The organism is Aquibium microcysteis (assembly GCF_014495845.1).
In the GTDB taxonomy this organism is placed as follows: Bacteria; Pseudomonadota; Alphaproteobacteria; order Rhizobiales; family Rhizobiaceae; genus Aquibium; species Aquibium microcysteis.
This window is the reverse complement of sequence record NZ_CP061080.1, coordinates 510,912-567,647: the sequence shown is the minus strand read 5'-3', so window position 1 is coordinate 567,647 and position 56,736 is coordinate 510,912. Positions and strand designations below refer to the sequence as shown.

The window sequence follows — 56,736 nt, the reverse complement described above, 5'->3', positions numbered from 1 at the left end:
GGATCTCGCCCTCCATGTTCGACAGATAGTGGACCTCGAGGTTGCGCACCGCCTCGTCGATCTCGTCGCGCGTGCCGATCAGCGTCGGAACGACGACGAGGGTGCGCGCGTCGGCCGGCACGCCGGCCTTGTACTCGTAGCCCACCAGGCTGCGCGGCGGGGCCAGCAGCGCGGCCAGCGCGTTGAACAGGCCGAGCGCGGCCTCGCTGGCGGGGAAGGCGAACAGGGCCAGCATCAGCGCCAGCGCGCCGCCGGCGACGCCGATGCGGTCGAGGCCGCCGGCCGCGGCGGCCAGCATGAGCACCATCACGGCCAGCACCGGCACGGTGATGCCGATCCAGCCGGTCCTTGCGTAGAAGCGGCGGAACCGCTTTCCGAGCGGCGAGCCGATGCCGCAGGCGCGCTCGAGCACCGGCCGGTCGCTGCCCACGAGCAGCCGGCCGACGTCGGGGCTGCCGCCCGCGCCGGCGCGCTCGGCCGCCAGCGCCACCGCCCTGGCGGCCACTTCGGCCTCGGCCATCTTGGCCTTCTTCGAAATCACCTCGACGGCGCCGCGATACTGGTCGCGCGAGGCGAAGTCGAGTTCGGCGAAGTCGGTCCCGTCGCGCAGCACCTGGTCGACGGTGCTCAGCGCCTCGAACCAGAGCGTCCAGTCGATGTCGTTGACGCGGCGCAGACCGCGGATGGTGACGCCCGCCGCCGCGTTGCCGGCCGACAGTCGGTTCTGCTCGGCGGCCGCCGCCTGCTCGGGGTCGGTGCCGATCCGCTCCAGCTCCACGCGCAGCCATTCGAGCGCCGCGCTGGCATTGCGGGCGCCGTCGCGGAGCCGGAAGACGATCTGGCTGGAAAAGGCCGTGTCGCGCAGGTTGTCGCGCTTCAGCCGCAGCTGGGCGATCGGATCGCCGTCGGCATCCGACGCAATGCGGTCGGCGAGCAGGTTGGCGACGCGGCGTTCGCGGTAGCTGCGGTAGGTGTCGGCCGCGATGCGGTCGAGGTTCTGCAGCAGCACGTAGCGCAGCAGCGACGGCAGCGCCCAGAGCTCGCCGATGAACAGCGGCTGCACGGTCTGGAAGCCGCGCACGAAGGCCTCGAAGCGAGCCGCGCCGATCACGCCGTCGCCATGGTTGGCGAAGGCCCAGGCGATCGCCAGCGCGCGCGGCGCGGCGCGGCCGTCCGGCAGCGTGCTCTGCGGCAGCTGGCGATAGAACTTCCTGGGAAGGTCGCGGCGCACCTGGCGCACGGCGTCCTCCACCACGTAGGCGTTGTCCAGCAGCCACTGCGCGGCCGGCGGCAGCTGTTCGCCCTCCACGCGCGCCTTGTCGATGGCCTTCACCACGGCGTCGATGCGCCGGGCCGCGCCGAGCGTCTCGGCGCCCACGTCGACGATGCGCGGCGGCGGAAAATCGCCACCCTCCCCCTTCGCCATCGCGGCGCCGAGGGTCTCGAGCTCGATCTCCTCGCGGGTGGGCTGACGGTGAGACGGGCGCCCGGCCTGGGCTTCAGGCCGAGTTTCGGGAAGACGAACCGGGGCGGTCCGAATGGTCATGGATGATGATTCCGCAAGAGGTCGCATCGGCTCCAGTTCGATCTTGGACCGCCGCTAACGGCTATTTAGCGCAGTCCGTTGCGGCGCAACATCGGGACCCTCGACACTAATTGTTTCAGTCCGCTAGGTGCCGTGCACCGCAATATCCATCTCCCGGGGCCGGAGTCGGCGGCAGTGTCGGGCACCGCGCCTGCTTGCGCCGGCCGCTTTTCCTCGCAGCAGGGAGCCGCTAGTGCTTGCGGTTGCCGCGCCCGAGCCAGAGGAGACCGCCATGGCACGCCCCTTCCATCTCGTCGACGTCTTCGGCGTCGGCCCCTTTTCCGGCAATCCGCTGGCCGTCGTGGCGGAGGCCGGCGGCCTCGCCACCGAGGAGATGCAGGCGATCGCGCGCTGGACGAACCTCTCCGAGACGGCCTTCCTGCTGCCCCCCACCCACGCGGACGCCGACTACCGTGTGCGCATCTTCACGCTGTCGCGCGAACTCCCCTTCGCCGGACATCCGACGCTCGGCAGCTGCCATGCCTGGCTCACCGGCGGCGGCCGGCCGCGGCGACCGGGCCTCATGATCCAGGAATGCGGCGCCGGGCTGGTGCGCGTGCGGGAGGCGGACGGGCTGCTCTCCTTCGCCGCGCCGCCGCTGATCCGCTCCGGCCCTGTCGCGGCCGACGATCTCGCCGACGCGCTCGCGATGCTGCGGATCGACCCCGCCGCCGTCGTCGAGGCGCGCTGGATCGACAACGGACCCGGCTGGATGGGCATCATGCTCGCCTCCGCCGCGGCAGTCCTCGCCGTCGAACCCGCCGGCCACCACCCGCGCCCGATCGACGTCGGGCTCGTCGGGCCGCATCCGCGCGGCGCCGAAGCCGCCTTCGAGCTGCGCGCCCTGTTCACGGGTCCGACGGGCACGATCGTCGAGGATCCCGTCACCGGCAGCCTCAACGCGTCGGTCGGCCAGTGGCTGTTCGAGAGCGGCAGAGCCCGGGACGGCTATGTCGCCGCACAGGGCACCCGGCTCGGGCGCACCGGCCGGATCCGGGTCAGCCGCGACGGCGACGGGACCGTCTGGGTCGGCGGCCGGACCAGGACGCAGTTTTCCGGGCGGGAGGGCTAGCGCCTGCAGCCGACGGCGCGGCTGGGGATCGGGGCGTCACCGCCGAGATTCGGCCGCATTCCGGGAGCAGCGTCCGCGCGCTTTTTCCAGGGGAACCCGTCGGGGGTTCCCGACGCATCCAGACGGAGACTTCCATGAAGCTGATCCTTGCCGCTTCCGCGGCCCTTCTCGCCGCCACGTCCCTCGCCCAGGCCGCCGATGCGCCGGTGCTGCGCGATGCGGGTCCGTCCGGCGGCGTGCGAATCGGCGTCCTCGACTGCGAGATCGGCGGCGGCGTCGGCTACGTGCTGGGCTCGGCCAAGGAGATGGACTGCATCTTCAAGGCGAGCCGCGGCGGCGTCTCCGACCAGTACACCGGCACCATCCGCAAGCTCGGCGTCGACCTGGGCTTCACCACCCGCGGCCGCCTCGTCTGGGCGGTGTTCGCGCCGACCGCGGGCTACCATGCCGGGTCGCTCGGCGGTCTCTACCGCGGCGCCACGGTGGAGGCGACGGCGGGCGTCGGCGTCGGCGCCAATGCGCTCGTCGGCGGCACGTCGGGCTCCGTCCATCTGCAGACCATCAGCGTGACCGGCCAGGTCGGCCTGAATCTCGCTGCGACCGGAACCTCGGTAACGCTGACGGCCGCGAACTGAGGCCACAGACGTTCGGCTGGCGACGGGGCCCGGTCATCCGGTGTTCCTCGCCAGCCATTCGCGCCACTGCTTCTCGTCGCCGCGGAACACGTTCAGGTCGATCCGGCCATTGACGCCCTGCGACAGGCCCGATCCCGAATACTGCCAGAACACCCAGTTGCGCTGCGGATAGACCTTGGACGGATGCTGCGCCACCGCGCGCACCCAGAACGGGTATTCCGTGAACTCGCCCTTGAGGTTCTCCTCGTAGAAGTCCGGCGTGGCGTAGACGATCGGCTTCTGGCCGTAGTGCTTCTCCACCTTCTCCAGGAAGACGCGCATCTTGGCCACCACGGTCTTGCGGTCGGGGCGCTTCCTGCAGTCCGACAGGTGGTTCCACTCCACGTCGAGCACAGGCGGCAGCGCGCCCTTCACCTTGGGCACGTTGCGGATGAACCAGTCGGCCTGCGAGGCGGCGTCGCGGCACCAGTAGAAGAAGTGGTAGGCGCCGCGCGGCACGCCGGCCTCGGCGGCGCGCGCCCAGTTGAGCATGAACATCGGGTCGAGATGGTCGCCGCCGTCGGTCGACTTGATCCAGACGAAGTTGGCGCCCTGGCTGCGCAGGGTCTTCCAGTCGATCTCGCCCTGCCAGCGCGACACGTCCACCCCGTGCACCGCATGGTCGCGCGGCGTCTTCGTGCCGAAATTGATCGGATGGGCGTCGCGGAAGCGCTGCGGCTTGACCACCTTGTCCTTGAACGCGTGCAGTGCCGGCGAAGGGATCGGGGCCGATACCAGAGCCGCTTCCACCACGGGCGCGGCTTCCTCCTCGGCGAGCGAGAGGATTTCGGGAGCCGCCTGGGCCTCGGCGAGCGGCGCCCGGGGCTTCGAGATCGAACTCGTCACCTCGTTCGACGGGCGCGGGACGAGATCCTCGAGAGCCGTCCTCGACGTGCAGCCCACCAGCAGGGACAGCGACAGAAGGGCGATCGCAGGCGACGAATAACGCATGATACGCGGGACACACGGCTTGACTGGACACGGGTCGGCCCACGCGGCCAAACCTTCGGCGATAGTGAACGGACAATTACCAACAAAGTCTGAATCCGAATGATTTGGGCGCCGTGATTTTCGCGCAACACGCGCCATTCCGGCTCACGGCTGCGTGATCCGTCCCTCCGCTCCCCCCTCGCGCCGTTAACGCCGTTGCAGGGAGGCGGCGCCCATCTTCCGGACCGCAACGGAATCCCGTCCCATGGTCCGCATCATCGATCTCGACGAAGCCCGCCGTACGCGGGGGCGGCGCACACCGCCCCGGCAGCCGCGCCCGCCGTCGCGGCTGCGCCGGATCCTGCTGCGCATCCTGGTCGCCGCCGTCGTGATCGCTCTCGTGGCGCTCGCCGCCAACTGGCGCTCGATCCTGCCGCAGACCGCGACCGACGGAGGCCTCGTCGGTCTCTATCTGCCGCCGGCCGCCCTTCGCGGCGCAGCCGGCGTGCCGGCACCGGTCCCGACGGTGAAGGTCGCCGCCACCCGCTTCCCACCCTGCGGCGGCAGCGCGCGCGTCGACTGCGTCGTCGACGGCGACACGATCTGGCTCGGCGGCAGCAAGATCCGGATCGCCGACATCAACACGCCGGAACTTTCCAGCTCGCAATGCGCGGCCGAGCGGCGCCTGGCCGAACGCGCGGCCGCGCGGCTGCAGGCCCTCCTCGAGGAAGGTCCGTTCGAACTGCGCGCGCAGGGCCGCGACGAGGATCGCTACGGCCGCAAGCTGCGCACCCTCGTCCGCGACGGCCGCTCGCTCGGCGACACGCTCGTCGCCGAAGGCCTCGCCCACCCCTGGACCGGCCGCCGCCGGAGCTGGTGCGGCTGACCCCGCCCCGCCACCCGAAGAACGCGCCGCCCCCCCACCTTCGTCATCCCGGGTCTGCGCCTCCGCTCCGCTCCGGCTTCGCCCGGGATGACGAAGGTGAAAGTAGCGCCATCCCCTTCACCTTCGTCATCCCGGAACGGCGTCCAAGCGCAGCGCAGGACGACGTATCCGGGATCCATGCCTCGCCGCCCATCCCCGCGATCCGGCCCACGTCGAGGCACGTGCCGCCGCCGCCCCCGTCGCAGCCACATCCCGCGCCGCCCCCCCCTCCGTCGTCGCTTCGCGACGCCACCTCCGCCCCCACTGCGTGGGGTGGAGGACGGACCCTTCCAGTGAAAACAACGCCTTGCGAAAATTCTGTCCACACCCCTGCCGGTCCACGACAGACTGGCCGCAGCTGAAGGAGGGCGGATATGCGCGGGGCGGGACTGAACGGGCGGAAGCTGCGGGAGACGATCACGCTCCTGCTGTCGCTCGCCTCCCACGCCGACGCCGCCGCCGGCCGTTGCTTCGCCGTGCGCTGGCTGGTGCTGTTCTTCCTGCGCCGCGGCGAGCGCGCCGCGCGGGTCAGCGTCGCCGACGCGCTGCGGATCGACGTCGAAGCGATCGAGGACGAACTGGCGGCCGCCGCCGGGCCGGATGACGACAGCCCCTTCGATGCCGCGCTCGTCGCCTGGCGCTACCGCTGGTGCGCGGCGATGCTCTCCGCGGTGCTGGCCAGCATGGGCGGCACCGCCTGGGCGCGCGGCCGCGACGCGATCCCCAGACGCCGCGCGTGCCGGGCCGGTGCTTGCCGCGTCCTGCCCGTCCTGCCGCTGCCGCAGGTCCACGACACCTCCTGACGCCGCGAGGGGCCGTGGCGTCGACGCCGCGTCAGCCCGCGCTCACCCTGCACGGTTCCGGCGACCGCGGCGGACTTGTCCACGCGGCGCGACGCCTTGCGTCGTCCATCAGGCGGCGGATGTCGCGCGCGCTGACGCGGTCGCTCGCCATCAGCATCCGCACGATCGGTTCGTCCAGCAGTTCGTCGAGTGTCGGATCGGTCTGCATCTCGGCCTCCAGGGCCCCCGCCAGCCGCGTCCTAGCGCCGGCCGGTGACTCCCTGATGTCGCGGGCGTGACGAAACATGTCCGTCTTCGCGGCGGCGGCGCCGGTCGAGGACCCGGCAAGGCTTGCCCGGCCTTCCGTTTCCTGAAATCTTGCCCCCCGACTCAAGGTTGGAAGGAAGACATTCGATGAAGACCCGCGCAGCCGTCGCCGTCGCCGCCGGAAAGCCGCTCGAAATCATGGAGGTCGACCTCGAAGGGCCGCGCGCCGGCGAGGTGCTGATCGAGATCAAGGCGACCGGCATCTGCCACACCGACGAGTTCACCCTGTCGGGCGCCGATCCGGAAGGCCTGTTCCCGGCCATTCTCGGCCACGAGGGCGCCGGCATCGTCGTCGACGTCGGCCCGGGCGTCACCACGCTGAAGAAGGGCGACCACGTCATCCCGCTCTACACGCCCGAGTGCCGCTCCTGCCCGTCCTGCCTGTCGCGCAAGACCAACCTCTGCACCGCCATCCGCTCGACCCAGGGCCAGGGCCTGATGCCCGACGGCACCTCGCGCTTCTCGATCGGCAAGGACAAGATCTTCCACTACATGGGCTGCTCGACCTTCTCGAACTTCACCGTGCTGCCCGAGATCGCGGTTGCCAAGGTCAATCCCGACGCGCCCTTCGACACGATCTGCTACATCGGCTGCGGCGTCACCACCGGCATCGGCGCCGTCATCAACACGGCCAAGGTCGAGATCGGCGCGACGGCGGCGGTCTTCGGCCTCGGCGGCATCGGCCTGAACGTCATCCAGGGCCTGAAGCTCGCCGGTGCCGACATGATCATCGGCGTCGACATCAACAACGACAAGAAGGAGTGGGGCGAGCGCTTCGGCATGACGCATTTCGTCAATCCGAAGGAGATCGACGGCGACGTCGTGCCCCATATCGTCAACCTGACGAAGCGCGGCGCCGACCAGATCGGCGGCGCCGACTACACCTTCGACTGCACCGGCAACGTCAAGGTGATGCGCCAGGCGCTGGAATGCGCCCATCGCGGCTGGGGCGAATCGATCGTCATCGGCGTCGCCGGCGCCGGCCAGGAGATCGCCACCCGCCCGTTCCAGCTCGTCACCGGCCGCGTCTGGAAGGGCACCGCCTTCGGCGGCGCGCGCGGCCGCACCGACGTGCCGAAGATCGTCGACTGGTACATGGACGGCAAGATCCAGATCGACCCGATGATCACCCACCGCCTGTCGCTCGACGAGATCAACAAGGGCTTCGACCTGATGCATGCCGGCGAGAGCATCCGCAGCGTCGTGGTCTACTGACGCCCGGACGGAACTTCCCGGCGGCCCGGGCATTCCTGCGGGCTCAAGGGCGTTCAAAGGGGGTATCATCATGACGATCCGGACCATATTGCCGCTGATGGCGGCCGGCATCTCGATGCTGGCGCTCGCCGCCTGCAGCGACGAGCAGAACGCGCAGCGCAGCGAGGCGCCGCCGCCGGCCGTCGAGAGCCCGCAGTCTCCGCCGGCCGCGACCGATGCCCCGCCGGCCGCGCCGTCGGAAACCGGCCGCAACGACGCGCTCGACCGCATCGGCGAAGGCGCCGGCCTCATCCTCGACGGCGCCGGCGAACTGGCGCGCGACGCCCGCAGCCGCACCGAGGCGCTGCTCGAGGATGCGGGTCCGGCGCTCGAGCGGGCGCGCGCCTATGCCCGCGAGCTCGGCGTCGTGGTCAACGAGCTGACCGAGCGGGCGATGCGCGAGTTCGCCGCCGGCGTCGAGGAACTGGAGCGGCGCATCGACGAGGCCGACCGGCCGGGAACCGCTCCCACGGGCGACGCGGCCGCCGTGCTGGCACCGTCGTCGCAGCTCAGGGCCGACACGCGCGCCGCCGCCCGCGCGGCGCCGGCGGGCGTCGGTCCGGCCTATGTCGGCGTCTGGGCGGGCGACGCCGCCTCCTGCGCCCGCATCGACGTCGAGCCGGTCGAGATGATGGCGGTGATCACGCCGACGACGCTGCGCCGCTTCGAGGCGGTGTGCAACTTCGCCGAGACGCCGCTCGCCGGCGACACCGCGACGCTCGCCGCCTCCTGCATCGCCGAGGGCGACATGGAGGAACGCTCGATTTCGCTTGCGATGGCCGGCCCCGACACGCTCTCCATCGACGGATCGCCGCCGCTGGTGCGGTGCCACCTGCCGGAATGAGCGCGGTCCCTCCCGGCGCCACCGCCGATGCGGCGGCGGACGCTTCCGAGCGTTCGCAGGTGCCGCGGCGGCCGCAGGTCTTCGTCGATGCCGATGCCTGTCCGGTGAAGGACGAGGTGGTGAAGGTCGCCGAGCGCCATGGGCTCGTCGTCACCTTCGTCTCCAATGGCGGCCTGCGCCCCTCGCGCGATCCGATGATCCGCAACGTGGTCGTGTCGAAGGGCGCGGATGCGGCCGACGACTGGATCGTCGACAACGCCGCCGCCAATGACGTCGCCGTCACTGCCGACGTGCCGCTCGCCGCGCGGCTGGTGCCGAAGGGCGTCCACGTGCTCGGCCCGACGGGGCGTCCCTTCACGCCCGAATCGATCGGCATGGCGGTGGCCATGCGCGACCTGAAGCAGCACCTGCGCGAGACCGGCGAGGACCGCGGCTTCAACCGCAGCTTCTCGCCGCGCGACCGCTCCGAATTCCTGTCGGCGCTCGACCGGACGGTGCGGCGGGCGCTCCATGCCGGCGCGGCCGTTTGAACGGCCACCGGCGCGGTGATATCATGGCGCCGTCAGACGGAGGCATTCCCGTGGCCAGCATGATCATCCGCAACATTCCCGACGACGTCTTCGAGCGCTTCGAGCAGCGCGCGAAGGCCGACGGCAAGTCGGCCGAGCAGCTGGCGCGCGAGGTCATCGCCGAGAAGGGCATGCCGGACCGGGCGGAGCTCATCCGGCGCGTCGACGCGATCCGGGCCAGTTCGACGCCGATCGACTGGGGAACGGCGGAACGATTCTGGGAGGAACACCGCGCCGAGCGGGACGCCCGCCCGGCGGATCCGTCGCTCGATGCCGATCGTTGATGCAAGCGTGGCGATCGCCTGGTTCGTCCCGATCGGCACCAGTGCGTCCGCGCGGCCGGTCCTGTCGTACGAGCCTCTGGCTGCGCCATCGCTGCTGCGGGTCGAACTGACCAGCGCGCTCATCAAATACGTTCGGGCCGGGCTGGCGCCGGAACGGACGGTTCTGGAGGCGGTCCGTTCTCTCGACGGGCTCGTCCACGACTGGACCGAGGACGCATTGCTGTTACCGGTGGCGACCGGGCTGGCCTTGCAGCTTCAGCACAAGATATATGACTGCCTCTACCTCGCCCTCGCGCTGCAACGCCGCGAGCCTCTCGTCACCGCCGACCGCCGCCTCGCGGCCAAGGCGCGCGACCTCGCCATCGAAACCGAACTGATAGAGCCTTCCTTTTGAAAACGATTTCCACGGCAAAATCCCACGGCGGCACGCAGGGCGTCTACAGCCACGCCTCGGAGGCCTGCGGCTGCGACATGACCTTCGCGGTCTTCGTCCCGCCGCAGGCCAAGGACGGTCCCTGCCCCGTCGTCTGGTATCTCTCCGGCCTCACCTGCACCCATGCCAACGTGATGGAGAAGGGCGAGTACCGGCGCATGGCGGCCGAGCTCGGCCTGATCGTCGTCTGTCCGGACACCAGCCCGCGCGGCGCGGACGTCCCCGACGAGAAGGAGAACTGGCAGTTCGGCTCCGGCGCCGGCTTCTACGTCGACGCGACCGAGGCGCCCTATGCCGCCAACTACCGGATGTACTCCTACGTCGTCGACGAACTGCCCCGGCTGATCGCGGCCAACTTTCCGGCCGATAGGGCGCGGCAGTCGATCTTCGGCCATTCCATGGGCGGCCATGGCGCGCTGACCATCGCGCTGAAGAATCCCGACCGCTTCGCCAGCTGCTCGGCCTTCGCCCCGATCGTGCACCCTGCGGCCGCCGACTGGTCGTCGAAGGCCTTCGCGCGCTATCTCGGTCCCGACGAGGCCGGCTGGCGGGCCCATGACGCCTGCCTGCTGATCGAGGACGGCCATCGCTTCGACGGCTTCCTCGTCGACCAGGGCACGTCCGACGGCTTCCTGCAGGACGGGCTGCGCCCCTGGCTCCTGGAAGAGGCCTGTCGCAAGGCCGGCATCCCGCTCACCCTGCGCATGCAGGAGGGCTACGACCACTCCTACTTCTTCATCTCCAGCTTCATGGAAGACCACCTGCGCTGGCACGCGGCCCGGCTCGGCGCGGGCGGAGGCGACGCGAAATGACGTTCGCCGGAGAGACAGGCGGGCCGTTGTGGGCTATGGATCGCGCATGAGACGGTCGAAGAGGACACAGTCATGGCGGTCGTGACACCCATCCACCGGCGGCTTCCCGATGCCGATACCTTCGGCGGAAGGCTGTCGCGCATCCGCGACGCGCAGGGCATGAGCACGGCGGCGCTGGCCCGCCGCGTCGGCGTCCGCCAGAAGACGATCGAGCAGTGGGAGAGCGACCGCTCGGAGCCCGGCGTCGAGCGTCTGGCGCTGCTGGCGGGTGTGCTCAACGTCAATCTGGTCTGGCTGCTGCACGGCGTCGGCGACGCGCCCACCGACGAGATCGGCCCCGATCCGCTGGCGGCGATCACCGTCCAGCTGGAACGCCTCAAGCGCATGCACGAGGACACCGGCCGCATCATCGACCGCATCCAGCGCGAACTGACCCGGCTCGAAGAGGAGCGCTGAGCGCGTCGACGCGCCGGACGGGCGAGCCCGCGGATCCGCTCCGCAGAGGCCCGCCGGAGACCGTCAGGCAACCCTGGCGATGAGATCCCGGATCGCCGGATGCAGCAGCGGCGATTCGCGGCCGATGAAGGAGAGCAGCGCCTTCTCGTTGTCGTGGACCCTGCCGTCGCGCGCGATCCGCTCCACCAGCCACGCCGCCTCGCCGGCGTCGATCGCCTCCGCCTGCGCTGACGCGGCGGCGCGTTCGGCGTTGCGGGTCCGCCAGGCTTCTTCGAGACCGGACGGGGCACGGTAGGCGTCGAGGATCCCCTTCGCGGCGGCCGACGCCATGGCGCGGAAGAAGCCGGCGACGTCGATGCTCCTGTCGTCGAGGAAGGTCTCGTGGCGCAGCGCCTCCTCGCGCGTGGGCGGCGTCCAGCCCGAGGCGCACATGACGAAGTTCGCCATCGCCTTGACGAAGAGTTCCGTCCATTCCGGGTGATTGGCCGCGCCGGCGGTGCGGTCGTTGAGATCGAACAGCACCTCCGCCTCCTCGCGGCTGATGCCGATGCCGGCGCCGCCGCCGAAGGCGTGGAGGATGCGGCGCAGCAGGTCGACCTCGGCCTTGCCGATGACGCCGGGGACGAGCGTGCGGCCATCCGGCATCCGCAGGACGCCGTCGACGACGGCTTCGGCAACGAGACCGAGCGCGTGGGCCGACAGGCTCGGCGGGGACGTGCGGGCGCGCTCCAGCACCGCGATCAGCACTTCGAGTTCCGTGGCCGGTCGCGCCGTCCCTGCCGCAGCGACCAGCCAGGCCGCGTTGGCATCGGAGACGTAACCCGCCGGAACCTCCTGATGGACGAGATGGTCCGTCACCGCCTCGACGAGGAAGGCCGTCCATTCGGGGCAGGTCGAGCCGGCGCGGCCATCCATCGCCAGGAGCCGCTCGGCCTCCGCCCGGGAGACGCGACCATCCGGAAAGACCTCCGCCCTCAGTCGCGCGACGTCCGCGACGCCGATGCTCTCGTGGTCGCCCGTGCGCACCGACGCCGAAACCGAACCGCTTCCTGCCATGTCCCTCACCCCGCGCCACCAGCCGGACTCCGACGTCCGGCGGAGACTAGCTGCCTTGGCTTGAAAAATGGCGAAGACGGGTGGTTAGCGAAGCTTTAGCGTCCGGAGGCCCGCGCCGGCAGGTCCGCCAGCACCGGCGGCAGAAGCCCCGGCAGGTCCTCGGCGATCAGGCCCGGCCCGAACCGCGACCCCGCCTCGGCATGCATCCAGACCGCGGCGCAGGCCGCCTCGAAGGCCGGCATGCCCTGCGCCAGCAGACCGGCGGCGATGCCCGCCAGCACGTCGCCCGATCCGGCCGTCGCCAGATAGGGCGTCCCGTTGGCGTTGACCGCAGCGCGGCCCGCCGGTTCGGCGATCACCGTGTCCGGCCCCTTCACGACCACGACCGCGTGCGACCGGCGCGCTGCCGCCTGCGCCCGCTCCAGCTTCGACAGCGTGCCGTCGGCGGCGAGGTCGGGGAACAGCCGGCGGAACTCGCCCTCGTGCGGCGTCAGCACCACGAGCGGTTCGCCCCCCGGCTCCGCGCGTACGAGCAGGCGGAACAGCGCCTGCGGCTCCTCTTCGAACGACGTCAGCGCGTCGGCGTCGAGCACCAGCCGCAGGGCGCCCTCCTCGCCGAGCCGGGCGAGCGCGGCGACGAACCCGGCGCAGCGGCTGCCGGTGCCGAAGCCCGGCCCGATGACCGCCGCCGCCAGCCGCCGCTCGCGGGCGAAGGCCAAGGCCTCGTCCGGCGTGTCCGTGCGGCGCAGCATGATCGACGTCAGGTGCATGGCGTTGACCTGCAGCGCCGAGGCCGGCGACAGGACGGTCACCGCGCCCGCCCCGGCGCGCGCGGCGGCCAGCGCCGCGAGCCGCGCCGCGCCCGTGGCCGAGGCGCCGCCGGAGAAGACGCCGGCATGGCCGCGTGCATATTTGTGCGCCTCCCGGTGCGGACGGGGGAAGCATTGCCGCCACAGGAGCGGCTCGTTCCGGAAGGTCCGGCAGCCGATGTCCCGCAGGACCGTGTCCGCAATGCCGATGTCGGCGAGCACGGTCTCGCCGCAATGGCTGCGCCCCGGCTCCAGCAGGTGGCCCGGCTTCAGCCGGAAGAAGGTGACGGTGAGGCCGGCACGGATCGCCGTGCCGAGGGGCTGGCCGGTCCGGCCCGAAATGCCCGACGGGAGGTCGACGGCGACCACGAACGCGTCCGAGGCATTGGCCCGGTCGATCGCGTCGGCGGCCGGACCTGTCACGGCGCGCGCGAGGCCGGCGCCGAACAGCGCGTCGACGACGAGGTCGCAGGACCGAGGCTGGAAGTCCGAAAGCGGCCGGATCGGCCGGGCCCAGTCCGCGCTAGCCCGGCCGGCATCCCCGCCGGCGGGCGGCGCATCGCAATGGACCTCGACGCGAAGGCCGGCCTGCGTCAGGCGCGCGGCAACGATGAAGCCGTCGCCGCCATTGTTCCCGGGCCCCGCCAGCACGTGGACGCGGGCCGCGCCGGGATGGCGGGCGAGGATCTCGGCCGCCACGGCGTCGCCGGCGCGGCGCATCAGCCCGGCGCCGTCGAAGGGGCCGGATGCAATGGCGAGACGGTCGGCCTGCGCCATCTCGTCGGGGGTGAGGAGTTCGAGCGTCATGCAGCCATCCGTCGATCGGAAAGGCAGACTAGTCGCTGCGGGCCGTGGCTGGCAAACGCAGCCGATGCACAAATATTATGCCATTTGCCCACTTTATCATCATCGCCGATTGCGCCTTCGGGCGGCTTCCGGCAGTTTCATCGCGGCGGGCACGAGCTCGTCCCGCCCAAGCCCGCGCGAAGCTTCGGAACCTCCGTGGTGGCGCTGCGTCAGCCGAATTTGATGCCGATCTGGCACGGTTCGTGCTTCGGTTTGGCGGAAGCGGGCTCGATCTGCCGCGCATATCCATCGGAGGCCCCATTCGGATGAAGAAAATCGAAGCGATCATCAAACCGTTCAAGCTGGACGAAGTGAAGGAAGCCCTTCAGGAAGTCGGCTTGCAGGGGATCACGGTTACCGAGGCGAAAGGTTTCGGGCGCCAGAAGGGGCACACCGAGCTCTACCGGGGAGCGGAGTATGTGGTGGACTTCCTGCCGAAGGTGAAGGTCGAGGTGGTGCTCGCCGACGAATCCGTCGACGCGGCACTCGAGGCGATCCGCAAGGCCGCACAGACGGGGCGGATCGGCGACGGCAAGATCTTCGTCTCCAACATCGAGGAAGTCGTCCGCATCCGCACGGGCGAGACCGGCGTCGACGCGATCTGATCCGTCGAAGCCGTCCACAACAGTTTCATCGTCAGACAGGGAAAACGAAATGACGACAGCCAGCGACATCATGAAGCAGATCAAGGACAACGACGTGAAATTCGTCGACCTGCGCTTCACCGACCCGAAGGGCAAGCTCCAGCACGTCACCATGGACGTCGCCGAGGTCGAGGAGGACATGTTCGCCGACGGCGTGATGTTCGACGGATCCTCGATCGCGGGCTGGAAGGCGATCAACGAGTCCGACATGGTTCTCATGCCCGACACCGAGACGGTCCACATGGATCCGTTCTTCGCCCAGTCGACCATGGTCATCCTGTGCGACATCCTCGATCCGGTGTCCGGCGAGGCCTACAACCGCGATCCGCGCGGCACGGCCAAGAAGGCCGAGGCCTACATGAAGTCGGAAGGCATCGGCGACACCATCTATGTCGGCCCCGAGGCCGAGTTCTTCGTGTTCGACGACGTCAAGTACAAGGCCGACCCCTACAACACCGGCTTCAAGCTCGACTCGACCGAACTGCCGTCGAACGACGACACCGACTACGAGACCGGCAACCTCGGCCACCGTCCGCGCGTCAAGGGCGGCTACTTCCCGGTCCCGCCGATCGATTCGCTGCAGGACATGCGCTCGGAGATGCTGACCGTGCTCACCGAGATGGGGGTGCGCGTCGAGAAGCATCACCACGAGGTGGCGGCCGCCCAGCACGAGCTCGGCATCAAGTTCGACACGCTCGTCCGCAACGCCGACAAGATGCTGATCTACAAGTACGTCGTGCACCAGGTCGCCAATGCCTACGGCAAGACGGCCACCTTCATGCCGAAGCCGATCTTCGGCGACAACGGCTCGGGCATGCACGTGCACCAGTCGATCTGGAAGGACGGCAAGCCGACCTTCGCGGGCAATGAATATGCCGGCCTGTCGGAGACCTGCCTCTACTACATCGGCGGCATCATCAAGCACGCCAAGGCCATCAACGCCTTCACCAACCCGCTCACCAACTCCTACAAGCGTCTGGTGCCGGGCTACGAGGCGCCGGTGCTGCTCGCCTATTCGGCGCGCAACCGCTCGGCCTCCTGCCGCATCCCCTTCGGCTCCTCGCCGAAGTCGAAGCGCGTCGAGGTCCGCTTCCCCGATCCGGGCGCGAACCCCTATCTCGGCTTCGCGGCGATGCTGATGGCCGGCATCGACGGCATCAAGAACAAGATCCACCCCGGTCAGCCGATGGACAAGGATCTCTACGACCTGCCGCCGAAGGAGCTGAAGAAGATCCCGACCGTCTGCGGCTCGCTGCGCGAAGCCCTGATGAGCCTCGACAAGGACCGCGGCTTCCTGAAGGCCGGCGGCGTGTTCGACGACGACCAGATCGATGCCTATATCGAGCTGAAGATGCACGAGGTCATGCGCTTCGAGATGACCCCGCATCCGGTCGAGTTCGACATGTACTACTCGGTCTGATCGTCCTCCCGAGGCGACCGACGGACGGAGCCGGGCACAAGCCCGGCTCTTTTCGTTTTGGGAGGTTCGCGGCCGGAGACGGGGATGCACGAGCGGGGCCGTGGCGACTTGACGATCTGTCGTTTTAAAACTACATCTCCTCATGCTCGACCTGAAGCAGACGGAGACGTTCCGGAAGTGGTGGATGCGCCTCGGCGACGAGCGCGCCCGCGGCGTGATCTTCTCGCGGTTGGACCGTCTCGCCTATGGCCACGTCGGCGACGTACGACCCGTCGGCGACGGCGTCAGCGAATTGCGCATCCACCACGGTCCGGGTTATCGCGTCTACTTCCAGCGACGCGGCGACACGATCGTCGTCCTGCTGTGCGGAGGCGACAAGAGCACCCAGGCCAGGGGGACATCAGGACCGCGAAGCGCCTTGCGGCGGAATGGAGCCAGTGAAGATGGCTGAGAAGCTCACGACCTTCGACCCGGCAGAGGGACTGACCTCGAACGAGGCCGCCGCTGCCTTCATGGCGGAGGCCTTCGCGTCGGAGGACGCCGGCTACATCGCCCATGCGCTCGGCGTCGTCGCGCGCGCCACGGGCATGACCCGGATCGCCCGCGAGACGGGTCTCTCGCGCGAGCAGCTCTATCGATCGTTCAGCGCCGACGGCAACCCGACGCTCAAGACCACGCTCCTGGTCATGAAGGCTCTCGGCATCGAACTGACGGCAAGGTCTCCAGCGCACCGCCCGGAGCCCCTGTGAGCGCGGACGAACTGGCAGCATGGCGGCGATGCGGCCGGAGGCGATGTCGATCGCGCGCCTGATCTGTGATAGCTCCGCATCGGCACACGCCTCGAGGGACCGGACACAGGACGAGCAGACATGAAGATCGCGACCTGGAACATCAACGGCGTCAAGGCGCGGATCGACAACCTCATCGCCTGGCTGACGGAGAGCCGGCCCGACATCGTCTGCCTGCAGGAGATCAAGTCGGTCGACGAGGGTTTCCCGCGGCTCGAGATCGAGGCGCTGGGCTATCATGTCGAGACGCACGGGCAGAAGGGCTTCAACGGCGTCGCCATCCTGTCGAAGCTGCGCTTCGACGAGGTGAACCGGCGCCTGCCCGGCGACGAGACGGACGAGCAGGCGCGCTTCATCGAGGGCGTGTTCTCGACGAAGATGGGCGTGCTGCGCGTGGTCTCGCTCTACCTGCCGAACGGCAATCCCGTCGGCACGGAAAAGTTTCCCTACAAGCTCGGCTGGATGGAAAGGTTGGAGCGCTGGAGCGCGGACCGGCTGGCGCTGGAGGAGCCGCTGGTGCTCGCCGGCGACTACAATGTCATCCCGCAGCCGATCGACGCGAAGAACCCGGCCGCCTGGGTCGGCGACGCGCTGTTCCAGCCGGAGAGCCGGGCCGCGCACCGGCGGCTCGAATGGCTCGGCCTGACGGATGCGACGCGGGCGGTCACCGGCGAGCAGGTCTTCACCTTCTGGGACTACCAGGCCGGGGCCTGGCAGAAGAACAACGGCATCCGCATCGACCACCTCATGCTGTCGCCGGAAGCGGCGCGGCATCTGTCCGCGGCCTCCGTCGAGAAGCACGTGCGCGCGTGGGAGAAGCCGTCCGACCACGTGCCGGTGGCGATCGAGCTGGCGCTCGAAGCGGCCTGAACGCGGACGCTTAGAGCGTGTCATTCAACCGAGGATGCGAAAGAATACCTCGAGAATCCTCGAGATTTCGGGCTTGAGCTGCGCTGGAACGCGCAGTCCTTCTCATCCTCTCAGGCGTCCTCGCGGCCGTGCTCGGAGGCAGCCGACACGGACAGGCGCAGCCCCATGGCGTTCATCACCTTGACGATGGTGGCGAATTCCGGATTTCCGCCGCGGCCGAGCGCCCGGTAGAGGCTTTCGCGGGAGAGACCCGCATTGCGCGCCACCTCGCTCATGCCGCGCGCCCGCGCGACGTCGCCGAGCGCAGCCGTGAAGAGGGCCGGGTCGCCCTCCTCCATCGCCGCGTTCATATAGGCGAAGATCATGTCCTCGCTGTCGAGATGCTCCGATGCATCCCAGGTCTTCAGATCAGCCATCGTCCTGCTCCCGAAGTTCCTTCGCCAAAGCCTTCGCGGCGGCGATGTCACTCTTCTGTGTTCCCTTGTCACCGCCGCCGAGGAGGATCACCACCGTGCGGCCACGCTGCAGGAGATAGATCCGATATCCCTGTCCGTAGTGGATCCGGAGTTCCGACAGCCCATCGCCGATGGGGCGGACGTCGCCGAGATTGCCGAGCGACAGGCGCCTGATGCGGACGATGATCCGCGCGCGGGCCTGTTGGCCCTTCAGGCCCTAGAACCAGCCGGAATATGGCGCTGCCTCCAGAACCTCGATCATGCGCAGGAATGTAGCCCACGGGCGACAACGGTACAAGAACGGCGCTGCTCCGGAGCCGACGCTTTCGGATGTGTCCCTACAGGCTGCCGCGCGGACGCCCGCCGCGCGTGTCTGGCCTGCAAGGGAGCCTCGTGGCATGCTGTCGGGATGTGGCGCATGATCGTCCTTGCATCGCTGACGCCGGCCCTCTCGGCGGGCCTGACTGGCCTTGCGGCCGCCGACTGCATGTGCGCGGCCAACGGCACCCGCTACGAGACGGGCGCCGTCGTCTGCATCCGCAGCCCGGCCGGCGACTGGCTCGGTCGGTGCGGCAAGGTGCTCAACAATTCGTCGTGGGAAAAGCTGGCGGACGGCTGCCCGGTCACGCTCGACGCGGGCGATCGGGAACCGCCGATGTCTCAGCCTGCGCCCGCCACCGACACGGCTTTACCGCGCGACTCCGGCCAGGGCTGACGCCGATCACGATCATGGGCCGCGCAAGGTGGAAAAGCCCCGGCTGCCGACGGAGAAATGGCTGATCAGCGGGCGCCGCGGCGCAGCATGTCCTCGGCCAGCGCGATGGCGGTGCGGCGGTCGGATTCGCCGGCGAGCGAGAAGGCTTCCTCCTGCAGGCTGCGGATCCAGATCTGATCGGAGGGCGAGGCGCGCTCGAGCGCGGCGGTCATCATCGCCAGGCCCTTCACCACCTTGCCGCTCTGGAAGAGGAGGTCGCCGAGGGTGGCCTGGGCGCCGGAATGGCCCTTCTCGGCGGCGAGCTGGAACCAGCGGCCGGCCTGCTTGACGCTGACCTTGACGCCTTCGCCGCGGAGGAACATCCGGCCGATCTCGTACTGGGCGGCCGGGTTGCGGTAGGTGGCCGCGGCGCGCATGTAATAGTCCTGCGCGGCGGCCGGATTGGCCTGGACGGGTGTCCCGGGAATGCCGGTGCGGACATAGCCGGCCAGCGCCACCAGCGCGTCGGAGACGTAGCTCTCTTCCGGACTGCCAGGCTCCACGTCCTGCTGCACGATCAGGCTGAAGGCCTTGAAGGCCTCGTAGTCGTTGCGCTGGACGCCGTCGCCCTCGGCATACATGCGCGCGAGCTTCCAGCGCGCGCCGAGCTGGCCGTTGTCGGCTGCGTAGCGATAGGCCTCGACCGCTTCCTGCTTGTGCCCCTGCCGGTAGGCGTCGAAGCCGAAGCGGAACATGTCCCAGGGGCTCGAGCCCTTCTCCTGCATCGTCTTGGGATCAAGCGCGTGGGCGCTTCCCGCAGCGATCAGGCCGGCTCCAACGACACCGCTCAACAGGGTCGCACGGACCCACGCACTCATCGGCATTTCAATCGGCTTTTCCTGCCGGAAAGACAAACGATCCAGTCGGGCAGAGACGGCTCGGCGAGCCCTCTCCCATCCGCAGACCGGTCCCTGTCCCCATGGCATCCACGTTCCGTTTCGCGCCCGTCCCGGGCCAACTCGCAGCGATGGCCGCACCTGGCGCCTTCGCGATGTCTACTGAGTTGCTACTCGTTTATGGCGGGAACGCGGCAACCGCCAGATGGCGTTTGCGAGCGTGAATTCTTCCTGAACAAGTGTTGCGGAATCGACACTGCCGACGATGCCCCGGCGAGACCGGAGGCAAGACCTGTCGACGCTAGGCCTTGCCTTCCTTGTTCTCGCGCGTGAGCACGGAGGCCGCGACCGAGCCAAGGATCAGGATCGCCGTGACGGCCAGCGCCACCGTCGACGGCACCTTGTAGACATGGGCGAGCAGCATCTTGCCGCCGATGAAGATCAGCACCAGCGACAGGCCGGTCTTCAGGTGGTGGAATTCGCGCATCATGCCCGACAGCACGAAGAAGAGCGCGCGCAGGCCCATGATGGCGAAGACGTTGGAGGAGAAGACGATGAAGGGGTCGTCGGAGATGGCGAGCACGGCGGGGATCGAATCGACCGCGAAGATCAGGTCGGTGAACTCCACCGTCATCAGCACGACGAAGAGCGGCGTCATGTAGAGCAGGCCCTGGCGCGTCACGAAGAAGCGCGATCCCTCGTACTCGTCGGTGACGCGCCCGGTCTTCTTCAGGAGCCGCACGACGCGGCTCTGGCCGGGATCGATCATGTCGTCGCCCGACGTCATCATCTTGTAGCCCGAGAAGATCAGCAGCGCGCCGAGCGCCATGCCGATCCATTCGAACTGGTCGACGAGCTTCACGCCGGGCACGATCAGCGACAGGCGCATCACGATCGCCCCGACGATGCCGTAGAAGAGGACGCGATACTGCGCTTCGGCCGGCACGCGGAAATAGCTGAAGATCAGCGCGATGACGAAGATGTTGTCGAGGGAGAGCGCCTGCTCCACCAGATAGCCGGTGAGGAACTCCGCGCCGCGGCTGGGTCCGGCGAACCAGAACACGCCGGCGCCGAAGAGGAAGGCGAGCGTGACGTAGCCGGCGACGGTGATGCCGGCCTCGCGCGGGCTGATCACGTGGTCCTTGCGGTGCAGAACGAAGAGATCGACGAACAGGATGACGGCGACGAACGCCAGGAAACCGGGCCAGAGCCAGTCGTGCATGTGCATGGGGAAAAAAGCCTGCGCCGCGTGAGCGCGCCGTCGTTCGGTCCGACATCACAGGCGACGCCTCGCCTGTCAGAGGGGCCCGGCCCGGGTGACGGCTCTTTTTGCGCCCGAACGGGCCGCTTGACAAGCGGCCCGTGCGATCCGGCACGCAGAATTATCAGGAAGGCTGAGATATCTTCGCCGCCGCGGCGGTCAGGCTTCGCCCGACACCCGCTGCAGCGCGACCCTCAGCCGGGCGAGAACGGCCACGAACTCGGCCCGCTTCTCGCGCTCGGCCTCGACGATCTCGTCCGGCGCGTTGGCGACGAACTTCTCGTTGCCGAGCTTCTTGTCGATGCGCCCGATCTCGGCCTCGGTCTTGGCGATCTCCTTGCCGATGCGCGCGGCCTCGGCCGAAAGGTCGATCAGGTCGCCGAGCGGTATGCAGGCGGTCGCCTCGCCGACGACGATCTGGGCCGAGCCCTTCGGAGCCTCGGCGGCGAGTTCGATCGCGGTGACGCGCGCCAGCCGCATGATGGCGGGCGCATGGCGGCCGAGACGCTCGCGCGTGACGGCGTCGGCCCCCACCATCGCGAGCGGCGCCTGCGCGGCCGGCGGCACGTTCATCTCCGAACGGACGGAGCGGATGCCCGAGACGAGGTCGACCAGCCAGTTGATCTCGGCTGCCGCGGCCTCGTCGGCGAAATTCGGCTGCGGCCAGCGGGTCAGTGCCAGCATGTCGGGCCGCGCGCTGCCCTCCGGCGCCGTCCGCGCCCAGAGCTCCTCGGTCATGAAGGGCATCATCGGATGCAGGAGCTTGTAGATCTCCTGCAGGACATGCGCCACGCAGGCCCGCGATTCGACCTTCGCCGCCTCGTCCTCGCCCATGAAGACCGGCTTCAGCAGTTCCAGATACCAGTCGCAGACCAGGTTCCAGACGAAGGAGTAGGCCGCGCCCGCCGCCTCGTTGAAGCGGTAGGTCTCGATGCCGCGCGTGATCGCGCCGGCGGCGCGGGTCAGTTCCGTCAGAATCCAGCGGTTGACGGTCAGCTTCGCTGCGGCCGGATCGAAGGACGGATCGAGGGCCGCGCCGTTCATCTCGGCGAAGCGCGTGGCGTTCCACAGCTTGGTGCCGAAGTTGCGGTAGCCGGCGATGCGGGCCGGGTCGAGCTTCACGTCGCGGCCCTGGGCGGCCATGATGGTGAGCGTGAAGCGCAGCGCGTCGGCGCCATACTCGTCGATCAGTTCCAGCGGATCGATGACGTTGCCCTTCGACTTCGACATCTTGGCGCCGTTCTTGTCGCGGACCAGCGCATGGACGTAGACGGTGTGGAAGGGCTCCTCCTCCATGAAGTGCAGGCCCATCATCATCATCCGGGCGACCCAGAAGAAGATGATGTCGAAGCCCGTCACCAGCACCGAGGTCGGGTAGTAGGTCTTCAGCTCCTCCGTACGGTCCGGCCAGCCGAGCGTCGAGAAGGGCCACAGCGCCGACGAGAACCAGGTGTCGAGCACGTCCTCGTCGCGGACGAGGATGTCGCCCGGCTGGAAGTTCTCGAGCTTCTCCTCGACCCAGGCCTTCCACGGTCCCTCGAGCGCCAGATAGTACTCGACGGCGGCGTCGAGCGCCTCCTTCTCGGTCTTCTCGACGAAGACGTGGCCGTCCGGCCCGTACCAGGCCGGAATCTGGTGGCCCCACCAGAGCTGGCGCGAGACGCACCAGGGCTGGATGTTCTCCATCCACTCGAAATAGGTCTTCTCCCAGGTCTTCGGGACGAAGCTGGTGCGGCCCTCGCGCACCGAGGCGATGGCGGGCTTCGCTAGCGTCGCGGCGTCGACATACCACTGGTCGGTCAGGAAGGGCTCGATCGGCACGCCGCCGCGATCGCCGTGCGGCACCATGTGGCGGTGCGGCTCGACGCGGGCGAGGAAGCCGCCCTCCTCCATCAGGTCGACGACCAGCTTGCGCGCCTCGAAGCGGTCGAGCCCGTCGAGCCGGTCCCAGACCTCCTCGCGCATGAAGTCGAGCTCCAGGCCGTCGAGGAAATCCTCGTTGTCCTTCAGCGTCACCTTCGCCTCGACCGTCAGGATGCTGATCGCGCGCAGGCCGTGCCGCTTGCCGACCTCGAAGTCGTTGAAATCATGCGCTGGCGTGATCTTGACCGCGCCGGTGCCCTTCTCGGGATCGGAATAGTCGTCGGCCACGACCGGAATGCGGCGACCGACCAGCGGCAGGACGAGGTTGCGGCCGACGAGGTGACGATAGCGCTCGTCGTCGGGATGCACCGCCACGGCGGTGTCGCCGAGCATCGTCTCGGGACGGGTCGTGGCGACGGTGATGTAGGTGGCGGGGTTCTCGGGATCGAAGGCGACCCCTTCGATCGGATAGCGGAAGTGCCAGAGATTGCCGTCGACCTCGTGCTGCTCGACCTCGAGGTCGGAGATCGCCGTCAGGAGCTTCGGGTCCCAGTTGACCAGCCGCTTGTCCTTGTAGATCAGGCCCTGCTTGTAGAGCGTGACGAAGACCTCGACGACCGCCGTCGAGAGGCCCTCGTCCATGGTGAAGCGCTCGCGCGACCAGTCGCAGGAGGCGCCCAGCCGCTTCAGCTGGTTGACGATCATCCCGCCGGATTCGTCCTTCCACTCCCAGACGCGATCGATGAATTCCTCGCGGCTCATGTCGCGGCGGCGGATCTGGCGCTCGGCCAGCCGGCGCTCGACGACCATCTGCGTGGCGATGCCGGCATGGTCCATGCCCGGCTGCCACAGCACGTTCCTGCCGCGCATCCGCTCGAAGCGGACGAGGATGTCCTGCAGCGTGTTGTTGAGGGCGTGCCCCATGTGGAGCGAGCCGGTGACGTTGGGCGGCGGAATGACGATGGTGAAGGGATCGGCGCCGTGTGCGGCGCCGGCACCGGCACGGAAGGCGTGCTCCTCTTCCCAGCGGCGGGCTATTCTCGGTTCGACGCTCGCTGCGTCATAGGTCTTGTCAAGCATCTGGGACGTCCGCGCTCGCAGGGCAATGGAGGCGCGCCGACACCGGCACCCCCGGAGCCCGGTGTAAACCCGATGGGTCGGACCGAGTCAACCATTCCGGGGAGCCCGGAGGCTGCCGGCCAAACCGCGCCCGAGACCGGTCCGCGGCGCAGGCGAACGGCGCCGCGGCAGCGAGCCGTCGATCGCCCGTCGTCCGGACCGCGGTCAGCGGCCACCGCGGGCGACGCGCTCGATCTCCTCGCGCACCAGCTTCTCGACCAGCGTCGGCAGGTTGTTGTCCAGCCAGTCCTGGAGCATCGGCCGCATCATCTCGGCGGCGAGCTCGTCGAAGGTCTTGCGGCGGCTCGCCTCGAAGGCCTCGGTGAGTTCACCGAAGGCGGCGGCGACCTGACGGCCGGTCCGCTCGGAGATCAGCGACGCCTTCTCGACGGGAGCGGCCGCCGGCTGAGGAAGAGGCTGAGCGTGCGCCGCCGGCTGCGGCTGCACCAGCGTTTCGCCGGCCGGCGCAGACATGGCCGGCTCGGGCGCGGCAGGACCTTCGGACATGGCGGCGGGGTCTGCGGCCATGGAGACGGGGACCACGGGATCGACCGGCTGCGGCCGGCGGGCTTCGGGCTCGGCGCGCCCGGGCATGGGACGTGCCGCCGCGCGGTCCTGATCCGCCTGGCGCGCGACCGGCTCGTCTGCGCCCGGGCGCGGCGCCTTCGGCAGGTCGAAGGCTGCAGCCGGCGCGTTCGCCGCGACCAGATCCATCCGCTCCTCCTCGGCCGCCCCGGCGCGCGCCTGCTCGGGCTCGCCTCTCGCCGGAACGTCCTCGGGCTTGCGCACCTGATCGCTGTCTTCGATGATCCGGCGGATCGAAGCGAGGATTTCCTCCATCGAAGGCTCGCGCTGCACGCCACCCGCCTGTGGCAGTTTCAGTTCAGCCGCGTGACTGGCCATCGCCCGTATCTCCTTCCCGATCGCCGATCGGTGCCCGAATCATGCTGCAAGCCTAGCGCTTCGGTCCTTCCGAGAGAATCCCCGGCCGGACCGGCCATTCCCTTTCGCACAGATATCCGGGGCGTGGCGGCCCGACCAAACGCCAGCGGCCGCGCAGTGCGCGGCCGCCGCAGGAAAAAGGGAGAGGACGGTTCAGCGGCCGTCGGGCGTGCGCAGGCCGAACCACTTGTCCTTGACCGCCTCGTAGTGCTCTTCCGGCCTGTAGGTGGCAACGTTGAGCCCCAGGCTCTCGACGCCGAGGCTGCCGATGGCCGACAGGATCGCGAAGCTCGCCAGCACGACGTCGTGTTCGGCACTCACCAGATTGACCTGGGCCGTGATGACGGAGGCCTGCGAATCGAGCACGTCCAGCGTGGTGCGCTGGCCGACGTTGCGCTCCTCGATCACGCCGTTGAGCGCCAGCTGCGCGGCCGAGACGAGCTCGCGGTTCGCTGCGACGACCTCGGCACCCGCCTGGAACTGCGTCCAGGCCGAGGTGACGGCGGCGCGAACCTGGTCGCGGCTGACGTCGACCTCGATGCGGGCCTGGCCGAGCGATTCCTTGGACTGGCGAACGAGGGCGGAGGTGCGTCCGCCCTGGTAGAGCGGGATGGTCAGCGTGGCGCCGATCGAGGCGGAGTTCGAGTAGCCGTCGGATCCCGGACGTGCCGGGGAGGCATCCGAAAAGCTGCGGCTCAAGCCGGCACTCGCGGTGACGCCCGGCAGCAGCGCGCCCTCGGCCGAATTCACCGAGAAGCCGGCGGCGTCGACGAGATGCTGGGTGGCGAGGATCGCCGGATGGCGCACCAGCGCCAGTTCGATCGCCTGGCCGAGGCTCTTCGGCAGCAGCCTGGCGAGCGGGCTCACCGGCTGCAGCTTGCCCGGCGCGTCGCCGACGATCTGGCGGTAGGTCGCCTCGCTGGCCTGGGCGGTGGCGCGCGCCAGGCTGAGCTGCGCCACGGCGGCGGAGCGGCTCGCCTCCGCCTGGGCGACGTCGGTGCGGGTGCCCTCGCCCACGTCGAAGCGGGAGCGGGCGGCGCGCACCTGCTCGCTCAGGAACTCGAGGTTGCGCTCGCGCAGCACCGCGATCTGGCGGTCGCGGATGACGTCGAGATAGGCGGTGGCCGCGCTGTAGAGCGTGTTCTGCTCGGTGTTGCGCAGCGATTCGCGCGCCGCATAGACCTGCGACTTCGCCGCCAGCACGTTGTTCTTCGTCTGGAAGCCGTCGAACAGGGTCTGGTTGATCTGCACGCCGAAGGAGCCCGTGCGGATGCTCGCCTCCGTCAGCCCGGAGGTCTGCGTATACTGCAGCGACCCGGTCGCCGCGATGGTCGGGCGATAGCCGGACTTGGCGATGGCCACGTTCTCGTCGGTGACGCGCACGCCGGCGCGGGCCGAATTCAGGGCGGAATTGTTCTGGTAGGCCTTGGCCAGCGCCCCCAGCATCGTCTCAGCGCTCGCCGGCCCGGGCGACACAAGCGCGGCGGTGACAAGCAACGCTGCCAAAAGACTTTTCGAAATCGACGCCACGACGGACCTCATTACCTGACCGGACGCGTGCGCTGCGTCCCCCGAAACTCCGGACCGGGCCTGAGCCCGACCTGCACAGACAGCTCCCTCCCTATCGCGCCGCCGGAGCAGCCGATAATCGTACGCTTGACCAAGATGGCCGCCGCGGACGAGACGCGCAAGCCTTCAGAACTCGAAAGCCTTCTCCTTGCGGAAGCCGGACAGCGGCCTCACCGCCGCGTTGAAACCCCGCCTCCCCGAAATCGAGCCGCCCTGCCGGACGTAGAGCCGGGCGATGCCGGCATTGCCATGGCCCTCGACGACCACGAGGCGGCCGCCATCCTTCAACTGGTCGAAGATCGGCTGCGGCACTTCGTCCACCGCGCCTTCCAGGACGATCACGTCGTAGGGCGCCTCCGAGGCGTATCCGGCCGGCAGCGGCCCCTGCACCACGGCGACGTTGTCGTATCCGAGTTCGGCGAGCCGCGCCGTCGCCTGATCCGCGAGCGCGGCATCGCTTTCGAGCGCGATGACGGAACCCGCGACCAGCGACAGGATCGCCGCCGAGTAGCCGGAGCCGGCGCCGACGTCGAGCACGACGTCGGCGGGGCCGACATCCGCCAGTTGCAGCATCTTGGCGAAGGGAGACGGTTCCATGAGGAAGCGCCGTTCGCCCGAGCCGGGCGGGGTGATGTCGAGATCCTCGTCGATATAGGCCAGGGACCTGAGGCGCGACGGAACGAAGGCCTCGCGCGGCACCGACAGGAAGGCGTCGAGAAGAGGGATCCGGTTGACGTCGGTTGTCCGAAGCTGGCCGTCGACCATCTTGGCCCGCTGCCGCGCGAAGTCAGCGCTTGTCGTCAATGTTCGTCTCCGCCGGACTGCTTCGATCAAGCGGGGGATGGAAGCGTCCCTCGCGAAACAGCCGGCGCTGGAGGCCTCGCCCGGAATCGAACCGGGGTGCAAGGATTTGCAGTCCTCTGCGTAACCACTCCGCCACGAGGCCTCGCCGCGATCGGCTGTCTATGGGCGATCTGTTAACAGAGGGTCAACGGGCCGACAAGCGCCCGGCGGCAAAATCAACCGCTGTCTGCAGAGGGTGCCGCGGCGGCGGGAAGGGTCCCGCGCCGGCCGCACGCGGCGTCGACGCCGCCCCGCCCAGGGAAACGCCGTCGCGGCCTGCGACGCAGGCCGATTCCGCTTCGGGACCGGGACGACGGCGGCGTTGCGATTCGCCTGCAGTCCTTGTCCGCAGGAGCGCGGGCAGCGTCCGGGTCGGCTCCCGGAGGCTGACCCGGCGCGATCCGCCGTGCGTCGGGCGACGTGCGGCGAGGCGGGGAATGGCGCGGCCCGGTCCGGCGCCGGTCCGGCGGCCATCGCGCCAATGCGACCGGAACGGCTCGCCGCGCGATTCGGGCGCCGGATGCGGGGCCGTCAGCCCCGACCGCGACGGCGATGCCACCACACGGCCGTGCGCCGGCGCCAGCGGCGCACGGAAGGAATGTCGTAGGACAGGACGAGAAGGCCCGAGGGAATCATCCAGAAGCCCAGCACCGGCAGGAAGCCGAGGAAGCCGCCCAGGATCAGGGCCGCGCCCGAGGCGATTCGCATCCGCCGCGACCGGGGCATGCGGATCCTGCGCCCGAAGGCATGGATCGCCGGCCCGCTCTCCGGCGCCCCTGCCCCGCTCTCTTCCGCCGTCCGCTCCTGCCGATCGTCCCGCGCCACCCGCCGTTCCTTCATCCCGATTCCGGAGGGCGCGCCGGCGGGCGTTGCGCCCTCCGTGTCTCCCTCCGTGTCGCGCCCCGCGACGTTCCTCTTCCCCGCCGGGTCGCCCCGGCCGCGGCTGCACGCCGCGACGCTCCGCGTCACCCGCCGGTCCGCCGCCGCTGCCGCGCGCCGCGACCGTTGCCGTGCCGCGCGACGCTCCTCGTCGCCGGCCTATAGGCCCGGGCCGCCGCCGCGCGCCGCGACGCTTCTCTTCCGGCGGGATCCGGCCCGCCGTCGCCGGTCCGACCGCCGATGGCGCGGCGATCCAGGCGACGGCGCGGCGATCCGCGCGGACGCATGAACGCGCCGGACGGCCGGCCGATCCCGTCCCGAGCCTGCTATATCGGGCGCGCGCCGGCCATTTGCGACCGGCCCTCCCTTCTCCCGGAAAAAAATGCATTTGCCGCTTGGCAAGCCGCAAAGGCGTTTGCTATAGGCACCGCACTTCGCGAGCGCTGTTCCCCGGTAGCTCAGTGGTAGAGCAACCGGCTGTTAACCGGTTGGTCGCTGGTTCGAATCCGGCCCGGGGAGCCAATTTTTCCAACGACTTGACCCGCCATCGTGTCTGCGAAGCGATCGATCTATTCACCGCGATCAGGCCGCGTGAACGGCCGTCACGTGCCGATGCGGAACGTTCCCACACATCCATGTCGATCTCGGTGCCGACGGCTTTCGGGGGTATCGTGGCGTCTGTGACTCGACTGTCGGTCCCCGATCGTTGCCGGACCCGCCGCAGTTGCCGTCGATCGACCGCTCCGGCCTGCGGGGAGTTGCCTTTGTCTTATGCAGCCCTCCCTGGAGCAGCGCCGTGAAGCACATGCAGGTTCGCGACGCCCAGGCCGAGCTGTCTTCGCTAATCGCCGCGGCCGAGCGCGGCGAGCCGACCACGATCACGAAGCATGGCAAGCCTGCCGCCGTGCTGGTGCCGGTTGCGGATGCGCGCAAACTCCATCCGTATCCCGAGGCCCCGAGCTTCGCCGATCACCTGCTCGCATTCCCGGGCGGCATCGAGTTCGAGCGCGACCGCACGCCGCTGCGCGACATCCATCTGTGAAAGGCATTCTCGTCGACACGTCGGTGTTGTCCGAGAATCGCGCCGGGCCGGCTGAGCGCAACCGCGGCGCGGTGGTTCCGCGACAATGACGGCCACCTCTTCCTGCCGGTCGTCGCCTTGAGCGAAATCCGCCGGGCATCGGGCGGCTGGAGCGCCTGGGCGCCATGCGCAAGGCCGAAACGGCGTCGATGTGGTTCAACCGGACCATGGAGGTGTTCTCGGACTTCCTGGTTCCGGTCAGCACGCGGATGGCGATGGAGGCAGGAGCGCGTTCCGATCGCGCCAATGCGATCGGCCGGAATCCGGGCTTTGCCGACATACTGATCGCAGCAACCGCGCTGGTGAGCGAAATGCCCGTGGCCACGCGCAACCTGCGCCATTTCGAGCCGCCAGGCGTGCCCTGCCTCGACCCGCTCGCGGAGGGCTGACCTCGCCCGCCATCCGTGCGATGCCTGCGCGTCCCGCGCACTTCGATCTGGAGCATGCCGCGTCGGCCGCTGCGCCGAGCCCGCGCCGGTCGCGCGAGGCGCCGCGCCCTCACGCCACGAGGCGGTAGCGGCCCTGCCCGGCGGTGGCGCCGCGCCCGACATGGCAGGTCTGGCCGATCACCAGCAGCGGCCAGAGTGCGGCGAGGTCGCCTTCCAGCGTCACCACGCCTTCGACCACCGGATTGGCGAAGCGGCGGTCCTGGCGCCGCGAGGCGCGACGGGCATCGGTCTGCGCGAGGTGGGCGCCGCCATAGGCGATCCCGCGCCAGGCCTGCGCCAGCGCCGGCCAGTCGCAGTCCGGTTCGGCGTCCATCCAGCGCGCCAGACCGTCGACGCGGCGCGCCAGGCGGGCGACGAGCGTCCACGGCGCCTCGAAGACATCCGCACCGGTGGCATCGAAGGGCGTGGCGAAATCGAGCGCCGCGAAACGCGGCGCCGGCGGCAGCGCCAGGCCTTCCACCGTGGCGAGATCGACGCCCTCCACCGTGAGCCCGCGCCGCCCGCCGGCCAGGTCGACGTCGTGCGCCAGTGCTGCGACCAGCGCCTCGCGCGCCGCGGGCAGCCAGTCGCAGGAAAAGCCGAACAGCGTGAGCCGGAGGTCGAGATGGCGGCGATGCAGGTCGGCGCCGATCACATAGGGTTTGGGCAGGCCGTGACGTCCGCCGTCGAGCCGCAATTGCTCGCGCAGGAAGACGTCGAGCGCGCAGGGCGGATCGAAGCTGCACGGCCGGCCGGCCAGCGCGGACGCCGACGCGCCCGCCATCAGCCGGCCGCCCCAGGCGCCGCGCACCCGGTTGAGAAGCGTGAGCACCGGCATGTCGGGCGGGCGGGCGGTGCGCACGATGATCACCTGGTGGAACCACCGCGCGGCCAGCGCTCCGAGGTCCGGCCTGTCGGCCGGCGCGGCCAGCCGCCGTGCGATCTGTCCCTCCGCCACCTCGTCCGGTCCCCACGCCATGCCGCCCCCGCCATCGCCGCCCTTGCCGGCACAAGAGCCGATTTCGCGAAGGGTAACAAGCACTTGCGGGCGTCGACGCCTGCCCGGAGGGTCTGGAAGGCTTCGTGGATTCAGAATAAAGTGAGGTAATTCAATATATTGAGTGATTTCAGCGGCAAGTTGATCATGGTATGTTCCAGAATGTACCTCAAATCTGGCGTCCCTTCATGGAGAGAGGTGCTTTTTCGAGCCTCTTGACAAGGGCCTCGGAAGGGGTGAGTCTGGACCTCAGCCGCATTCCACGCGGATTGAGACGATAACCAGCATGGTACGGCGTGGTGATGCAGCGTCTGGACCTCAGCCGCATTCCACGCGGATTGAGACATTGCGGATGGCACCGTCCTGCGGGCCCGTACCGTCTGGACCTCAGCCGCATTCCACGCGGATTGAGACTCGAGTAGGTGAACCCTTGCTTCTCCTGCTCCTGTCTGGACCTCAGCCGCATTCCACGCGGATTGAGACTTTCCAGCCGCTGGTAGGTCTCGTGGTCGGCGGAGTCTGGACCTCAGCCGCATTCCACGCGGATTGAGACCTCCATCCCTCCATGACGTCTACGTGTATTCCGGTCTGGACCTCAGCCGCATTCCACGCGGATTGAGACACGGTGCGGGGGTCGCGCCAGCGCAGGGGTTTCGTCTGGACCTCAGCCGCATTCCACGCGGATTGAGACGAGCTGTAGACGTCCACCGGCACTTCGATCCGGTCTGGACCTCAGCCGCATTTCACGCGGATTGAGACTTTCTTCTCGGCCCTTAGGGCGTTCCTGTCGGCGAAGTCTGGACCTCAGCCGCATTTCACGCGGATTGAGACCAGGAAACTCCGGTGCAGGCCTGCTGGAAACCCTCGGTCTGGACCTCAGCCGCATTTCACGCGGATTGAGACACCGAAACGGCGGCGATCGAAGCGGCGAGAAGGGTCTGGACCTCAGCCGCATTTCACGCGGATTGAGACAGGCCTTGTGGCCGTGCTCCGCAATGTATGTCGTCTGGACCTCAGCCGCATTTCACGCGGATTGAGACAGGCCTTGTGGCCGTGCTCCGCAATGTATGTCGTCTGGACCTCAGCCGCATTTCACGCGAATTGAGACCGCCTTGGCGCGCCGGGCGGCCGCATCTTCGGTCTGGACCTCAGCCGCATTTGACGCGGATTGAGACTTGCGCGGAGGAGCTTCCTCCATCACCCGTGTCTGGACCTCAGCCGCATTTGACGCGGATTGAGACCTAAGACGGCGACGATTGCCGTCCAAACCGCGGTCTGGACCTCAGCCGCATTTCACGCGGATTGAGACACGAACTCGACGAACACCGGGAGCGTGTTCTGTCTGGACCTCATACTACTGGCCTTTACCTTCGACCTTCGCGCCGCCCCTCATCCGCCTGCCGGCACCTTCTCCCCGTAACACGGGGAGAAGAACGCCGTCACCGACGGCTTCGCCAGTCGCAAAGGTCGCCTCCCTGGTGACGACGTCGCGGCCGTGCCCCCTTCTCCCCGCTTGCGGGGAGAAGGTGCCGGCAGGCGGATGAGGGGCAGCGCCGTGGGTCAATCGAAAAGACCGCTGGTATCAGCCGCATTTCACGCGGATTGAGACAGCTCGTCGCGGAGCATGGCCGTGTCCATCTGTCTGGACCTCAGCCGCATTTCACGCCGATTGAGACGAAGCGTGGCCGCCGTCTCCGGCCGCCGGTGGGTGGCCGTCCGGCACCCACCCGCACACTACGCCGATCGAGCCGCACCGACGGCGGCGGACGCCGCTCCTTGCCGCCCGTCCGCGATACCGCCGCGCGTCGCGGACGGCCACCCCGCGCCGCCCTCACAGGATCCAGAACGGCCCGTCTTCCGGCATCGGAGCGCCGCCCCGGTGCAGGCAGCGGGCGAGGGCGTTGGCGGGCAGGGCATAGAAGCGCAGCGAATCGCCGGGGCCGCAGTGGCGCGACAGGCGCTGCAGGAGGCCGGCGGCCGCTTCCTGCGTGAGCCGGGCCTCGAAGACCGAGCCCTGCACCCGCACGCCGTGCTTTTCCAGCGCGCGGGCCATGCGGCCGCGGGCGCGGTCGTCGCTGACGTCGTAGGCGATGGCCCAGGCGATGGCATCCTGCGGGTTCTTCACCGGCGCCTCCTCCATGGCCGGCAGACGACCGATGGCGGCGTCGCCGGAGCATCCTGCGGGGTCTTCACGGGCGGCACCTCAATAATCCACCGACACGGGGACATAGGCGGCCGGATCGCCCGCTTCGAGCGCCTGCGACAGCGCGATGGCCTGATCGGTGATCAGCGCGCGCCAGGTGCGGCGGCGGCCCTCGCCATTGCGCGTCTCGCGGCCGCAGGCGCGCTCGTGGGCGCGGATCAATGCGCGCCAGCCCTCGGCCAGCATGCGCGGCGTCGCGGCGCCCGGCGCCGGGGCGAACATCGCCTCCCCCACCACCTTCTGGTTGATCGCGGCGGCCACCACCGCCTCGGCCAGCGGCGGGCGGAACTCCTCCATAAGGTCCCAGCTTGCTGCCTCGCCATGGTCGCGGGTGGCATGCAGCATGCCGAAGCCGGGGTGAAGCCCGGCACGAAGCAGGGCCGCACCGACGTCGCGCGCCAGAAGAGCGGCCGTCACGTTGAGCATGATGTTGACGGCATCCGGGCGTTCGCGGTCGCGCTTGCGCAAGGTGAAGAACGGGCCTTCCAGCATGGCGCCGAAGGCCGGCCAGTAGAGGCTGGCGGCATGGCCCTCCAGCCCGCGCAGCACGTCGAGATCCGGGCAGTGCGGCACGCGGCGGATCAGATGGTTGAGCTTCGCCAGCGCCCGCACGGTGGCCTCGTCGGCGCGGGTCCGGTTCAGCCGGCGCAGCAGCGCGCGCTGGTTGCGCAGACGCCCCTCGACGAAGCGTTTGGCGAAGCCGAGGCACAATGCGGGGTCGAGCGCGGCGCGCGCCTGCGCGAGCTGCCGGCCGGCCCTGCCGTCGAGACCGCGCGTCACCTGGCCCAGCGTCTCGCCATGGCCGTTGACGAAGGCGACCTGGGTTTCGCTGGCCAGCGCCAGTTCGATCGCTTCCGGCGCATAGGAGACGCCGGGGCCGATCTCGATGCGGTCGCAATCGTCCGGGTGGATGACGACGAGATCGGCAGAACCGTCGTCGTCGGCACCGCCGCGCGGCTCGCCCGCCGCATCGGTGCCGAGCAGGCTCTCGCGCACCAGGAAGCCGCGGTTGCGCACGGCGAGCGACCGCCCGGACGTCGTCAGGTAGAGCACGCGCTGGCCGACGTCGAGCCGGGCGCGGGCGCGGCGCCCGTCCGCCTCCTCGCGGCGTTCCGCCTCGGCGGCGTCGGCCGCATCGCGCCGCGCGACCTGTGCCAGCAATGCGTCGGCGCCCGCCGGCTCCCCTTCCCCGTCCGCCGCCGGGAAAGCGAAGGCGCCGGCGAAGACGTGGCCGAGAAAGCGGAACCCGGCTTCGAACGCCGTGACGCGCGTCTTGTCGCGGTTGAGCGTCAGCCCCAGCCGCGCCAGTGCCCGCTCGGTGCGGGTGAGCGCGGCTTCGGCGCCGTCGGGCGAGCGGGCGAGCACCAGAAAGTCGTCGGCGTAGCGCACGATCGCCAGCCCGTCCTTCGACAGGGCCTCGTCCATGCGGTCGAGAAACAGATTGGCCAGCAGCGGCGACAGGGGCGATCCCTGCGCCAGGCCCCGGCCCGACGGCGCCGAATGCTCCAGCCAGTGCGCCAGAAGCTGGCCGATCGGTCCCTCCTCCAGGCTCTCGGCCAGCCGCTCCATCAGCGGGTCGTGCGGCACGCGCTCGAAGAAGCGCTCGATGTCGGCATCGACGACGTGGGAGAAGCCCTGGCGGCGCAGATAGCCGATGCGATCGACGGCGTGGCGCACGCCGCGGCCGGGCCGGTAGCCGAAGGAGCCCGGCTCGAACTCGGCGTCGAGCAGCGGTCCGAGCGCGGCGGCGAGCGCGGTGTGGACGATGCGGTCGCGCACGCAGGGAATGTCGAGCGGGCGCTCGCCGCCGCTCTTCTTGGGTACCAGCACGCGCCGCACGGGCCCCGGACCGTAGCTGCCGCGCTCGATGTCGAGCCGCAGATCCGCCAGCCGGCGCACGACGTTCGCCGCGAAGGCCTCGACGCCGATCCCGTCGCCCCCCGCCGCGCCGCCGTTGCGCGAGACCTTCTCCCATGCCGCGCGCAGCGCGTCGGCGCCGAAGGCGGCGAGCCAGACGTCGGCATCGCGGATCAGAACGGGTCGCGGCCCGCGCGTTTCGACCATCGAAAACCCTCCGATCCTCTTTGGAGATGATGATAGATGATAATATGCAAAGAGATAGCGCGATTTCCTGGCAAACTGTTCTCGGTACGGTCCATTTGACCGTTCTTGCGGGTCGTCTCTTCGTGGAAAGACCCGTTTTTCGCCAAGACTTGACAGAATGATCGAATGGGGTGAGTCTGGAATTCAGCCGCACTTCACGCGGATTGAGACCGAATCATCGGCGAAGCTGTTGTTTGCCCCGGTCTGGAACTCGGCCGCACTTCACGCGGATTGAGACTCATCGGCGAAGGCATTGTTGTTTGCCGAAGCGTCGGGAACTCAGCCGCACTTCACGCGGATTGAGACCCTCGCGTTCGAAAGATTCTCGTGTCGCTTGGTCTGAAACTCAGCCGCATGTCACGCGGATTGAGACCCGTACGCCTTGGCCTTCGCGTTCTCCGTGTCGGTCTGGAACTCAGCCGCACTTCACGCGGATCGACCCTGGCGGTACAGAGCGCGCTCGGCCGGTCTGACACTCGCCCGCCCATCATGCGGACCTGACCGCCCGCCACGCTCAGCATCAGCCTTCATCTGCACCACGGGCGGGAGTGTCGTCGTGTCCCGGCGCAGGCCGTGTCCCGCCGCGGGCCACAACCGGGACGTCTGGACATGCCGTAACGTTACCCCTATCATCGCGTGCATCGGAAACTGCCGGGGGGCGCCGATGGGATTCATGGAACCGAGCGACGGGATACGCCGTCTGGCCTCCCGGCTCGCCCATCTGCACGAGATCGATCGCGAGGCGGCGGCGGCGGTCGGCGTCGAGAGGTTGACGCCGAAGGAACTCACCGCCCTCATCCGGGAAGCGGGCCTCATCGCCGAGCGCCTGCGCTACCGGGGGCGCCGCTTCGTCCTGCGCGACCTCGCCATCGCGGTGAGCCCGGACGACGCGATATTCGGTTCGCTCACCAGCCCGCACCAGATCGAGTTCGTCTCCTGCGTCTTCGGCGGCGACCGGTCGCGTCAGACAGACTTCATCATCCGCCGCCTCTGCTGCGATCGTCTCGACATCGTCGATTGCCTCTTCGTGCTGTGCGGGCTCGCCGTCGAACATTGCCAGATCGAGCGGACCGTGACGCTCCAGCATCTGACGCCCGAGCGCCTCCGGGTCAGCCACGTCCAGGCTGCCGAACTGTCGGTCGAGGACGTCACCACGACGACCGTGAATTCCTCGTTCGGATCGGAAGACCCTGGCGTCGACGGCGATGGCGAAGAAACCGAGCCTCTGGCGCCGCTGGTGATCGCCGAGCGCGGGGATGCCGGATGGATCGACATCGCCGACTGCCGCTTCGACGAGGATCTGCGGATGGCGAAGCTTTCCTGCGAGGGCGCCTTTCGCCTGCGCAACAGCCGAGCGGGCGGACGGGTCGACGTCGATTCCTGCCGTTTCACGAAAGGCGCGCTGTTCGATCGGCTGACGATCGACCGCGATTTCGTCCTGCACGGGTCGCTGTTCGAGGACAACGCCCTGCCCGCCGAACGGACGGAACGGGCCTGGACGCTGGATGACATCGACGAGTGGGCCACCGCCGCGCCGCTCGCATCGCTCGTCCTTCGAAACCTTCGGATCAAGGGCGGATTCGCCATGCGTCGCGACGCTGCGGGCGCGGCGCCGGTCGCCTCGGAGAACGTGGCGCTGATCGAATGCACCGTCGGCGGCGAGGCGCTCCTGTCTCTCGAACAGGCGCCCGGGGAGAACGACGTCGACCGAAAGGCCGGCCTGGCAGCTCTGCGGTGTCGCTTCGACCGTGACGTGACCCTCGAAGCGATCTGGCTGAAGCGTGGCGTCGCCTTCGAACATTGCAGCCTCGGTCCATCGCTCAAGCTGGTGGGGCAGGTGAGCGATCACTGCCCATTGGTGTCCATGCGCAACTGCAGCGTCGAAGGCATTGTCGATCTGAGGCGGTCGGAGGACCTGGAGCGTTCGAAGGACGACGGGGAGCATCCCTTCCGGTTTCGCACGGCCTTCAGCTTCCGCTTCGGCCGCGCCGGCGCTTTCGCTTTCGAGAACGTCCACCTGTGGCGCGAGGACGGGCATGGGTTCGAGATCACCGACAGCCAATGCCCGTCCGGACTGCGGCTCGATGTGGACAGTCTCGACGACAGCAGCGCATCGCTCGCCCGCTCCCGTTTCGGGGGCGTGGTGTCGATCGGCGTCACCGATCAAGACGCGAAGGCCGAGGTCGGAAAGAAGTCGGGCTTACCTCATCTCGACCTCGAGCAGTTACACGCGGAAGCGCTCGAACTTCGCCTCCGAGCCTTCACGGGGGCAGCCGCGGCGGCGAGACCGGAACTCAACCTGTCGAACGTCTCCGTGACGACCTTCAGCGACAACGTCGCGGAGTGCCAGACGTGGAAGGTCAAATCCCGCGGACTTCGCTTCAGCTTCCTGCGGACCAAGGACTCCACGCGCGCAGGCGGCAGGAACGACGAAATTCAAACCTGCGATCATCGCAAGCGCTGGCTCAACGGTGAAGAATGCGAAAGCGAGCCGACGGTCTGGATGAAATTCGTTCGCGGCTATGACGAACTCGGAATGGAAGATTGCGCAAACCATCTCTTCGCAGAGATCCGAGGCCGGCGGTCGCTCAGAATTTTCGAGGCCGCCGCAGACAAGATCGCGAGCGAATTTTCCCGATATGGATACGACCTCAACAGGACCATATGTTATTGTATCTTCACGGCCTGCTTCTTCGGAATTTTATGGTCTGTTTTCATTTACGATGCATGCGGCGGAAACCGATGCGCATCGCAGAGCGGGGTTTTGGTCATGACCAAGACGGGGCTTTATCCTCCCGCCTCCGGTCCCGGAGAATTGCCTCCGGGATACCCGGCCCTGGAGGGGTTCGTCCTGGCACTGGACCTCATGGTTCCCGTCGCGAATCTCGGGATGGCCGATCACTGGGAGGTCAATACGAGCTTTGGGGGCGAGAGCACGCGCTGGACCGGCAAGGGCACCTTCTTCTTCGTGGTGCGCGCCGCCAACGAGTTTGTCGGGCTGGTGCTCTTCTCCTTCATCGTCGCCTCCCTCGCCCGCCTGATCCTGCGGGGAAAGACGACCGTGTGACAGCGGCAGTCCTTTCGATCGACGGATGGCGCCGCCCCCTCATCCGCCTGCCGGCACCTTCTCCTCGCAAGCGGGGAGAAGGGCGCTCGGCCGCCGCGGCGACGCCATATCAGCCCACGGTCGAGAACGGCGAAGCCGTCGATGAAGGCGTTCTTCTCCCCGTGTCACGAGGAGAAGGTCTCGGCAGGGGGATGAGGCGCAGTGCCGAGCCCAAGGACACTGGTATGACGGGACCGGGAGCGAACGGTGCCCGGCGCGCGCCGTGATCAGCGTTGGCGCCGCTCCATCTTGAGGAGCACCGGCCCGCCGGCCGGATAGACGCGTTGATCGTTGGTCGGCTTCACCTGGTCGCGCAGCACCTGGTAGGGGTTGTCGGGCCGGTTCGAATTGGGGACGGGTTCCCGCAGCCGCAGATAGTCGAGTTTTCCCTGCCGCTTCATCTCCGCGCCAACCTCGGGATCGCACATGGCGAGGAAGGTCTCGACGTTCGCGCGAAGCTCGTTCGCCTTGTCGCCCAGTTGCCTTTCCACGTGGGCGGCGAATGCGTCGCGAAAGTGCGCCCGGGCTTCCCGATCCGCGCCATGGTCCGCTACGGACGTGTCGCGATTGTATTGAACGCGCAGGCTTTTCACAGTCGCCTTGATCTGGCCCGCGCCGAAAGGCTTGCCGCGCCCGATCGCATGACGAAGGCTATCGTCACCGCACAGGGTGACGGCCTCCAGCACGAGGCCGAGTTCGGCGTCCGTGACGTTGAACAACCGGATGCGGCTCGTGAACTTCAGCGACTTGGCGTTGGGCGCCGGAACCAGGAAATCGAGGCGCGACAGCACCTTTTCGCTCACTCTGCCACCAGGTGACATGGCCTTGACTGCTTCCACCTGCTCCCGAAGCGACTTGCGGACCGAAGTCTCGTTGTCTTGCGGTCGATCCGGCTGATGCCGGACCGGATACCGCTTGCGTCCGGCGATTGTGGGTATCGTGTCGCCGGGGGCGGAATAGTCCTTCCAGTTTCCCGAGAGATAGAAGGGCGAAAAGGACGGCTTCGGCCCGCTCATCACGGTCTCGATCGGCCCGGTGCGTCGCACCAGCTTCGGGTCGTTGGGAACCTCGCCGTGGTCGAATGCGATGCGGCCCTTGCGTGAGTATTCGGACGGATCCTCCCCGTCGGGCAATCCGGTCTCCGGCTCGTAGACATAGCCGAACAAGGCATCGACCATGTCGAGTTTCGTACGATCGACCGGCCCATCCGAATGGGTCGGGGATTTCACGCCGGACTCCTCGAGCACCTTTTTCAGCGTTTTCGTGTGCGGCACCTTGAAAAGGCGGGTGAAGCCGAAGGCGAACTTGTTTTCAAGCTGAAGGCCAAGATCTCCCACGTAGAAAACGGGAAGCTCAAGGTCCGGATCCGCCGCGAACATGGCGGCTAGCTCCTTCCAGCCCCCTTCCGGCCGCAGCTTGTCGCCGACATACTGGCTCTGGGACTTCACGAAGCGGGACCAGAGTTCCGGCTTGATTGCCGTGGCCTCTCGACGATCCGACCGCGCGAAGACATATTCGTACCGGCGCTGGCGCGGGCTCGGCGCCTTGCCCGAAAAGACCAGATGACCTTCGATCGAACCGCCCGCCATCAGGGCCACGACCCGCCCGCCGTCGGTCTTGGAGCCGACCGGATTGAAGCGGAAGACGGCCTGACGAGTCGCGATCCGGTTCCTTGAATCGGGATCGATACAACGCTTGTTCTCGAAGTTTATGCTCGCGTATTTCTCGGCGATGGGCAGCTTGTAGAAATCCTCGATGCTCGCGATGCGTGCACCGCGGATCGCGCCCGACGACCAGAGACTTTTTCCTTCGATGTAGTACCAGTCGCCGGCGGGCTCGATCGCGAAAGTGACTTCCTCAAGGGCTTCGTCGCCGCGGTTCGCCGGTCCGACACGGCGAATCCAGCCGGCTCTGATATTCTTCGTGGAACTGATCCCAAAAGTGCTGCCATCATCTGATGCCTCCTTTTCGTCGACGGGCTTGCCATAGGCACGATGCGTGAAATCGCGGATGGCGAAGGACTGATCGGCGTTGACCTGCGCGAACGTCATGCTGGCGCCGCCGACGATCTCGCAGACGGAGCGGATGGCGCCGCGGATCGTCGTCGCCGGTACGATGTAGGTGAGCGTCTGCCCGGAGCCCTTCCAGGACACCGGGACGACGGTTCCGCCCTCCTGTTCCGCCCCGATCAGCAGCGGCGTCTCGGCCTCCCAGGCGATGTCGATCTCGGCCGAAAGCTTGTCGGCATGGGGCTCGTCGATCGGAAGCAGGGCCTCCTTCTCGGCAAGGACCACGAGTTTCGCATCATAGGGAACGAAGCGGTAGGGCGCCCGGTAGTACTGCGGATTCTCCGACCGCTTTCGCGCGGGCGGCAGGGCGTCCGGCCGGCCGCTGGCCGTCCGGCGCCGGTCCTCGCCAGCCCGGGACGGCGAGCCGGCTGGCGTCGCGCTCGCCGCCGCAAGCAGCTGTGCCTTCCTTTTCTCGAACTCCTCCTTCGACATCTGCCCGACCCGGACCAGAACCTCGAGCCGCCTTATCTGCTCGTCCGCCTTCAACGACATCAATGCGTCTCCATGTCCTTGACGGCGAACCAGCCGAAACCGCGATTGCGGCCGAAACCGAGGTCGAGACCCGATCCCAGGTCGCCCGACGTCGTCATCCAGGCCAGGAAGCTGCGCAGTTCCCCGGCGGCATCGACATGCCCGCTTGCGCGGACGTCGAGGTAGAGCTGGATGCGCCAGCGGGGTTTCGGAAAGGCGTTCACCTTGAAGAGGGCGGTCTTGAACGGCCCGCCAGTGAAACGATCGACCTTGACGGAATCCAGATCTTCAGGCGCGACCTCGGAGAGCAGTTCGACTTGCCCCAGCCGCAGAAGTCCGGCGAAGGGCTTTGTTCGCTCCGCAGGAATGCCGGTTGCTCCGGGATCGGCGCCGAACAGGACCCGTTCGAGTTCTTCCAGCCGCGGCTCATCGGCTTCCTGGCCCGCCCTGACGGCTCGAAGGCGAAACCACCATCGGAACTTTGCCCGAATCGCGCCCATGAGCGACGAGCCGGGCAGATGCGGCTTCGACGCACCGTCGCGCAGCGCGAAGATCGTGTTGCTGCGGTTGCTGCCATCCTCGCGGCTGGACTTGTAGCCTTCCGGTGGCGTTCCACTCCCGCCGCCGACACCGAACAAGGTTTCTGCGTGGAGTTCGAGCAGGAAGCGCTCCGCCGCATGATCCTCCGGCTGCAGGTCGGACAAAACTCCGGCGATGCTTCGGAGATCGATGGTTTCCGTCACGATGGTGCGATTCGAGACCCCGTGATACTCGACCAAGTCGATGAAAGCACCCGATCCGACGAGATGGCCCGCGCCGTCACCGCTCGACCGCCCGAGATGCAGGCCGTAGTGGCGCACATTGACGAGAAGTCGCAGAAAAGCCCCTGCGACATCGCCGGCATTGGCGATCGAAAGACGTCCAGCCAGGACCTCGCGGGTCTTTTCGGCCAATGGCCCAAGAGCCGTCACGGTCAGCGCGAAGCGGGTGCCCGGTGGGCAGAACTCGGCGGCAAACAGCTTGTTCTTCGATGCCGTACCTGTGGCGCCGTCGATCCGCGTGCGCCTGGCGACCGGGACGGCCGCGCCGTCCGCCTGCACAACATCGACGCGCGCGCCTACCGACGGCTGGTGGACACAGGTACCACCCGACCAGACGGCAAGCCCCATGCTGCCGCCGCCGTCTTCGCGAGCGGACCCGAAGAGCCGTTCTTCGAGATCTCGTCCGGTGCCGTCGATGGCACGAAACCGCGCGCGAAAGACGCCCTTCACCGAAGCCGGGGGAAGATAGGCGCGCTCCGCGGCATCCCGCACGATCCGATCGACCCGCGGCGATTTCGCGTTCTCCGGGTCGAGAGGGATGTCGAAACCGTTGCCCGTGTGCAACGGCGTCGCATTCTCCATGAGCAAGGTAATCTGCAATCTCGATGCATAAGCGGCGTAGTGCATCCTAGGCTCCCGACTCGCGGCTCGTGGCGGCGACGGTATGGACCCCGTCCATGAAGGCGGCAGGGAGCAGGGAAACCGCCCCGTAGCCGTTCTGCGGCGTCAGCGGAAAGGTACTCCGTCCGCCCGAAACTCCGCGACGCATATGGCCGTCGAAGCGTGCCGGAAGTCCCCCCGAGAGCGCGTCGGAAACGAGGACGGCCCCGGCGGGGTCGAGATCGAGCACGAAGACCGCTCCGGGCTCGACCATTTCGAAGCCGCGATAGCTGCCCGCCCGCGGGAAGCGGAAACCGAGATAGTCCCCGGCGATCCTGCGTCGAGCGACGGACTCCATGAGCCGGCTTTCGGTGCCATCGAACAGTTCCTGGAAATAGCCGGCAAGTTTTTCGTGCACGCCGCCGGTTTCGTCGCTCGTGCCGATGACGAGCGGCGTCTCGAGCAGCAGCGCCACCTCGCCGACATGCGCGACCTGCGGCTGTGGCGCGACCGACACGGTGACCGCCTTCATGTGCGCGCCAGTGCGGCCGAGCCCATGCAGGCCGTGTACGAGGGCACCGACAACGACGTCGAACATCCTCCGGTCGGCGTTTCCCCGGGCCAGCTCGAAACGCCAGTTCAGACCGTGGGTCTCGACGAGTTCGGTGACGAAGAGTTTGCCTTCGTCCGCGAGACCGTCGGGACCGATGGCCACCCGCCCCCTGCCCTGCCGGCGGAGGAAACCGGCGTCAGGTCGATCGAGGAGACGGTTTCGCACGAGCGACCAGACGCCCCCCTTCCAGTCGCCGGGGTAGGCAGGGGTCTTCGACCCGGACATCGTTGCCAGTCGCTTCGCCCCCTCCCCGCCGACGCATGTCGCCACCGTCACTTCTGCGATCTTGTTGTCTTCGTCGAGCGTCCATGTCGCCGCCAGCGCATCGGGCACGGCCATGCCGCAAAGCTTCCCGTCGAAGACCGGGAAGGCATGGGAAAACCGGAGGGCCGACAGCGCATCATTGGCCTCGTCATCATCATCGCCGAGGAGACCGAGATCGTCCAGGAATCGAGCAACGGCGCCCTTCAGCGCCGCGCCGGGAATGATGTCGGCGCCGGCGACCAGATTCATGGACAGGCGCCGGGCATCGACGAGGATCGGCTGGTCGAAGGCGAGATCGACCTGGACCCGGTCGGACGACGACCCGGCAGGGGCGACCGAAGCCACCGGCCGTTCCGTGAAACGGCACGACGACCGGCGTATCGCGCCGTAGCCCGCGGTCTTGTTCGCCCCGACGAAAGCGACGAGCGTCATGAGGTCCTCGATGATCCGCCCGGGCGACGCGTCGCCGAAGGCGCGGACGAATTCGGCCGTCCTGCCGATGACGATGTCGCCTTCGAAGAGGCCGATCGCCGCCGGCGGCAGGGCCAGTTCGATCACCTGCAGCATGCCGTCGTCCGCCGCCCCGCTCTCCTCATCGATCGCGACGCGATGGGACAGCACATGATTGCCGGTCTCGACCCGCTGTCGACCGGAGCGGGGGTCGCCGTCGAGCAGCCAGTCGCGCGCCACGAGGTCGCCGACGAGCAGCGCGCCGCGTTCGGGCCGGTCCGAGCCGCCTTCCTCGCGGCTGTCGGAGGATCGTCCGAACAGCGCGCGAACCTCGTCGCTACCCTCGCCGTAGAGTGCAGAGGCGGCGTGCCGCAGATGGCCGCGCAGATGGTCGCCCGGAAGGACCGGAAACCCATCCGGCGTGCGCAGCGGGCTGGCGTCGATGCCATGCGCGGACGGCTCCAGCGACGGGAACAGGAAGGGCGAGACGACCGCGACCGTGGCGGCGATGACGATGCGCCCGCTCATGCCGATGCTCCAGAAGCGACGTCGAACTCGAGGTAGCCGAGCGGATCGACATAGTCGTAGAGGTGGGTGGCAAGCCACGCCTCCATCGCCGCGGTCTCCTTGACCTGCAATCGAGCAAACAGCGCGGCGAGCGCGGGTTCCGGCCTGGCCTGGGCCAGCATGCGCGTCGCGTAATCCTTGAAGTAGCCGGCCGCCTTGGCGTTGACGCCGGGCGCGCCGAGCTTGCCCGACACATGGCGGGTGCCTGCACGGCCGCGCACCGGCGTCCATTGGGCCGCGCGCAGCATGCCGTAGAGCTGCGAGCGGGCCGCGCCGGCCCGTTTGAAGGCCATCAGCCCGGCAACGGTCTCGGCGAGCCGGTCGGCGTCCATGACGGCATGCGCGACCGTCTGCTTCGGGGAAACCGGCTCGTCGCCGAACAGTCCGGACCGGACGTCGCCGAGCCCGTTGGCAGGAGGTTCGATGCTCTCGAAGGCCTGAATGGCGATCGTGTTCCGATCCTTCGTCTTGGCGATGTCGCAGAGGCCATAGGCGAGGTTCCGGGCTTCCCGGATCGGCATCTTATAGTTGACGAAGGCGAGCCCCATCTTGAAACGCAGGTCGTAGCGCTTGCCGTTCCACAGGATGTGCGCGTCGGCGACGGCGTCGAAGAAGAGGCCGGCGAATTCCAGCCCCAGCCAGGCCGGGAGGATGAACGCCATCTCGTCGCCGCCGTAGAGCAGCAGTTCGAAGCGCAGGCGTCTGGCCCGCGGGTCCGGATCGTCCGGTTCCGTGTCGGGGCGTCGATAGACCGAACCGTGCAACGCGCGGAGTCGCGGAATCTGCGTCCAGACGTCGGGTGCGTCGGCATGGGCCTGCAGCCGACGCATGAAGCCCGCGAGGACCTTGCGTTCAAGCAGGGCTGTCACCTGTTCATCGAATTCCCGGAGCGCCGCGGCGCTGCCGCCCATCGCATCGCGGATGGCGGTGAAGTCGTTGCCGTCGACATGAAAGACCGCGATCTTGTTGCGGACGGTTTCGCGCGGCGCCTCTCGCCAGGCCTGCTCGGCCGTCTGGCCCGCCTCCCGCAGCGCGAAGGTCATTTCCTCGCGGTCCGACGACAGATCGTCCGCCAGCGGGGCGAGATCCACCATCTCGTGCAAATCGTTGACGAAGCCGAAGCGGGCCGCGTCGAAGCCGATCGTTCCCTTTCGCCTGGCGAAGAACTCCTCGCGTGCCTTGCGGCCGTAGTAGCGCCGCGCGGCGACGCTGCGCGAGACGGGCAGCCGGAACGCATCCGCGTCGCGCTCGATCCTGCGGCCGACATTGGCGCCATAGGTCTCCACCTGGTCTTCGGTCAGGCGCATGTAGCAGTCGGCCTGGCGGGAACGGCTCATGGCGCACATGAAGCGGTTGGTTTCGTGCGTCTCGAGCCGTGCGGGCGGATGGTAGACGCCGTGTGCCTGGGCATGACGCGCCCGGGCGTGCGCGCGGCGGATGGCGGCGGGCGTGCCGTCGTCGGTCGCCACGCCGGTGACGAAGCGCAGATAGGCGAAAGGCGTCACGGGCTGTTTGACGTCCAGCACGTTCAGCCCCCTGTCCGCGAGGTGCCGGCGCAGAGCAGCGGCCACCACCTCGCCCCCGCTCTCGTCACAGGCCAGACGAAACAGCGACAGCGACGCGCCGGAGAAGATCTTTTCGGGCGCGAGCGCCGGCTGGTTGCGTTTCAGCCAACCCTCGGCCTCCTCGCCGGCTGCCAGCAGCGCGAGCGAGGCGCCGCGGATGACGGCGATCTGGTTGGTGTCGTCGATGAACTCGGCGAAATCGACGCCTTCGAGCCAGAGATAGACTTTGGACACGCCGCCTCCCCACCGAACTTGCAAAGCATGATAGGAAGCTTCGGCAAGACTTTGCAACAACTTTTCGGTGTCCTCGCACCGGTGGCGCAGAAATACGCGATGACGCCACGGCGTGCCATCAAGCGCGGAATGCGAGGTCAAACGACGGCATGCACGTCCCCGCGACGCAGGGCACAGGACACGGACGACAGGTCGAGCGTCGGCCCAGGCCGGCTGACGGGCGGGTGAGTTCCAGACTGTCGTGTCTGGTCACCATGGCCGCGCTGGTGGTGTCTCAATCCGCGTGATGTGCGGCTGAGTTCCAGACCAATCTGCAGGTCAACGGCAACGTGACGGTCTCGTCTCAATCCGCGTGATGTGCGGCTGAGTTCCAGACGCGAAGCCCTCACCCGACTCGACGAACTCATGGAAGCCGGGTCTCAATCCGCGTGATGTGCGGCTGAGTTCCAGACTTGCCGGTGGAAGGGCGCGAAAATGTCCTATGTTCTGTCTCAATCCGCGTGATGTGCGGCTGAGTTCCAGACACGGTTCACCCAAGGGGAGAAGTACACTCGAAATCGTGTCTCAATCCGCGTGATGTGCGGCTGAGTTCCAGACCCGCGATGTGGGAAAGCGGTGGTGGCATGACAAGCGGTGTCTCAATCCGCGTGATGTGCGGCTGAGTTCCAGACCAGTACAAGATCGCGGATAAACTGTACGCAGCGGTCTCAATCCGCGTGATGTGCGGCTGAGTTCCAGACGTGACGACGGGGTTGATGGTGGCAACGACCACCTTGTCTCAATCCGCGTGATGTGCGGCTGAGTTCCAGACCGGCGGCGGCGTGCTACTACACCAACAACAGCGGTCTCAATCCGCGTGATGTGCGGCTGAGTTCCAGACTCATCTGCCGTCTCGACGACAAGGCGTTTTTCTTGTCTCAATCCGCGTGATGTGCGGCTGAGTTCCAGATTCACCCCGTTCGAGCCTTTTGTCAAGCCTGCCGAAAAATCGGCTCTTTCCATAAAGGTCGCGAATTGTCCGGCCGAAATATAGAACGAATACGGAACACTTCGCATCTTGACGTCACTTTTCTCTTTTTCTTTCAATGCCTTGATCTCCTTCCAAAAAGGCCTGACCGCGCCGGAGTCCGGCGGGATCCCTGCAAGCCTCTGTTCTCGCTTCTCTTTCTGCCGCCGGGGCCGGCAAAGCGGGAGGCCCTAGCCGAACAATTCCGCGACCGTCGCAGCGCCGGCGGCGAGGCCGAGGCCGACCAGGGAGAGACCGGCCAGGAGGATGCGCGTGGCGCCGCCCGGCCCGTCCAGCGCGGCGGCGAAGGCGGCGGCGATGGCGCGGTTGCGCGGCCTGCCGAAGCTCAGCCCCGCGGCGGCGACGGGAATGGCGCCGATCACGAGGATGGCGAGCGGCCCGGGCGGCGCGATCCAGCCGCCGGCCGCGGCGCCGAGCGAGATCGCGAGCAGGCCGAAGAGGATGACGCCGGCCCCGCTCCAGAAGAAGAGGCCGGCCTGGCGGTGGGCGGCGGAGTCATGCGGCTTCAGCCAGTCGCGGTCGATCAGCAGCGACAGGGCGAGGCCGACCGTCGCGGCCAGGCAGAGCGTGACGCCGAAGGCGCGCCAGTGGCGCGGATCGGCGAGCGGCAGCGACGCCTCGCCCGCAGCCGGGGACTCGGGCACGGCGCCGAGGACGTTCATCGACAGGAAGGCGAAGGCGAGACCGAGGACGACGCCCGTCGTGGCGATGACGTTGAGGCGCATGGCGGCGTCGGAGCTTCGCGCCTGATCGACGGCGACGAGGAACTGGTTGGCGGTGTCGATCTCGTTCTTCACGTCCTCGAACATGGTCCGCGTGCCGAGCCTGTCCTGCCATTTCCTCAGCATTTCGCCCGGCTGGATCTGGTTCGACATGCCCGTGAAATGGAAGACGTGGACATATTTCAGGAAGTCGCTCTCGATGGCCTGCATGGACGTCTCGAAACGACGGCGGGCATGGCTGGCGTCGCCCGCATCGTTGAGGCGTTTGACCGCCTGGGTGACGCGGCTCGACGTCGTCAGCATCGCGGCGATCTCCATGTGGCAGGCCAGCGCCATCTGGAAGTAATGGCGCCGGAAATGGTGCTGCAGCGTGTCGTTGGCGAAGGAGCCGGCACCCGCGACGACGAAGTGATAGCCGCAGGTCATGATGCGGGAGGTCGCGTCGGTGGAAGACGGGTGCGGGAAGAAGCGGTCGTAGCAGCACTCCTCCTCGAAGCGCGCCATGAAGGGCGCAGCGTAGGGCAGCACGTCGGTCCCCGGCTCGTCGGCATAGCACAGCCGCATCCAGTCGCCGCGGCTGATCGCTCGCAGGGCGTCCTGCGCTCTGAGCGACGCAGCGTCGACCGGACGGGTCTCGTTGTCGCTGACTGTCCCTTGCATGGCGTCATGGGGATCGCTGCCCTCCTCCACGGTCAGGAAGGTCATCAGCGGCATGCGCTCGTCGACCACCTGCCGCATCAGGGGAACGTCTGCCGGCAGGTTCTCGGCTTCCGGCGTGCCGGCGATGCGCAGGGGCGCGGCGAGGATCCGCACGTGATCGGCCACCGGCGGCGCGCTCTTCCTGCGATGGCGCAAGGCGTGGTCGGCGGTGGCGAAATCGCCCACATTCTCTTTAGACCAGCCTGTCGGCAGGTCGACGGGTTGCCAGGACCCGGAATCCGTCTGACGACTGATCTCGACATCGTGCGGAATGCGTTGCGCGGTCACCGCGAAAGCCGGTTCGGCCAGGGCGCTGGCAGACTGCTCCAAGGACTGCACGAAGAAGAAGGGCGGATACACGCGGCGGAAGTGATCGCAGATCGTCAGCGCGTCGGCGAGCGTCATCGGGGCGGGCTGGAACGCGGCATCGTCCGGTCGGGCGTCGCACGAGGAACAGGGCAGTTTCGCGGCGAAGCGGTCCGGGGCGCGGAAATCGGCTTCCACGACCAGCACCGCAGCACCGGAGGAGAAGACGTAGAGATTGATGCGATCGAGATCCGCCTTGGCCCGGAACGTCCGCCCTCCCCGGTCGAGCTGGAACGAGATTCGATGCCTGCCCTTGCGGCGAAACAGGTTGATCTCCTTGTCGCTTCCGGAAGGCTCCGCGGAAAACATGGTTTCGCGCAGGAAATCGTGGAAATAGACCTGCTCCGCATAGGCCATGGTCGATTCGACGGCCGCGCGCCGCTTCGTTTCGGCTTCGGCATGGCGTCGGTCCGCCGCGTCCCGCTCCGCTTCGGTCAGCTCTGCGGTGCCGTCGCCGGTGGCCTTTCGCTTCGCCGCAACGTCCCTCTCGCGGAATTCGGCCTGCGTGAACATCGCCGCAAAATGTTCCGGTGCCATGTCGTTGCAATGGCGCGACAGGTCCTGCACCGGCTCCCAGTCGTCCTTTGCGTCCGCCAGGCTCTCCAGCAGACGCTCGACCAGCGGGCGAACGTCGTCCGTCTCGGCGAACGCGTCGCGATGGAAGGCCAGCGGCAGCATGAGGATCTGCCGGAAGCGATCGATCCGGATCTCGGCCGACGGACGCCACTTCTGCGGCTCGTAGAGATCGCCGACTACGCCGAGACAGGCGCAGGCGGAGCTGCACCGGGAAAGCACCACCCGTCCATCCCCGTCCCGACAGGTGCACTTCGCCATCCTTCGTCTCCCGCCTCTACACGCCAGCGGCGAGAGATTGGCGTGGGAACGATTTGCGCGCAAGGTGGAGCGAAGCCCCTTTCCCTCACTCCGCCGGCACCGCGCGTGGCGCCACGCCGTAGGTGGCGAGGTCGAGGCGTCGGAGCCTGGGGGCGGAGGCGGCGACGACGGCGACGACGCCGAGCGTCAGGAGGCCGCCGAGGACGACGGCGCGGGTGGGGCCGATGAGGGAGGCCGACAGGCCCATCTGCACGGCGCCGAGCTCGTTCGAGGAACTGACGAAGACCATGCGCACCGCGGCGATGCGGCCGCGCATCTCCTCGGGCGAGGCGAGGCGCAGGATCGCGTGGCGGATGACCATGCTCAGCCCGTCGCAGATGCCGGCCGCAAACAGCAGCGCCATCGACAGATAGAAGCTGGTCGACAGGCCGAAGGCGATCATCGAGAGGCCGAAGCCGGCGATGATCATGTGCAGCGCCAGCCCCGCATGGGCACGCGGCATGAAGCGGATGGAGACGATGGCGGCGGTCAGCGCGCCGGCGGCGATCGCCATCCGCAGCAGGCCGAAACCGGAGGGACCGACGTCGAGGATGTCGGTGGCGAAGATCGGCAGCAGCGCCGCCGCGCCGCCGAAGAAGACGGCGAAGAGATCGAGCGCCATCGAGCCGATCAGCACCTGGTTGCCGATGACGTAGCGCAGGCCCTCGCCGATGCGGGCGATCGGCCCCGGGCCGTCGGCGGGATGGACGGGAACGGGTTTTTCGCCGATGCCACGGGCGAAGCCGAGATGCGAGAGCGCGAACAAGAGGCCGAGGACGGCGTAGGTGGCGGCCGGGCCCCAGGCAGCCCAGACGAAGCCCATCGCCACGGGCCCCACCATGTCGGCGATGCGCGCGGAAGTGGCGATGACGGGCACGCCCTTCAGCACGAGCCGAACCGGCAGGACCTGCGCTTCCAGGCCGACGGCGGCGGGGGTCTGGTAGGCGCGCACCGAGGCCGAGAGGAAGGCGGCAGAAAGGAGCGCGGGGACCAGCCAGACCTCTGTGAGCGACACCGCGACCAGTCCCGCGCAGACGGCGACGAGGAGGCTGATGGTCGCGAGCACCATGCGGCGGCGGCTCACCCGGTCGGCGATCTCGCCGCCATGGAGGGCGAAGGCGAGCGCGGGGATGACCTGGGCGAAGCCGAGCAGCGCGATGTCGAAGGCAGACTTGCGGGCATCGTAGACGTGGAAGGCCAGCATGATCGTCAGCGCCGAGGCGGCGAAGCGCTCGACGGAATTGGCGAGCACGAAGGCGGCGAACTCGCGGTTGCTCCACAGTTCGCGGTCGACGAAGCGGTGCATCATGAACGGATCTCCGGAAGGCGCCAAGAGCGACGCCGAAGGAGGCGCGCGCCTCCCCGTGCAGGCATCGGATGAAGGGGCGCCGGCCCCGCGGTGCGACGGAGCCGGCGCCTCGCGGAGGCCGGAGGGATCGGCCCCGGAACGCGTCGCGATCGCTCAGATCCGCTCCGCGCGCGTCAGGCCACCGTCTCCGCGCATGTCCGTCACGCGAGACCGGTGCCCAGGTTCTGGAGACATGCCTACTCCACGGTCACCTGGGTGAAGTCCTGGTACCAGCTCTGCGCCTGCACGAAGCCCTTCACGTTGGGCGCCATGGCGCGCGGGTTGAGATCGTGGACGATGAAGAGGCGCGGCGCCTCGTCGACCACGATCGCATGGGCCTTCGCGATCAGGGCGTCCTGTTTGGCCGTGTCGAAGGTCGAGAAGGCTTCGGCCATCAGGCGGTCCACCTCCTCGTTGCGGTACTGGCCCCAGTTCGAGGTGCCGCCCATCGAGGTGACGTTGGAATAGAAGTTGGTCGGATCGCCGAAGGGCTGGCCGTGGTTGATGGCGTCGCGGTGCGGCACGCCGGCGGTGCCGGGCGCGGTGCGCATGCCCTGCAGCACGGTGCCCCAGTCGGCGACCTCGTACTGGACGTTGACGCCGAACTCGGCCAGCGACTGCTGGATGAACTCCGCCATCGGCAGCGGCACCATGTTGCCCGAGCCTGCGGTGGGCAGCAGGACCGAGACGTCGAAGGGCTTGTCGGGGCCGTAGCCGGCCTCGGCCAGCAGCGCCTTCGCCTTCTCCGGATCGTAGCCGTAAACGTTGGCCGGCTCGCCGAAGAACTTGTTTTCCTTCGCATAGATGCCGACGGCCGGCACGGCGGTGCCGTTGAGCAGACCGACCATGCCCTCACGGTCGATGGCGTAGTTCAGCGCCTGGCGGACGCGGACGTCCTTCAGCGGACCGTCCTCGACGAGGTTGAAGCGCCAGGACCAGACGTGGAGATAGGGTTTCGTGACGATCTGGAAGCCGGCCGCCTGCAGCGAGGGAATGGAATCGGGCATCGGGAACTCGATCCAGTCGACCTGCCCGGACCGCAGGGCAGCGACGCGGGTGTTGGCGTCGGGGATGGGCATCAGCACCAGCTTCTCGACCTTCGGGATGCGGGTCGCGTCCCAGTAGTCGGCGTTGCGCTCGAGCTCGATCGAGGTCTGGCGGGTGACGCTGACGACCTTGAAGGGACCGGTGCCGGAGGGTTTGGCCTGGAAGGCGAGCCAGTCGGAACCGACGGCTTCGTACTGGCGGGGGCTGACGATGAAGACCCGGGAGATCAGATAGGGCAGCATGCTGTACGGCACCTTGGTCGTCAGCACGATCCTGTCGTCGCCGAGCTTCTCGTAGGCGGCGACCTGCGAGGTATAGGTGGCATAGGAGACCGACGCCTTGTCGTAGTGGGCCGCGTCCTTGTTCAGATGCCGGTCGAAGTTCCAGATGATGTCGTCGGCGGTCAGGAGCGACCCGTCATGGAAGCGCACGCCGGCGCGGAGCGTGAAGATCCAGCGTTTCGGGTCGGCCGGATCGACCGACCATTCCGTGGCGAGGCCGGGCGTCAGGTCGGCCGGTGCGTCGGTGCGGGTGAAGTCCCAGTTCACCAGGGCGTCGTAGATCGGGTAGCCGGCGAAGCGGCCGCCCTCGCTGCCATTGTCGGGAATGCCCCCGGTCGTCGGCACGTCCGACGTCGTCATGGCGATGCGCAGCGTCTGGGCCTGCGCGCCGAATGCGGCGAACGCGACGGCGCCCGCCAGCATGAGAATCCGAAATGCCTTCATAGCAGTTCCCCTTTCCGGAGATGTCCAGAATCCAGCCTGCCTTCGCTCGGTCGTTCCTCCGGCGGCACGTGTCGCGCCGCGATGCCGACGACCCGCGACGTCGGCGTCGGGGTGTCCGGTTGCCGCTGATACGGCTTGCCGACCCGCCCGGAGGCGGGTGCGGGGGGATGTCCGAAAGGGTCGTCGCCCCGGCCCGATGCGTCGTCGAACCGATGCGGTCAGCACCGCAGAGCGCATCGCGGCCCGTCGATGCGGCGCCGGCTGCGTGTCTCGCTGCATGACCGCCCGCATGGTTTCCGCAGCGCCCCATCCAGGCGGACGCGGCCGGAACCATCGGCGGTCATGACGCAAGGGTGTCCGTTTGTTGACTGCTAGTCAAGTGACTTGAATGAGCCTGCGCCACGCCGTCAGCGCATGGCAGCCATGCTGCCTGCGCATGCCTGCATCACAGGCTCGGCGGGGTGTTGACCCAGAGAATGCGGGCGACGGTGCTGCCCCGGTTTTCGTAGCCATGCGGCAGCGAGGAGGAGAAGAAGAGCAGGTCTCCCTCCTTCATGGCATAGGTCTTTCCGTCGACCTGGACGTCGAGCTGGCCCGAGATCAGGTAGCCGAATTCCTCCCCGACATGCTCGACCAGACCATCGCTCTTCACGCCGGCGGGGATGTTGAGGATGTTGGCCTGCAGCAGTCCGCCTTTCGCCACCGGAATGAGGCGCTCGAACCAGGTGCCCGTGTTGGCCGGGTCGCGGTTGTCGAAGATGCGGGCACGGCGGTCGGCGGGGAAATGGTGCACGCCGTGCGCATCGCCGTCCGGTTCGGCGTAGAGTTCGGCGATGCTGGTATCCAGCGCGCTGGCCAGCCGGTGCAGGAAGGAGATCGACGGCATCAGCCGGTCGTTCTCGAGCTTGGACAGCATGCTTTCCGAACAGCCGACGACGTCCGCCAGCTCGCGCAGCGTCAGCCCCTTGAGCAGGCGCCCGTGCTTGAGCTTGGAGCCGATGCGAACCTCGCTTCCCGCCTCCGGCTCCTGACGGGGCTTCCTGCCCGGCGACATAGCGGCATCGGCCGGGGTTTCCGCCCGCGACTGCGCCATGGGGCGCGTTCCTGATGGCTGAACCAAGATCTGTCCTCGAACTTCCCGCCCGCATGGGCGGCTTCACCGAAACGACAGGGAAGGATCACGTGCCGCGACGGCCGAACCGACCGTTCGACCACGCCTCCGCTGACCGCTCTCCCTGTGGCCGCAACTCTCGAACCGGCTGCGTTCCAGTGCGGCAGACTAGTCGGGACTTGATTTCCGTTCAAGTCACTTGACAAGACCCTTCCGCTTGGTCAGGCTGCCCTCATCGCCAACCGGGAGAGGACGTCCGAAAGGTCCTGCTGCCCAAGGCGAGATACCCTCTCAGACGGCTCAGGCCGATCGGGAAGCGCATGCGCGGCGTCGCGCGTCTGCCTTCGGAACCGGATCCCGCACCCTCCGCGGAGCGCCTCGGAGCGCCCGCATGGCAGAGGATCTCATCTGATTGCCGCCCCGCAAGGGCCCCACGGTCGCAAGGCGGCCGCCGAGGAGACGAGAATGAACGAACACGCACAAATCGCAGCAGGCATCGACGCAGGAGCCGCCACACCCGCCTTCCAGCTGGAAGAAGCGACCATCGACGCGATGCACGCGGCCATCCGGAGAGGCGAGATCACGGTCGTCCAGATCGTGCAGCACTATATCGACCGGGCGCGCGCCTTCAACGGCGTCGCCAGCCTTCTGGTCACCGAGGACGGAGCGCCGGTCGCCGGGGCGCCTGGAACCGTCCGCGCCACGACGGCGCTGGCCTTTCCCACCGAGACCGTGAAGGTGTCGGACGTCCTTCCCGACTACGACCGTTACAAGGGCAAGCCGCTGGAGTTCGGCCGGATGGAGCCGACCGCGTCCGATCCGTCGGTCTTCCAGCAATACGGCATGATCGTCGGCAAGCCCGATGCCGGGCAGGTCAATGCGCTCGGCACGCTCAACATCCGCGGCGAGCGCTCCGTGACCTGCCGCGGCGACTTCGACCGGCACCCCGACGACGGCCCCCTCCCCGACGGCGCACCGGCGGGCGCCGAGATCCTGCGGCGCCATCCCGACGCCCTGGAGACGGCCGCGGCGCTCGACGCCGCCTACGGCACCAATCCGGACCTCGAGGCGATGCCGCTCTACGGCGTGGTGTTCTCCTTCAAGGACCCTTTCGACACCAAGGACATGCGTTCGACCGGCGGCGGCGACGCCGCCTACGACATGGACGTTCCGGCCGAGGATCACGTGCTGGTGGCGCAGATCCGCAAGAAGGGCGGCATCATCTTCGCCAAGGCGGTGAACACCGAATACAACGGACGCGCGGGCGATCCTGGCGGGCGCCACGTGCCCGACAAGGTGCTGCCGTCGGTGCTCGGCTACCAGCGCTCGAGCTGGGGCGGCAATCCCTCCAATCCCTTCGACACGACGCGGGCCGCCTCGCTCGGCTCCAGCTCCGGCTCGGGCGTCTCCGTCAATGCCAATCTGTGCATGATCAGCCTCGGCGAGGAGACCCGCGCCTCGTGCCGCGGCCCCTCCAACCACAATTCGATCGCGCTGATCCTGCCGCACAAGGCGATGATCGGCTTCGACGGCGGCGCGATCGGCGCCGACATCTATTGCGACCGCACCGGCATCCATGCCCGCAAGATCGCCGACGCGGCCAAGGTGCTCGACGCGCTGAAGGACGAGAGCGAGGGCTATTACGATCCGCGCGACCCCTTCACCACCGTGCCGCGCAGTTCCGTGCTCCAGACGCCCTATCTCAGCCATGCCCGGGGCAGCGGCGAAAAGGGCGCGCTTGACGGCGTGCGGCTCGGCGTCGTGCGCGAATCGATGATCACCGCCGGTTCCAAGGCGGCGGAGCCGATCACCCGGGCCGCGGCCATCGAGATGAAGGCGGTGCTGAAGGATCATCTCGGCGCGACGCTGGTGGAATCGACCGACCCGCGCTGGACGCGCGATCCCGAGGTCGAGGTCATGAGCGTCGACTTCCGCGTGGCGCTGGCGCGGCTGGTGCCGGTGTTCATGCCCGACCTGATGTTCCGGCTGAAGCCCGACGGCACGCCGCTGTTTGCCGAGTTCGCCGCCGCCATCCGGCCGACGGAATTCTGGCCCGGCAAGGTCTTCGGCACCGGCACGATGACGCCGATCGACTATCTGGTGGCGATGGCCGACGGAGTGATCGCGCCGCCGTCGAACCTCGACATCATGACGATCCAGCAGCAGGAACTGGCGACGACCTTCCGCTTCCACCTGCCGCAGTACCTGACGCGTCGCGCGCGAGACTGGAAGAAGAAGGGCGTCGTCGAGACGCTCATCAACTTCGAGGAGATGAACAAGCGATCGAAATACTGGGGCGACGACCAGCGGGCGGCCTTCCTCAACTGGGAGGAGACGGTCGATCCGCGCAACAGGCTCGACGGCCGCCAGGGCGTCAACGAGCGCATCATGCTGCGCGAACTGCTGCGCCGCACGGACATGATGGTTCTCCTCGAGAACAAGCTCGACTGCTTCGTGCGGCTGCACACGCCGCTGCCGCCGGCCAAGATCGGCGGCGCCACCGAACCGGGCACGCTGCAGAACCTGCGGCTGGAGTCCTTCTACGGTCCGAACGCGGGTCTGACCGAGGTTCTGATCCCCGCCGGCTTCGTGCGGACCGTCTACGACCCGGTGTTCAAGCTGAGCGAGGACGGCACGCGCTACGTGCCGACGCTCTCCGACACCCCGACGGAACTGCCGGCACCCGGCCTGCCCTTCTCCTTCACGTTCAGGGCCGAGCCCGGAAAGGAGGACATCCTGCTGAAGGTCGCGTCCTCCTACGAGAACGCCTCGAAGAGGCGGGTGCCCCCGCCGGCCTTCGGACCGATCCCGATGCGCGGCTGACACGACCCCGGCTTCGCGGCGCAGGCCGCGGAGCCTTCCCGACGGCGTTGCACCGCCGATCCGAACCGCCTCCCGCCGACCGGAGGGCTTTCGGAACCGTGCACAAGAACAGACCGAGCGGCATCGGACCGGTATCGGCCGGGCGCATGAGATGGCGCCGAAACGGGAACGGAACGTCGAAGCGAAGGCAGAAGGAGACATCGAGCAGCCTCAAAGGTGGAGATCGTCCATGTCAGAGCCGCCGCAGACCCCAGACCGGGGCGGTCCCGCCCAGCCGCTCCTGATCGTCAAGGGACTGGTGAAGCACTTCCCCATCGGCACCGTCTTCACCGGCAAGCAGGTGGTGCGCGCGGTCGACGGGCTGGACTTCACCATCGACAAGCGCGAGACGCTCGGAATCGTCGGCGAATCCGGCTGCGGCAAGTCCACCGCGTCGCGCCTGATCATGTCGCTGATCGCACCGACGGAGGGCGAGATCGTCTTCGACGGGGACCTCGTCGGCGCGGCGGGGGGCATCAGCCT

General features: G+C 68.2%; 47 protein-coding genes, 2 tRNA genes and 2 CRISPR repeat arrays (2 of these 51 running past the window's edge). Of the genes, 23 read left to right on the top strand and 26 right to left on the bottom strand.

What is annotated here, in order from left to right; genetic code table 11:
• Positions 1 to 1,546, bottom strand: the start of a protein-coding gene (locus IAI54_RS02635; RefSeq protein ID WP_187970879.1) for a glycoside hydrolase family 94 protein. It extends 7,025 nt beyond the left edge of the window; the window shows 1,546 of its 8,571 coding nt (coding positions 1-1,546); it begins with the start codon at positions 1,544 to 1,546; its stop codon lies off the left edge, out of view.
• 271 nt (positions 1,547 to 1,817) lie between these two features.
• Between IAI54_RS02635 and IAI54_RS02630 the strand changes: the two genes are divergently transcribed.
• Both IAI54_RS02630 and IAI54_RS02625 read left to right on the top strand, forming a co-directional pair.
• Positions 1,818 to 2,657 carry a PhzF family phenazine biosynthesis protein gene (locus IAI54_RS02630; protein ID WP_187970878.1) on the top strand — a complete coding sequence of 280 codons (840 nt, stop codon included), beginning with the start codon at positions 1,818 to 1,820 and terminating at the stop codon, positions 2,655 to 2,657.
• 134 nt (positions 2,658 to 2,791) lie between these two features.
• The gene (locus tag IAI54_RS02625) at positions 2,792 to 3,292 is read left to right on the top strand and encodes a DUF992 domain-containing protein (protein WP_187970877.1); all 501 of its coding nucleotides are present in this window, start codon (positions 2,792 to 2,794) and stop codon (positions 3,290 to 3,292) included.
• 33 nt (positions 3,293 to 3,325) lie between these two features.
• Here the strand turns inward: IAI54_RS02625 and IAI54_RS02620 are convergent, their stop codons facing one another.
• A complete protein-coding gene (locus IAI54_RS02620) occupies positions 3,326 to 4,282 on the bottom strand; it encodes a glycoside hydrolase family 25 protein (protein ID WP_187970876.1) in 957 nt (318 codons plus the stop codon).
• A gap of 244 nt (positions 4,283 to 4,526) precedes the next feature.
• On the opposite strand from IAI54_RS02620, the gene IAI54_RS02615 reads away from it, so the two are divergent.
• Together IAI54_RS02615 and IAI54_RS02610 are read left to right on the top strand one after the other, a co-directional pair.
• Positions 4,527 to 5,147 carry a thermonuclease family protein gene (locus IAI54_RS02615; protein WP_187970875.1) on the top strand — a complete coding sequence of 207 codons (621 nt, stop codon included), beginning with the start codon at positions 4,527 to 4,529 and terminating at the stop codon, positions 5,145 to 5,147.
• Between the two features lie 413 nt (positions 5,148 to 5,560).
• The gene (locus IAI54_RS02610) at positions 5,561 to 5,989 is read left to right on the top strand and encodes a hypothetical protein (protein ID WP_187970874.1); all 429 of its coding nucleotides are present in this window, start codon (positions 5,561 to 5,563) and stop codon (positions 5,987 to 5,989) included.
• 31 nt (positions 5,990 to 6,020) lie between these two features.
• On the opposite strand, the gene IAI54_RS02605 is transcribed toward IAI54_RS02610, so the two are convergent.
• The gene (locus tag IAI54_RS02605) at positions 6,021 to 6,275 is read right to left on the bottom strand and encodes a hypothetical protein (protein ID WP_187970873.1); all 255 of its coding nucleotides are present in this window, start codon (positions 6,273 to 6,275) and stop codon (positions 6,021 to 6,023) included.
• 107 nt (positions 6,276 to 6,382) lie between these two features.
• Here IAI54_RS02605 and IAI54_RS02600 point away from each other — a divergent pair, with 107 nt between their 5' ends.
• From IAI54_RS02600 to IAI54_RS02570, 7 genes are all read left to right on the top strand, one after another.
• A complete protein-coding gene (locus IAI54_RS02600) occupies positions 6,383 to 7,510 on the top strand; it encodes an S-(hydroxymethyl)glutathione dehydrogenase/class III alcohol dehydrogenase (protein ID WP_187970872.1) in 1,128 nt (375 codons plus the stop codon).
• Between the two features lie 70 nt (positions 7,511 to 7,580).
• Complete coding sequence (locus IAI54_RS02595; protein ID WP_187970871.1) at positions 7,581 to 8,393, top strand: hypothetical protein; 813 nt, start codon at positions 7,581 to 7,583, stop codon at positions 8,391 to 8,393.
• A complete protein-coding gene (locus IAI54_RS02590; RefSeq protein WP_420838261.1) occupies positions 8,390 to 8,923 on the top strand; it encodes a YaiI/YqxD family protein in 534 nt (177 codons plus the stop codon). The genes IAI54_RS02595 and IAI54_RS02590 overlap by 4 nt, the downstream gene beginning before the upstream one ends.
• 59 nt (positions 8,924 to 8,982) lie before the next feature.
• A complete protein-coding gene (locus tag IAI54_RS02585) occupies positions 8,983 to 9,246 on the top strand; it encodes a FitA-like ribbon-helix-helix domain-containing protein (RefSeq protein ID WP_420838289.1) in 264 nt (87 codons plus the stop codon).
• The gene (locus IAI54_RS02580) at positions 9,233 to 9,640 is read left to right on the top strand and encodes a type II toxin-antitoxin system VapC family toxin (protein WP_187970869.1); all 408 of its coding nucleotides are present in this window, start codon (positions 9,233 to 9,235) and stop codon (positions 9,638 to 9,640) included. The genes IAI54_RS02585 and IAI54_RS02580 overlap by 14 nt, the downstream gene beginning before the upstream one ends.
• On the top strand, positions 9,637 to 10,491 hold the full coding sequence (gene fghA / locus IAI54_RS02575; RefSeq protein WP_187970868.1) for an S-formylglutathione hydrolase: 855 nt from the start codon (positions 9,637 to 9,639) through the stop codon (positions 10,489 to 10,491). The genes IAI54_RS02580 and fghA overlap by 4 nt, the downstream gene beginning before the upstream one ends.
• Positions 10,492 to 10,563: 72 nt before the next feature.
• Positions 10,564 to 10,947 carry a helix-turn-helix domain-containing protein gene (locus IAI54_RS02570; RefSeq protein WP_187970867.1) on the top strand — a complete coding sequence of 128 codons (384 nt, stop codon included), beginning with the start codon at positions 10,564 to 10,566 and terminating at the stop codon, positions 10,945 to 10,947.
• Between the two features lie 63 nt (positions 10,948 to 11,010).
• On the opposite strand, the gene IAI54_RS02565 is transcribed toward IAI54_RS02570, so the two are convergent.
• Complete coding sequence (locus IAI54_RS02565; RefSeq protein ID WP_187970866.1) at positions 11,011 to 12,003, bottom strand: hypothetical protein; 993 nt, start codon at positions 12,001 to 12,003, stop codon at positions 11,011 to 11,013.
• A gap of 95 nt (positions 12,004 to 12,098) precedes the next feature.
• Positions 12,099 to 13,619: an NAD(P)H-hydrate dehydratase gene (locus IAI54_RS02560; RefSeq protein ID WP_187970865.1), complete on the bottom strand. Its 1,521-nt coding sequence runs from the start codon at positions 13,617 to 13,619 to the stop codon at positions 12,099 to 12,101.
• Positions 13,620 to 13,924: 305 nt separating this feature from the next.
• Here IAI54_RS02560 and IAI54_RS02555 point away from each other — a divergent pair, with 305 nt between their 5' ends.
• The 5 genes from IAI54_RS02555 (at position 13,925) to xth (ending at position 17,380) form a co-directional block, all read left to right on the top strand.
• Positions 13,925 to 14,263, top strand: coding sequence for a P-II family nitrogen regulator (locus IAI54_RS02555; RefSeq protein WP_187970864.1), 339 nt, complete (start codon positions 13,925 to 13,927; stop codon positions 14,261 to 14,263).
• Between the two features lie 49 nt (positions 14,264 to 14,312).
• Positions 14,313 to 15,722: a type I glutamate--ammonia ligase gene (glnA, locus tag IAI54_RS02550; protein ID WP_187970863.1), complete on the top strand. Its 1,410-nt coding sequence runs from the start codon at positions 14,313 to 14,315 to the stop codon at positions 15,720 to 15,722.
• A 142-nt stretch (positions 15,723 to 15,864) separates the two neighbouring features.
• The gene (locus tag IAI54_RS02545; protein ID WP_187970862.1) at positions 15,865 to 16,173 is read left to right on the top strand and encodes a type II toxin-antitoxin system RelE/ParE family toxin; all 309 of its coding nucleotides are present in this window, start codon (positions 15,865 to 15,867) and stop codon (positions 16,171 to 16,173) included.
• The gene (locus IAI54_RS02540; RefSeq protein WP_187970861.1) at positions 16,166 to 16,471 is read left to right on the top strand and encodes an addiction module antidote protein; all 306 of its coding nucleotides are present in this window, start codon (positions 16,166 to 16,168) and stop codon (positions 16,469 to 16,471) included. Before IAI54_RS02545 ends, IAI54_RS02540 begins: the two co-directional genes overlap by 8 nt.
• 120 nt (positions 16,472 to 16,591) lie before the next feature.
• Positions 16,592 to 17,380, top strand: a complete 789-nt coding sequence (gene xth / locus IAI54_RS02535) for an exodeoxyribonuclease III (protein ID WP_187970860.1) — start codon at positions 16,592 to 16,594, stop codon at positions 17,378 to 17,380.
• A gap of 110 nt (positions 17,381 to 17,490) precedes the next feature.
• On the opposite strand, the gene IAI54_RS02530 is transcribed toward xth, so the two are convergent.
• Both IAI54_RS02530 and IAI54_RS02525 read right to left on the bottom strand, forming a co-directional pair.
• Entirely contained in the window at positions 17,491 to 17,796 is a 306-nt protein-coding gene (locus IAI54_RS02530; protein ID WP_187970859.1) for an addiction module antidote protein, read from the bottom strand.
• Positions 17,789 to 18,001 (bottom strand): type II toxin-antitoxin system RelE/ParE family toxin, encoded by a 213-nt coding sequence (locus IAI54_RS02525; RefSeq protein WP_420838288.1) that lies wholly within the window; start codon positions 17,999 to 18,001, stop codon positions 17,789 to 17,791. Before IAI54_RS02525 ends, IAI54_RS02530 begins: the two co-directional genes overlap by 8 nt.
• A 252-nt stretch (positions 18,002 to 18,253) precedes the next feature.
• On the opposite strand from IAI54_RS02525, the gene IAI54_RS02520 reads away from it, so the two are divergent.
• A complete protein-coding gene (locus tag IAI54_RS02520; protein WP_187970858.1) occupies positions 18,254 to 18,550 on the top strand; it encodes a hypothetical protein in 297 nt (98 codons plus the stop codon).
• 65 nt (positions 18,551 to 18,615) lie between these two features.
• Here the strand turns inward: IAI54_RS02520 and IAI54_RS02515 are convergent, their stop codons facing one another.
• The 8 genes from IAI54_RS02515 to IAI54_RS02480 form a co-directional block, all read right to left on the bottom strand.
• Positions 18,616 to 19,407 carry a tetratricopeptide repeat protein gene (locus IAI54_RS02515; protein WP_420838260.1) on the bottom strand — a complete coding sequence of 264 codons (792 nt, stop codon included), beginning with the start codon at positions 19,405 to 19,407 and terminating at the stop codon, positions 18,616 to 18,618.
• 319 nt (positions 19,408 to 19,726) lie between these two features.
• Entirely contained in the window at positions 19,727 to 20,653 is a 927-nt protein-coding gene (locus IAI54_RS02510) for a TerC family protein (protein ID WP_235679231.1), read from the bottom strand.
• Between the two features lie 192 nt (positions 20,654 to 20,845).
• Positions 20,846 to 23,629 (bottom strand): valine--tRNA ligase, encoded by a 2,784-nt coding sequence (locus tag IAI54_RS02505; RefSeq protein WP_187970856.1) that lies wholly within the window; start codon positions 23,627 to 23,629, stop codon positions 20,846 to 20,848.
• A gap of 204 nt (positions 23,630 to 23,833) precedes the next feature.
• Positions 23,834 to 24,571 carry a PopZ family protein gene (locus tag IAI54_RS02500; protein ID WP_187970855.1) on the bottom strand — a complete coding sequence of 246 codons (738 nt, stop codon included), beginning with the start codon at positions 24,569 to 24,571 and terminating at the stop codon, positions 23,834 to 23,836.
• Positions 24,572 to 24,763: 192 nt separating this feature from the next.
• On the bottom strand, positions 24,764 to 26,152 hold the full coding sequence (locus IAI54_RS02495) for a TolC family outer membrane protein (RefSeq protein ID WP_187970854.1): 1,389 nt from the start codon (positions 26,150 to 26,152) through the stop codon (positions 24,764 to 24,766).
• A 153-nt stretch (positions 26,153 to 26,305) separates the two neighbouring features.
• Positions 26,306 to 26,944, bottom strand: a complete 639-nt coding sequence (locus IAI54_RS02490) for a protein-L-isoaspartate O-methyltransferase family protein (protein WP_187972986.1) — start codon at positions 26,942 to 26,944, stop codon at positions 26,306 to 26,308.
• A gap of 107 nt (positions 26,945 to 27,051) precedes the next feature.
• Positions 27,052 to 27,125: transfer RNA gene (locus IAI54_RS02485), tRNA-Cys, on the bottom strand.
• 428 nt (positions 27,126 to 27,553) lie between these two features.
• Positions 27,554 to 27,862, bottom strand: coding sequence for a hypothetical protein (locus IAI54_RS02480; protein ID WP_235679230.1), 309 nt, complete (start codon positions 27,860 to 27,862; stop codon positions 27,554 to 27,556).
• Between the two features lie 486 nt (positions 27,863 to 28,348).
• Here IAI54_RS02480 and IAI54_RS02475 point away from each other — a divergent pair.
• The 3 genes from IAI54_RS02475 (at position 28,349) to IAI54_RS02465 (ending at position 29,371) form a co-directional block, all read left to right on the top strand.
• Positions 28,349 to 28,423, top strand: a tRNA-Asn gene (locus IAI54_RS02475).
• 283 nt (positions 28,424 to 28,706) lie between these two features.
• Positions 28,707 to 28,943, top strand: a complete 237-nt coding sequence (locus tag IAI54_RS02470) for a type II toxin-antitoxin system Phd/YefM family antitoxin (RefSeq protein WP_235679362.1) — start codon at positions 28,707 to 28,709, stop codon at positions 28,941 to 28,943.
• Between the two features lie 164 nt (positions 28,944 to 29,107).
• Positions 29,108 to 29,371: a PIN domain-containing protein gene (locus tag IAI54_RS02465; protein ID WP_187970852.1), complete on the top strand. Its 264-nt coding sequence runs from the start codon at positions 29,108 to 29,110 to the stop codon at positions 29,369 to 29,371.
• Between the two features lie 109 nt (positions 29,372 to 29,480).
• Here the strand turns inward: IAI54_RS02465 and cas6 are convergent, their stop codons facing one another.
• The 3 genes from cas6 to cas1 form a co-directional block, all read right to left on the bottom strand.
• Positions 29,481 to 30,389, bottom strand: a complete 909-nt coding sequence (gene cas6, locus IAI54_RS02460) for a CRISPR system precrRNA processing endoribonuclease RAMP protein Cas6 (RefSeq protein ID WP_187970851.1) — start codon at positions 30,387 to 30,389, stop codon at positions 29,481 to 29,483.
• 258 nt (positions 30,390 to 30,647) lie between these two features.
• Positions 30,648 to 31,716: direct repeats of the CRISPR family, unit length 36 nt; unit sequence GTCTGGACCTCAGCCGCATTCCACGCGGATTGAGAC.
• 522 nt (positions 31,717 to 32,238) lie between these two features.
• Positions 32,239 to 32,532, bottom strand: a complete 294-nt coding sequence (cas2, locus tag IAI54_RS02455; RefSeq protein WP_235679229.1) for a CRISPR-associated endonuclease Cas2 — start codon at positions 32,530 to 32,532, stop codon at positions 32,239 to 32,241.
• 78 nt (positions 32,533 to 32,610) lie between these two features.
• Complete coding sequence (cas1, locus tag IAI54_RS02450; RefSeq protein WP_187970849.1) at positions 32,611 to 34,674, bottom strand: CRISPR-associated endonuclease Cas1; 2,064 nt, start codon at positions 34,672 to 34,674, stop codon at positions 32,611 to 32,613.
• Positions 34,675 to 35,095: 421 nt separating this feature from the next.
• Between cas1 and IAI54_RS02445 the strand changes: the two genes are divergently transcribed.
• Positions 35,096 to 37,780, top strand: a complete 2,685-nt coding sequence (locus IAI54_RS02445; protein ID WP_187970848.1) for a hypothetical protein — start codon at positions 35,096 to 35,098, stop codon at positions 37,778 to 37,780.
• Positions 37,781 to 38,046: 266 nt separating this feature from the next.
• Here IAI54_RS02445 and IAI54_RS02440 read toward each other — a convergent pair whose 3' ends face one another.
• The 8 genes from IAI54_RS02440 to IAI54_RS02405 form a co-directional block, all read right to left on the bottom strand.
• On the bottom strand, positions 38,047 to 40,320 hold the full coding sequence (locus IAI54_RS02440; RefSeq protein WP_235679361.1) for a TIGR03986 family type III CRISPR-associated RAMP protein: 2,274 nt from the start codon (positions 40,318 to 40,320) through the stop codon (positions 38,047 to 38,049).
• Positions 40,321 to 40,379: 59 nt separating this feature from the next.
• Positions 40,380 to 41,807 (bottom strand): RAMP superfamily CRISPR-associated protein, encoded by a 1,428-nt coding sequence (locus tag IAI54_RS02435; protein ID WP_187970846.1) that lies wholly within the window; start codon positions 41,805 to 41,807, stop codon positions 40,380 to 40,382.
• A gap of 1 nt (position 41,808) precedes the next feature.
• The gene (locus IAI54_RS02430) at positions 41,809 to 43,713 is read right to left on the bottom strand and encodes an RAMP superfamily CRISPR-associated protein (protein WP_187970845.1); all 1,905 of its coding nucleotides are present in this window, start codon (positions 43,711 to 43,713) and stop codon (positions 41,809 to 41,811) included.
• Positions 43,632 to 45,473 (bottom strand): hypothetical protein, encoded by a 1,842-nt coding sequence (locus IAI54_RS02425; protein WP_187970844.1) that lies wholly within the window; start codon positions 45,471 to 45,473, stop codon positions 43,632 to 43,634. The genes IAI54_RS02430 and IAI54_RS02425 overlap by 82 nt, the downstream gene beginning before the upstream one ends.
• A gap of 271 nt (positions 45,474 to 45,744) precedes the next feature.
• Positions 45,745 to 46,423: direct repeats of the CRISPR family, unit length 36 nt; unit sequence GTCTCAATCCGCGTGATGTGCGGCTGAGTTCCAGAC.
• Positions 46,424 to 46,670: 247 nt separating this feature from the next.
• Positions 46,671 to 49,184, bottom strand: coding sequence for a hypothetical protein (locus IAI54_RS02420; protein ID WP_187970843.1), 2,514 nt, complete (start codon positions 49,182 to 49,184; stop codon positions 46,671 to 46,673).
• Between the two features lie 22 nt (positions 49,185 to 49,206).
• Positions 49,207 to 50,469, bottom strand: coding sequence for an MFS transporter (locus IAI54_RS02415; RefSeq protein WP_187970842.1), 1,263 nt, complete (start codon positions 50,467 to 50,469; stop codon positions 49,207 to 49,209).
• A 236-nt stretch (positions 50,470 to 50,705) separates the two neighbouring features.
• Positions 50,706 to 52,280: an ABC transporter substrate-binding protein gene (locus tag IAI54_RS02410; RefSeq protein WP_187970841.1), complete on the bottom strand. Its 1,575-nt coding sequence runs from the start codon at positions 52,278 to 52,280 to the stop codon at positions 50,706 to 50,708.
• Positions 52,281 to 52,725: 445 nt separating this feature from the next.
• Positions 52,726 to 53,373, bottom strand: coding sequence for a helix-turn-helix domain-containing protein (locus IAI54_RS02405; RefSeq protein ID WP_187970840.1), 648 nt, complete (start codon positions 53,371 to 53,373; stop codon positions 52,726 to 52,728).
• Between the two features lie 483 nt (positions 53,374 to 53,856).
• On the opposite strand from IAI54_RS02405, the gene IAI54_RS02400 reads away from it, so the two are divergent.
• A complete protein-coding gene (locus tag IAI54_RS02400) occupies positions 53,857 to 56,214 on the top strand; it encodes an amidase family protein (protein WP_187970839.1) in 2,358 nt (785 codons plus the stop codon).
• Positions 56,215 to 56,443: 229 nt separating this feature from the next.
• Positions 56,444 to 56,736, top strand: the start of a protein-coding gene (locus IAI54_RS02395) for an ABC transporter ATP-binding protein (protein WP_187970838.1). Its footprint extends 745 nt past the window's final position; 293 of the gene's 1,038 nt are visible here — the first part of the coding sequence; its start codon is at positions 56,444 to 56,446; its stop codon lies beyond the right edge, outside the window.

What these genes read in the sequence shown, in the direction of transcription:
- IAI54_RS02630 (WP_187970878.1), top strand. Translation starts at nt 1,818, where the DNA reads ATGGCACGCCCCTTCCATCTCGTCGACGTCTTCGGCGTCGGCCCCTTT.
- IAI54_RS02625 (WP_187970877.1), top strand. Translation starts at nt 2,792, where the DNA reads ATGAAGCTGATCCTTGCCGCTTCCGCGGCCCTTCTCGCCGCCACGTCC.
- IAI54_RS02620 (WP_187970876.1), bottom strand. Translation starts at nt 4,282, where the DNA reads ATGCGTTATTCGTCGCCTGCGATCGCCCTTCTGTCGCTGTCCCTGCTG.
- IAI54_RS02615 (WP_187970875.1), top strand. Translation starts at nt 4,527, where the DNA reads ATGGTCCGCATCATCGATCTCGACGAAGCCCGCCGTACGCGGGGGCGG.
- IAI54_RS02610 (WP_187970874.1), top strand. Translation starts at nt 5,561, where the DNA reads ATGCGCGGGGCGGGACTGAACGGGCGGAAGCTGCGGGAGACGATCACG.
- IAI54_RS02605 (WP_187970873.1), bottom strand. Translation starts at nt 6,275, where the DNA reads ATGTTTCGTCACGCCCGCGACATCAGGGAGTCACCGGCCGGCGCTAGG.
- IAI54_RS02600 (WP_187970872.1), top strand. Translation starts at nt 6,383, where the DNA reads ATGAAGACCCGCGCAGCCGTCGCCGTCGCCGCCGGAAAGCCGCTCGAA.
- IAI54_RS02595 (WP_187970871.1), top strand. Translation starts at nt 7,581, where the DNA reads ATGACGATCCGGACCATATTGCCGCTGATGGCGGCCGGCATCTCGATG.
- IAI54_RS02590 (WP_420838261.1), top strand. Translation starts at nt 8,390, where the DNA reads ATGAGCGCGGTCCCTCCCGGCGCCACCGCCGATGCGGCGGCGGACGCT.
- IAI54_RS02585 (WP_420838289.1), top strand. Translation starts at nt 8,983, where the DNA reads ATGATCATCCGCAACATTCCCGACGACGTCTTCGAGCGCTTCGAGCAG.
- IAI54_RS02580 (WP_187970869.1), top strand. Translation starts at nt 9,233, where the DNA reads ATGCCGATCGTTGATGCAAGCGTGGCGATCGCCTGGTTCGTCCCGATC.
- IAI54_RS02570 (WP_187970867.1), top strand. Translation starts at nt 10,564, where the DNA reads ATGGCGGTCGTGACACCCATCCACCGGCGGCTTCCCGATGCCGATACC.
- IAI54_RS02565 (WP_187970866.1), bottom strand. Translation starts at nt 12,003, where the DNA reads ATGGCAGGAAGCGGTTCGGTTTCGGCGTCGGTGCGCACGGGCGACCAC.
- IAI54_RS02560 (WP_187970865.1), bottom strand. Translation starts at nt 13,619, where the DNA reads ATGACGCTCGAACTCCTCACCCCCGACGAGATGGCGCAGGCCGACCGT.
- IAI54_RS02555 (WP_187970864.1), top strand. Translation starts at nt 13,925, where the DNA reads ATGAAGAAAATCGAAGCGATCATCAAACCGTTCAAGCTGGACGAAGTG.
- glnA (WP_187970863.1), top strand. Translation starts at nt 14,313, where the DNA reads ATGACGACAGCCAGCGACATCATGAAGCAGATCAAGGACAACGACGTG.
- IAI54_RS02545 (WP_187970862.1), top strand. Translation starts at nt 15,865, where the DNA reads ATGCTCGACCTGAAGCAGACGGAGACGTTCCGGAAGTGGTGGATGCGC.
- IAI54_RS02540 (WP_187970861.1), top strand. Translation starts at nt 16,166, where the DNA reads ATGGCTGAGAAGCTCACGACCTTCGACCCGGCAGAGGGACTGACCTCG.
- xth (WP_187970860.1), top strand. Translation starts at nt 16,592, where the DNA reads ATGAAGATCGCGACCTGGAACATCAACGGCGTCAAGGCGCGGATCGAC.
- IAI54_RS02530 (WP_187970859.1), bottom strand. Translation starts at nt 17,796, where the DNA reads ATGGCTGATCTGAAGACCTGGGATGCATCGGAGCATCTCGACAGCGAG.
- IAI54_RS02520 (WP_187970858.1), top strand. Translation starts at nt 18,254, where the DNA reads ATGATCGTCCTTGCATCGCTGACGCCGGCCCTCTCGGCGGGCCTGACT.
- IAI54_RS02515 (WP_420838260.1), bottom strand. Translation starts at nt 19,407, where the DNA reads ATGAGTGCGTGGGTCCGTGCGACCCTGTTGAGCGGTGTCGTTGGAGCC.
- IAI54_RS02510 (WP_235679231.1), bottom strand. Translation starts at nt 20,653, where the DNA reads ATGCACATGCACGACTGGCTCTGGCCCGGTTTCCTGGCGTTCGTCGCC.
- IAI54_RS02505 (WP_187970856.1), bottom strand. Translation starts at nt 23,629, where the DNA reads ATGCTTGACAAGACCTATGACGCAGCGAGCGTCGAACCGAGAATAGCC.
- IAI54_RS02500 (WP_187970855.1), bottom strand. Translation starts at nt 24,571, where the DNA reads ATGGCCAGTCACGCGGCTGAACTGAAACTGCCACAGGCGGGTGGCGTG.
- IAI54_RS02495 (WP_187970854.1), bottom strand. Translation starts at nt 26,152, where the DNA reads ATGAGGTCCGTCGTGGCGTCGATTTCGAAAAGTCTTTTGGCAGCGTTG.
- IAI54_RS02490 (WP_187972986.1), bottom strand. Translation starts at nt 26,944, where the DNA reads ATGGTCGACGGCCAGCTTCGGACAACCGACGTCAACCGGATCCCTCTT.
- IAI54_RS02480 (WP_235679230.1), bottom strand. Translation starts at nt 27,862, where the DNA reads ATGAAGGAACGGCGGGTGGCGCGGGACGATCGGCAGGAGCGGACGGCG.
- IAI54_RS02470 (WP_235679362.1), top strand. Translation starts at nt 28,707, where the DNA reads ATGCAGGTTCGCGACGCCCAGGCCGAGCTGTCTTCGCTAATCGCCGCG.
- IAI54_RS02465 (WP_187970852.1), top strand. Translation starts at nt 29,108, where the DNA reads ATGCGCAAGGCCGAAACGGCGTCGATGTGGTTCAACCGGACCATGGAG.
- cas6 (WP_187970851.1), bottom strand. Translation starts at nt 30,389, where the DNA reads ATGGCGTGGGGACCGGACGAGGTGGCGGAGGGACAGATCGCACGGCGG.
- cas1 (WP_187970849.1), bottom strand. Translation starts at nt 34,674, where the DNA reads ATGGTCGAAACGCGCGGGCCGCGACCCGTTCTGATCCGCGATGCCGAC.
- IAI54_RS02440 (WP_235679361.1), bottom strand. Translation starts at nt 40,320, where the DNA reads ATGTCGAAGGAGGAGTTCGAGAAAAGGAAGGCACAGCTGCTTGCGGCG.
- IAI54_RS02435 (WP_187970846.1), bottom strand. Translation starts at nt 41,807, where the DNA reads ATGCACTACGCCGCTTATGCATCGAGATTGCAGATTACCTTGCTCATG.
- IAI54_RS02415 (WP_187970842.1), bottom strand. Translation starts at nt 50,469, where the DNA reads ATGATGCACCGCTTCGTCGACCGCGAACTGTGGAGCAACCGCGAGTTC.
- IAI54_RS02410 (WP_187970841.1), bottom strand. Translation starts at nt 52,280, where the DNA reads ATGAAGGCATTTCGGATTCTCATGCTGGCGGGCGCCGTCGCGTTCGCC.
- IAI54_RS02405 (WP_187970840.1), bottom strand. Translation starts at nt 53,373, where the DNA reads ATGGCGCAGTCGCGGGCGGAAACCCCGGCCGATGCCGCTATGTCGCCG.
- IAI54_RS02400 (WP_187970839.1), top strand. Translation starts at nt 53,857, where the DNA reads ATGAACGAACACGCACAAATCGCAGCAGGCATCGACGCAGGAGCCGCC.